The sequence below is a fragment of the Perspicuibacillus lycopersici genome, assembly GCF_025660475.1.
In the GTDB taxonomy this organism is placed as follows: domain Bacteria; phylum Bacillota; class Bacilli; order Bacillales; family Caldibacillaceae; genus Perspicuibacillus; species Perspicuibacillus lycopersici.
In genome coordinates this window covers 57,672-115,342 of sequence record NZ_JAOUSF010000006.1, presented here as the reverse complement: position 1 = coordinate 115,342, position 57,671 = coordinate 57,672, and the positions used below count along the sequence as shown (strand labels likewise).

Sequence of the window (57,671 nt, the reverse complement as noted above, 5' to 3'; positions counted from 1 at the left end):
ATTATAGTATTTTTGATGTAGAGGATATTTATGAGAGTTACCATGCTAAAAAAGAGGATTTAAAAATGGCGGTAGTTACTGAAAACGGAAAACGTACGGAAATGCCATTAGGTATCGTTACGGCATGGGATTTAATTGAAATTGATTACACAGCAGATTAAGTGATACATAAAAGAAAAGAGAATGCTCTGAAGCATTTTACAACCTCGGGGCATTCTCTATTTTTATAATTAGTAAACACAGCATCTATTAAGCGAAACTTACTTCCTCGTATTTACTTGTATCTACCTTTTGTAAAAATGGACTTTTTTCTCCTATATAAAACAATGTTAAGCTATGCATAGCTCTCGTACATGCAGTATAAAATAGCTTACGCTCATCCTCTTCATGATACACATCACTAGACCCGTTATATATAATAACGGCATCAAATTCAATCCCTTTCGCCAAATAGCTTGGGATGATTAATAACCCTTTTTCATAGGAATGAGTTTCCTTTTGAATCAAATGCATTGGTAATTGCTTCGATAACTCCTGATATGCAGCCAATGTTTCTTTTGCTGTTTTACAAATAATAGCAATTGTTTCCTTGCCCTCACTCTGAAGCTTACGAACCTGTTCGACTATCTTCTCATTAAGATGGGGAACATTGTTTACTTTAGCTACCATAGGTTTGCTTCCGTTGCGATTAAATGGCTCAATCGACGGTCTATCCGTTAAAATCATCTCTGAAAACTCGACAATTTGTTTAGTAGAGCGATAGCTTTTCGTTAATACTATCTTTTTTTGTTCTTCTAACGGAAACAGACTATCTGATTTCGCTAATCCACTTTCATTATTAGTTGAATGAGAATAGATCGATTGATTGATATCACCTAGTATTGTCATTTTACTATTTGGGAAAATTTCTTTAATATAAGCAAATTGAAATGGCGAATAATCCTGTGCCTCATCAATAAACAAATGCCTAATTCCTGAATAAATATGCTTACCCTCTAGTTTATCCTTAATATATAGAAACGGCGTTGCATCCTCATAATTTAATTGTCTATTTTTCAGCTCATTACCAGTTTCCTCTCCAATTTCTTGCCAACAATCTGGAAGATTCGGGAAGTCTGATTGCAGTGCCCAGGCAAAGATATTTCGATAAATCGTAGGGAGATCAATGAATGCTAAGCTTTCAATTTTTCTTCGTAATGGCTTAATTCTCTTTCGAACAATCCATTCTGCTAGTAATTTTTCTTCACGATCAAAGTCATTAAAGGTATCGTCCGTGAACCGCTGCTCCTTTTGTAATTTTTTATATACCTTTAAATAATCCTCACGTTCCAACAGCTCTCTTTCTTCTTCTACCCATTCCTTCGGACGTTCTTCTTGCTCTTTTTCTTTTAGCTTTAAAAGCAACCAATCTTTAACGATAATGATGCGATTCGGGATTGAAATGCTTCGATCTAATGAATAAAAATATTGTTCAATTTCCTCTTTATTAATAAATTTCTCTTTACGAAACGTAATATTTTTAAACTGCATACCTTCGTCATTTAAGTATAATACGTATTGATCAATCATCTGCTTGAAGGCAATGCTTGCTTTATATAGGATACCTGCCTTTCGCACAGAAAATATTGCATCACGATTGGTACTCAGCATATATTCAATTTGCGTGTTCGGATCCTCCACTATAAAATCGTCATCCAGTCGATGCAATAAATATTGGAAGAATGTACTTTGTTGCATATTTTCCTCGCCAAGCTCTGGTAGAACATTCGCCACATAGCTATTGAACATCGGATTGGGGGAAAATAATAAAATATTATCCGCACGTAACTTTTTTCGATAACGATATAGGAGATAGGCAACCCGCTGAAGAGCGGCCGAGGTTTTACCGCTACCTGCAGAACCTTGAACAATTAAGTACTTTTTCTCATCATTGCGGATGATTTCATTTTGCTCCCTTTGAATGGTTGCGACAATACTTTTCATTTGGGTATCCGCTTGATCACTTAATACTTCCTGAAGCATTTCGTCACCAATCGTTACACCTGTATCAAATAAAACTTTTATTTTCCCATCACGAATAATATATTGCCGTTTCAACTCCATTTCACCGTGAATAAAGCCATCCATTGTTTCATATTTCGCAGGACCTGGTGCATAGTCATAGTACATGCTTGAGATTGGAGCACGCCAATCGTATACAAGAAATTCCTCATCCTGTTCATCCATTAAAGAGAATAAACCAATATATATTTTTTCTGTGCGTTCCTCGCCGTCCTCTTTAAAATCAATTCTTCCGAAAAACGGTGAGGATTTTAAGCGCGTTAAATTATTCCATTGTTTATATAACTGCCTGTGACTACGCTCTCGTTCTGAAAGGAGCTCCGATTGCTGGCGGATACTAGTATGTGTTTCAATTACATCATCTGGTTCATCAAGATTTACCGTTACATCTTCCCAAAAGGTTTTTCTTAAACTAACGATATCCTGTTTTAATGTCCCAGTTTTTTCCTCCATACGTGTTAATTTTTTTTCAATGACATGGATTACATTATCCACATGGCTTTGTTCGATTTCCTTTGTAAGATCCTTGTTTTCCGCCATATAACCACTCCTCAAAAAAATGATTGACAAAAAGAGAAATTCGTGAGATAATTAATGTGAGATATTATGCTCGATACACCGCGGTGTATCGAATAATTTTATTTTACCACAAAATTTTCTATACGTGTACCTATGTTTTGTTTTTCTGTACTTTTATATTATTCCACAATTACGCATCGTTACCCACAAACGGTAGAAGATGCTAATAAAAATAATAAATATAGCCGCATCCCTCGGATGCGGCTTTTCTTTTTCCTATGAGATTTCTTAATTCATAATTAATGCTGGCCAAGCACACCTTTTTCCATTGCGACCCGCTCACAGCGGAAAAAGACGAAAATTCCTAATGCAAAATATAGAATAGCATTCAAAATAAGCGAGCTATAATCTACCACTGTAAAATCTGTCCAGGAATAATCAAATATCATGATTTGTCTTACCATATCTACACCTTTTACAATTGGCGCAAATTCAAGGAATGGTGCAGTGGATAACGGAACAAAGGTTAACCCAGCAAAGATAAATTGCGATATTTGTAAAAATGACCCAATCTGTTTAAAAATGACCGCAGCTCCCGCAATCATAAAGCTAACTCCAAGCATACTAACTATCATTAAAATAAGGATTGGTAGAATTGCAATAATATCAATATTTAACCACGTTCCAGCTGTCAGCATAGAAACAAATAGCATAATCGTCATCGTAATCATTTCGACAACGGTCGATGAAATAATTCGTGCCAGGAAGATTCTCCATGCACCTAATGGTGACATATAAATTTGCTCCAATGTTCCTAACGTTACTTCATTTTGCACGGTCCACCCGATCCCTGCCATAACCGCCATCGATAAATACCAAAAAATATAGTTTACGATTACGTACTGTGTATTCATTTCTGCACTTCCCGGATCCCCTACTACCTGAATTCCAAAAAACATACCGAGAAAAATAATATAGAAGGTTAGTATCATACTAATGGTATTTGGTAAGTATCTTTTTAATAAAATTACCTCCCGCTTTATATTCACTTTAAACAGATTTAGCCATTTCATGGGAATATCCTCCTTTTACGATTTTCATAAATACTTCTTCAAAATCGACTGTCGTCCGATCAATTTTTTCGATTGGTATTTGCTCTTTTGCAAGCAAGTCGATAATTCGATAAAAATCTTCACTTTGTTGAATATTGACTTCTAATAATGTTTGCCCGACATCGTTTTGGCTAATCGATGTGACAAAATGTGTTTCAAGAAAACTAATTTGTTGTTTCGTTAATGTAGCGTTCAATGTAAATAAGTATGCTTTACTTTCAAATAGCTGCAGAAGATTTTCTACCCGGTCATCCGCTACAATATTACCGTGATTCACAATCACTACGCGCTCACAAACCTCTTGGACAACTGGCATATCGTGGGTACTAATAATAATCGTCTTTTGTTCTTCTTCGACGATTTCCTTTAATAAAGTTCTTATTTCATAGCTTGTCTCGAGGTCTAATCCTAATGTTGGCTCATCAAGAAAAATAACATCGGTATTTGCAATTAGCGCAACAGCTACCGCAACCTTTTGCTGCATTCCCCGCGACAAAGCATTTACCATTTCATTTTCCTTTTCCCGTAAATTAAACCTGTCAATTAAATGCTCCATTTTTTCCTGAATTTGTTTTTTCGAGTGGCCACGATTTCCCGCAAAGTACTCTAAGTTTTCTTTTACCGTTAACCGCCAATATAGATTTCGGTTCCCCTCCAGTACGACACTTATATGTTCCATTGCCTGAAGACGCTTCTGACGAATATTAATTCCATTGATTAGAATGGTACCTTCATTCGGGATTAGTAATCCACACATCATTTTAATGAGTGTCGTTTTTCCCGCCCCATTCGGTCCAAGCAAGCCAACAATTTCCCCTTTTTTTACGGTAAGACTTACCCCTTTGACTGCTTCCACTTTTTCTTTCGCACCTTTTTTACGATAGGATTTTTTTACGTTTTGAATCTCAATAACATTTTCCAATTCCTTCACTCCCTGACTAGATTGATATTACCGAATTTTTAGATTTGCTTATTTTTTCTTTATACGTTCATTATAATGATAGGTTCCAATGAATGTATCCTACTCTAGACGGAGATAGCTTCACATTAACGGCTGAAATTTCCATTATTCCGAATGAAAAAAGGACAATTACCCGATGGCAATTGTCCTTTTTCAAAACCAAATTTATCTTTAATATTCTTTTTTTGCCCTTCTTTTTCGAACGAATAAGAATCCAATAATGAATAGGAAAAGTACGATTACGTATCCTGGGAAGAAATCGATTGATGACTCTTTTTCCGTATGTGGATTACTTACCGCGACCGTACTCGTTTCAGATTCTTCTATCTCGGGAGTAAGTGGAAACGTTGTGATAATTTCATTTGCATCATTTACAATATTGAGCTGTCCATCCGGATCTATATTTTCTTTATATTGTTCCCCATTTTTTACCGAGAAATATAAATCTTCTGGAGCTATATAGTTTTTCCCGTTGGATTGCAATGTAGAAAATTTAGGAATCATTTCAGTATGGAAATTATCAAACCCAAAATTCAATAGCTGAATCGTATCTGTATATGGGACATCTTTGTAATTTGTTTTTAACGTGACAGCAATCAAATCAAGATCCCCACGAGTTGCAGTTGTCACTAATGTTTGGCCAGACTCATCGACAAATCCGTTTTTCCCACCAGTAATTCCTTCAAAAGGAAATTCTCCTTTTAGTAAGCGATGATGGGTAATTAATGTCGTATCCCATGATAGACCATCCCATTGATATTCCTGCATTTGAAAAATATTTCGGAATTGCTCATTTTTCATCGCATATTGGGTAATTTTCGCCATATCACTTGCGGTAGTATAATGATTTTCATCATATAGACCATTTGGATTTACGAAAGAAGTAGAAGTGACGCCAATATTATTTTTCAAAAACATATTCATCTTTTCCGAAAATTTCTCTACTGATCCATCAATATGCTCAGCGATTGCAATCGCTGCATCATTGCCCGAATTAATCAACATTCCAATAAGTAGTTTCTCAACCGTAACCTGTTCTCCTACTTCTAAGTACACGCTTGTCCCTTCGACATTTGCTGCATTTTCACTAACTGTAACTACATCATCCAATTCACAATTTTCAAGTGCATATATTGCCGTTGCGATTTTTGTTATACTTGCCGGATACATTTTTTCGTTTTCATTTTTACCATAAAGTATTTGGCCAGACTTCCCATCGATTACTACCGCTGCCTCGCTCTGTATGGAAAGACTTGGCTCCTCAGCATTCGCAAACTGGACCGTCACAAAGAAGGAAAATAATAGCAATGCCACTAATGTAGTACATCTCAAAGCTTTCATCGAATATCCTTTCTATTTTTGATATCTATTTCTATTCTACTATATTTATACAAAAGAAAAAATTTCAATTTCGTATCAATTTCATATCAGCCAGTACAATCAATAAAAATAGCCCAAGACCAATACTGATTGGATCTTAGGCATTAATATAGAATTATACATACAACAAAACACAAAAATACATTAAGGCATTTCCAGCAATGACAAATAAATGCCAAATTCCATGACTAAACGGTAACTTATTAAACGAATAAAAAATGGTACCTATTGTATACATTAACCCGCCAGTAAATAACAACCCAAAACCTGCAGGTGTTAAATTTTCATACAGTGGTTTAATTGCAATGATAATTAGCCACCCCATCACTAAATAAAACATTGTCGATAAATGTTTAAAGCGACCGATAAAAAAGCATTTAAAAATTATCCCAACAATCGCCAATGTCCATATTGTTGCAAACAATGCCCAGCCAATCGTACCTTTTAAAGTAATTAATCCAAACGGTGTATATGTACCCGCAATTAATAAATAGATTGCAGAGTGGTCAAGTATTTGAAATATTTTTTTTGCCTTTTTCGTATGGAACAAGCTGTGAAGCATCGTCGAACAGAAATATAAAAACACCATCGAGCCACCAAAAATCACATAACTAAGCAGATGGATTCGGCTTTGATTCGCAGCAAGGTCAATTAAATACAGCATTGCTGGAATACTTAACAGAAAACCAATACCATGCGTAATGGCATTTACTAGTTCATCCTTCCAATTATCATCCTGTTTTTGTTTTGTATTTTCCATAGTGGCACCTCCTGCGCTTTATGAAATTCCATTCTTTTAACCATTTTCTACTGGATATGAATGTTGGGCTTATTCTGTGACTTTTTTTAAAAAAATATTTACATAATTAATACCACCTATTGGTAACAATAAGTGAGCATTGATATTTCTTGATTTCACTCGCAATACTTGGTTGCACGTTTTTTGTGAAAATGAACAATTGGAAAACATTTATGGAAACTAAATGACTAAATCTCACAATCGAGATATAATAGCATATGTGTGTTTAATCTTATCTTTATGGAGGCAATAAATATGGCATTTGGGAAAAAGAAAGATAAATTTTCAGTATTATTATGTGATATCTCAGAAAATATTAAGGAAGCAGCAACCTTCTTTTATGACTTCCAAATAAAAACAGCAAGTGATATAAAAATATTCTCTGATAAAGTAAAGGAACATGAGGCTAAAGGGGATACATTAGTACATACAGTAATTAAAGAATTAAACCATGCTTTTATCACACCAATTGAAAGAGAAGATATTTTGCTTCTTACTTTGACTTTGGATGATGTTATTGATGGTTTAGAGGAAACAACTGCACTTTTCGATATGTATTCCATCATCCATCCTACGGAGCATATGAAATCCTTTGTTTCCCATATTAAAAACTGTGCATTTGAGATTCATACATGTATCGAATTGTTATCTGAAAGAAAATTAGCAGATATACATCTTCATGCTATAAAAATTAAGGAATATGAATCCAACTGCGATCATTTATTAAGAATTGCGATTAAAGAATTATTTGCTACAGAAAAAGATCCTATTAAAATTATTCAATTTAAAGAAGTTTATGAAAGCCTTGAGGAAATTGCAGATTACTGTCAATCGGTAGCTACCGCACTAGAAACAGTAGTTATGAAAAATGCTTAATAATCAATAAATTCTTAGAAAAATATTAATAAAGAAGGAAAAATGTCTATGGATTCTGGTCTCTTAATAACTATATTAATTGTTATCTTTGCACTGGGTTTTGATTTTATTAACGGGTTTCATGATACAGCAAATGCGATTGCTACCAGTGTTTCTACAAAAGCATTAAAACCAAGACAAGCTATACTTTTAGCTGCTGTAATGAATTTTGTCGGTGCCATGACCTTTACTGGTGTTGCTAAAGCAATTACAAAGGATATCGTGGATCCGTTTGTGTTACCAAATGGGTTAACCGTGATTCTTTCGGCGCTAATTGCAGCCATAGTTTGGAACTTACTTACATGGTATTTCGGAATTCCAAGTAGCTCCTCACATGCGTTAATTGGATCTATTGCTGGGGCAGCAATAGTAAGTGTCGATTTTACAGTATTAAATTATAAAGGCTTCATTAAAATTATCGAAGCATTGGTTTTATCCCCTATTTTAGCTTTTGTTTTAGGGTATATTGTTTATAGTTTGTTTAAAGTATTTTTAAAAAATCTAAACCTACCGAAAACAAATAAACGATTCCGCTACATTCAAATTGTAACTGCTGCATTACAATCGTACACACACGGTACAAATGATGCGCAAAAAACAATGGGGATAATTACAATGGCATTAATTGCAGGAAATTATCTTAAGTCTGGCGAAGTTCCTTTTTGGGTACAATTTTCATGTGCGCTTGCCATGGGTCTAGGAACATCTGTCGGTGGCTGGCGGATTATAAAAACGGTCGGTGGTAAGATTATGAAAATCCGCCCAGTTAATGGAGTTGCTGCGGACTTAACAGGTGCTTCAATCATTTTTGGAGCGACACTTATTCATTTGCCTGTTAGTACGACACATGTTATCTCTTCTTCGATACTAGGCGTTGGTTCTGCGCATCGAATTCGCGGAGTTAAGTGGGATACTGCGAAGCGGATGGTCATTACTTGGTTTATTACATTGCCAATTTCCGCAATATTAGCTGGTGTGATTTATACCATTTTAAATTTATTTTTACACTAAGGTTGAATTTAACCGTTACATTTTAACGATTATGCTTTCGTATAGAATGCTGCTATTTGTAGATAGTCCGCAGACTAAAATACCCCATATAAAAAGGGCTCCCCTGTTTCTAGGTAGCCCTTTTTACTTATAATTAGTAGTTATTTCGAACCAAATAAATTCCCGAAGAAGTTTCCAATTTCGCGAAGAATATTTCCAATAAAATCTAATATTCCTTGGAAGAAGCCTTTATCGATTCCAGCCTCTTCTAGCTTATCCTGAATATCACTTGCAAGGTTTTCTAATTGATTTTTCATTTCTCCAAAATCGATGTCTAAGTTTCGAATTTTATCAAACAAATCGATAAGCATTTGTTTGTACTTATCGGGTATCGTTATATTTAATTCCTTTAATTGATCCTCCACAATTTTTTCCACTTCTTCTCTAGTGGCAGGGTTTTGCTCTGCTATTGCTTGTTTAATTTCTGTTAACAGCTCACTAACTTGCTCCTGGCTGATTCCTGCATCCTCTGCTAAAGATGTAGCAACATCAAGCTCTTCGTTTGCTACTTCTAGTCTCGCAGTATCCAATTCTTCTCCACTCACCTCATATGCTTTAAAGATTCCAGTTAAGGCAGAATGCCCGGTTACTTTTACAGGTGATGCTACTTCAATTTGTGCATCCTCTATACCAGCTGTAATCAATGCATTAGCATACATTTCATTCGTAACCTCTGTAATATTCTCTGGTGTAATTTGTACGACACGAATACCTTGTCCTTTATCCAAGCGTGTAATTTTAGCAGATGAGAACATTCGAGAATTCGGATCACCATTAATGTATTTTTCAGCATCTTCTCCAGTTACGGTTATTTCTGTAATATCGTCTCCATCATTTACCTTTAGGAGCTTTTTCGTTTCATCCTTTTGTGCATCTGTTAAGGAACCGCCTAAAACAACAATCGGTGCACCGTACTTTTCATCAATCGCTTTTTCAGAATCGCCTTCACTCGCCAACACAATCGATGGTGTTCCAAGACAAATTAATAACGCGATAATCACTATTACTTGTCCAATTTTCTTCCACATTTTGTTTGCTCCTTTTAAGCTTTTTCAAAAATCACTACCACTATTATATATACCAATCAATAGAGTTGGAATAGAACTAACAATTAAATTGTTTACGATTTTATTCTATCCATGTATACTAGAAAAGATTTGTGATTTGATTTTACCATACCATTTTCATAACAGATGCTTTCTCAAAATTATATTACAATTATTTTACAAAAATATTGAAAAAATTAAATTAATTAGTACTTGTATTTTTCAAGGAATGCCTTATGATTAAAATATATATTTCTTGATATTTTGAAACTTTCTTAGCTTCTAATACGTCATTAATAATACAAATTCCTAATCGAACTCAATAGATAAAATTTTTAACGTATTTTTGGGGATACTGCGTAGGGAGAATGAGATTATGGAAAACAAAAATAAAGTCATTTACATCCTTTTAACGGATACTGGGACTTTACTTAACCGGGTTATTAAATGGTTTACAAACGCACCATATAATCATGTGTCACTTGTGTTTGACGAGAAATTATCCGAGATGTATAGTTTCGGCCGTAAACAACCAAGAAATCCTTTAATTGCTGGTTTTGTAAAAGAGGATATTTATTACGGTACCTATCGATATTTTCAAAACACAAGATGTCTGCTTTTAAAAATTAATGTATCAGAGGAAGAATATAAAAAAATAGCCAACACAGTTCAGTTTTTCGAATCAAATAAAGAGCTGTTTACCTATAATTTTATTGGTTTATTTGGGGTGCTCCTGAATTATCCAATAAAAAAGAAAAATTCTTTTTTCTGTTCCCAATTTGTTGCAGAGGTTTTTAAACGGAGTGGAATGCCACTATGGGATCTACCATCTGCACTTGTAACACCACATGATTTTTATGAGCACCATTCATTTGAAATTATTTATGAAGGTAGACTTTATAATTACCCTTTACTTGAACAAGAACTAATTTTAGAAAATGAGCTTGCTGAGTTCAGCCCGGTAGCTGCTTTAAAAAAATTACTGCCATTATAAACATTATATTCATACGTGAAAAGGCTATTGCTTCTATTGAAAGCAATAGCCTTTTCTTCTTTACTTTTTATGCATTTTAAACTGTAAGTACAGTTCATTATAATAGCCTAGCATTTCTTTTCCTAGATTTTCATATACTTCGAGCTTCGCTGTTAATTCTGGTGATGGATAAAAACGTTCATCCGTAACCGTTTCTTCCGGCAACAACTCCATCGCTGCTTTATTCGGAGTAGAATAGCCTACCCAATCTGTATTTTGGGCAGCAATCTCAGCATTAAGCATAAAATTAATGAATTGATGTGCCCCATCGATATTTTTCGCCGTTTTCGGAATCACCATACTGTCAAACCATAAATTCGAACCTTCTTCTGGTACGACATATTCTAGCGCTTCATTTTCCCACATAATATCAGCTGCGACCCCTGACCATACAACACCAATCGCTGCTTCGCCATTTGCTAAAAGCATGCTAATTTCGTCACCGACTATTCCTTTAATATTCGGCTGCAAATCTTCTAATTTTTCCTTTGCTTCTTGTAAATGATCTTTATTTGTATCATTTAACGAATAGTTTAAACTGTTTAAACCAAATCCCATTACTTCTCTAGCTCCATCCACTAGGAGAATTTGATTTCTCAAATCGTCTGCCCATAAATCATTCCAGCTGTTAAATTCACGATCTCCTAAAAGGGTTGGATTGTAGGCAATTCCTACCGTTCCCCAAAAATACGGAATGGAATATTGATTTCCCGGATCGAAGGAAAGATCTAAAAACCGCTCATCAATATTTTTTAAATTTGGGATTTTCGAGTGATCGATTTTATACAATAAATCGTCCTCCACCATTTGTTCAATCGCATATTCAGAAGGAACTGCTACATCATAGGATGTTCCCCCCTGCTGAATTTTTGTCATAGCAGCCTCATTCGAATCAAAGGTTTCATAAATTACGGTTAGGCCAGTTTCCTCTTCAAATTGATCAATCAATGTTGGATCAATATAACCCCCCCAGTTATATACAGTTATCGTGTTTCCACCAGAATATCCTTGTGAGCTATTTAATTTATCAACCCAAAAAATCAAAAGAAAGGAAACGACAAATAAGGCAACTAATGCTTGAATTAATTTTTTCATTTTCTTGCCCCCAATCCAATCGGGCGAGCATTTCGCTTCGTAATGAAGTAGTAGCCGACAACAAGCAATAATGTAAAGACAAATAATAATGTGGATAATGCGTTAATATTTAACGATATTCCTCTACGAGCTAATGAATAAATTTCTACTGATAATGTTGTAAACCCATTCCCCGTTACGAAGAACGTTACCGCAAAGTCGTCAAGTGAATACGTAAGTGCCATGAAAAATCCCGCAAAAATCCCTGGCGTAATGTACGGTAAAACAACTTTTGACAATACATCCCAGCGACTGGCGCCAAGATCACGTGCTGCATCAATTAACGATGCACCCATTTCTTGAAGCTTCGGTAACACCATTAATACAACAATCGGTACATTAAATGCAATATGTGATAATAATACCGATGTAAATCCTAATTTTATCCCAACGAATGTAAATAAAATTAAGAAGGATGCACCGATAATAACATCTGGACTCACAATTAATACATTATTTAATGATAAAAGGAAATTTTTTGCATATACTTTTCGAACATACCATATCGCAATTGCTCCGGATATTCCTAGCACAGTAGAAATCCCAGCAGACAATAACGCAATGATGATTGTATTTAAAACAATAATGAGTAAGCGAGAATCCTGAAATAATTCCTTATACCAATCCAATGTAAATCCTTCAAAATCATACATTTTCCCACCACTATTGAAGGAATAAAACATTAAATAGAAAATCGGTACGTATAAAATGATGAAGATCACCACTAGATAAAGATTCGATAGTTTAAATTTTTTCTTCATCTTATAACCCCCGTTTCCGATTTCCAGTGAAAAACATAATCACTGCCATAATAATGACTAAAAATACTGCAATAGTTGAACCCATGCCCCAATCTTGCGTTACAAGAAAATGTTGTTCCACAGCAGTTCCTAATGTAATTACACGGTTTCCTGCAATGAGGCGAGTAAGCATAAATAAGCTTAGTGCCGGAATGAAGACAACCTGACAGCCAGATTTGACCCCATCGATCGTTAATGGAACAATTACCTTCCAAAATGTTGTCCATCCAGAAGCACCTAAGTCACGTGATGCATCTACAAAGGTTGGATTCAATTTATCTAATGCATTGAAAATAGGTAAAATCATAAATGGTATAAAGATATATACCGATACAAATATAAAGCTAAAATCAGTAAATAAAATTTGTTTCGTACCAATACCAAACACTTCAAGCATCGCATTGGCAAATCCAAAGGTACCAAAGATTCCTAGAAATGCGTAAGCTTTTAACAGCAAATTAATCCACGAAGGAACAATAATTAATAACAACCATAAGTGCTTATATTTCGTCTTCGTTAGTAAAAATGCCGTTGGATAGGCAACAATTAACGTAAAGGCAGTAATCAAAAATGCATACCAAAAGGAACTAAGCGTCATTTTCAAATAAACTGGTGTAAAAAATTTTTGGTAGTTTATTAAAGAAAAATTGCCATGAATATCAATAAAAGAGTAATAAACAATGAGTAGAATTGGCGTGATAACAAATAAGGCAATCCATAAGACATAAGGGATTAAATAAAGATTTCTGCTTCTAGTTTCCATTTTCAACACCCTGATCATCATAGGCTTCTAGACGTGCATCAAATTCTTCTTCTGTTTCCCCTAGTCTCATGACATGAATAGCCTCAGGTTCAAAATACAAGCCAATTTCTTCGCCAACTACTGCTTTTTTCGTGGAATGTACAATCCATTCATTTCCATTCTCATCATATCCGCAAATTTCATAATGAACACCACGGAATAGCTGGGAATCCACTTTCACCTTTAAATGCCCTTTTTCCTTTGTCGTAATTTCTAAGTCCTCTGGACGGATAACAACCTCTACTGATTCATTCGGATTGAAGCCTTGATCGACACATTCAAACTCTTTTCCATCAAATTGTACTACAAAGTCACGAAGCATCTTTCCTTGGATAATATTCGATTCGCCGATAAAGTCTGCTACAAAGCGATTAATCGGTTCATCATAAATATCCGTAGGGACACCTCTTTGCTGGATTTTGCCTTTATTAATAACAAAGATTTCATCACTCATTGCTAATGCTTCTTCTTGATCATGTGTGACAAACACAAAGGTAATTCCTAATCTACGTTGGAGCTCGCGAAGCTCATATTGCATTTCTGTTCGCAACTTCAAATCAAGAGCAGACAACGGCTCATCTAATAGAAGCACCTCGGGCTCATTTACAATTGCACGCGCAATAGCAACCCGCTGTCTTTGCCCACCAGACATTTCACTAATTTCTCTATTTTCGTATGCCTCTAAGTTAACGAAACGAAGCGCCTCTTGAACCTTTTTCTGGATGTCAGCATTTTTCAGCTTTTTCACACGAAGTCCAAAGGCTACATTTTCAAATACATTTAGATGCGGAAATAGAGCATAGTCTTGAAACACTGTATTTACTTGGCGTTTATTTGCTGGTACATCATTTACTAATTTATCATTGATGTAAATTTTCCCATGTGACGCTTCTACTAGTCCAGAAATAAGACGTAATATTGTTGTTTTTCCACAACCGGAAGGACCAAGAAGTGTATAAAACTTCCCGCGTTCCATTTCAAAGCTGACATTGTCCAGTACTGCAGCATCATTATCATACTGCTTTGTTACATTTTCAAAACGAATAATTGTACTAGTTGACAAAATTAATCCCCCTTCGATTCCTATGTATTTTCTTTACGTGATGAGATCACATCAAGCTACTAGATTTGATTGATTATAAATACGATTCGGTTGCTACGAGTAAAAGCTCTGATACTCCATGAAAATCATTCATTATTTGATGGTCGTCAGAGGCATGAAAATAAATTGAATCTCCTGCTTTGGCAAAATAGCTTCTTTTCCCTAGCTTGATTACTACTTGTCCTTTTAATACAAAGGCAAATGTTTCAGAAAGTGATGGCTCAAATTCTTTAAACTTCCCATTCGGTTCAAGTGTAAGTAAAATCGGTTCCATATCATTTTCATTGGATTCCGGGACTAGCCACTGGATCTTATAGCCGAGCTCTTCATCAATATACTCTGTTTGATCATCTTCCCCATAAATAACTTTTTGCTCATTTTCCTTATCATCAAAAAAATCCCTTGGGGAACACCCTAATACTTCCAGTATGTCAAAGAAAGTTTCGATCGATGGTGAACTTAAATCACGCTCAATTTGCGAAATATAACCTTTGCTTAGATCCGTTCTTTCTCCTAGCTCTTCTTGTGTTAACCCTTTTTTTAATCGTAAATTTTTGATTTTCTTACCAATTCGCATAGTGGACCCCAATCATTCATTTTGTTTACTCCAAGTAAACTTTAAGTGAAAAAAGTTTATTTTTATAAAACTTTAAGTTTACTTGATTTTCTTCACAATTCCCTATTATACACTGATTCTATTGGGTTGCAATAGGTTTTTTTAATTTTATTTATTAATTCAGAAACTTGCATATAAAAAAGAGGAACTGCTATTATTTTTAGCAATTCCTCTTTTTCTATTAATTAAATAGTAAACTTTTTCATCACTTCTTTTAACTTTTCCGATTCTTGCTCAAGCTCAACAGCATTACTATGAATTTTCTCCATATATCCATTTGCTTGTTGTACGGTTGCTGTCGTTTCTTCTATTCCTGCAGTTGATTGCTCAGAAACTGCTGCAATGGTTTCAATTGATGCCCCGATCGTTTGTGAATTCTCAATGACTTCATATAATGTTTCGGTCATTGTACTGATTTGTTTACCGACTTCTTCAATTATCACTAACATATCGTCAAAGGTTGCCTCGGTAATATGCATTTGCTCAGTACCATTACGAACCAATAGATAACCTTCTTCTAAGGAAGTTAATACGGAATCCGATTCTTCTTGAATATCAATTAAAATACCACTAATATCTTTTACGGAAGCTTTAACTTGTACGGCTAATTTCCGAACCTCATTCGCAACTACTGCAAAGCCTTTTCCATGCTCCCCTGCTCTTGCTGCCTCAATGGAAGCATTTAATGCTAATAAATTCGTTTGTTCTGCAATTTCTTTTATAACCGATGTTAAACTACTAATATTTTTGATTTTCTCGTCTAGCCCTTTAAGTCCTTCAAAGGATTGATCAATTTTTTCATGAATGACCTTCATTTGACCAACCGTTGTATCCATATTTTTATTTCCTTTATTGGTGATTGTAATCATATTTTCCGATAATTGTTTCGTTTCTTCTGTTTGGTAAACAACAGCAGCAATTGTATCTAAATAATGCTTCGTTTGTTCAAATAAATTATTCGCTGATTGGGCTTGTTCTTCCGACCCACTCGATAATTCTTCCATTGTAGCAGCTATTTGCTCCCCACCAGATTGAAGCTCATCTGCAAATTCGGTTAGCTCTTTACTTTTATCAAATACGCGGTTAGACACATAGGATAGGTGTGTAATCATCGTGTTTAAATTCGATTTCATCGTATTTATCGATTGGCTTAATTGCCCAATTTCATCCTTATAGACATAGTCCAAATCAAGAACTTGTAAATTGCCATTAGCGATTTCATTCGCAACGGACACGACTTTACTTAAGTTTCGTTTTACTCCCCGATTGATGAATAATAGTAGCAATCCACCAAAGACAGTTGCCACAACGATAGAAATGATTAATACAATCATACTCTGATTTTGTTTGAGTTCCGTTTGTTCCAGTGCGTGGAGATTATCTGCTTCCGTCATTTTTAATAGCTCGTCCAACATTTCCACTGTTTCCAGTCGGATATCTCGCGCCAAGGATCGTTCTTCTAATGCGGCGGCATTATTGGTGCTTTGGATTGCCGGGTAAATTCCATTAACAAAAACATCATGATGCAATGCAAAATTATCCCTAATTTCCTTCATTAATTCTATTTGTTCTTTCTCCTGTAACAATGGCGTTATTTGGTCAGCAAGTGATTCTAGCTCTGTTGTTAATTGTTCTGCTTCACTATAGAATGCTACCCATTTGGTGATAACGAAATCGGCCACACGAATATCCTTTGTGTTGAATGTATTCGTCATTTCCGTTACAAGCTCATTAATTTGATCAAGTCTCTCAACTGTCTCGAGATTTTTTCGAATTTGATACGATTCATAGCAGACTATTCCTGCTGCAACAAGGAATAAAAGAATGGTTCCAACTAATGCAATTCGATACTTTGTGCCTATTTTCGTGTTTCTATACCACTTCCGCATACATGCACCCCATTAAATTGTTTTCTACCTCGAATTATTGTTCATGTATATCATTGTCACTTGTTTTTTCGTTCATTTTTAAGAATGTATTTGTATAGCTTGTTGCTGCTTGAAAACAGCCCAAATAAAAAGAATGTCTATGAATTATTATAAGACATTCCTTTTTGATTTACATTATTTTATTTTCATAGAATAATTATTTATCGTTTTTTCGCAAAGAATATTGCTAGTTGGAAATAGGTTAACACAGAAAACTTATTTCATTAAATTGCAACATTGTCTATAAAACAGGCTAATTTTAAGTAGAATAGATTTCTCATAATAATATCTAGCCGTTAACAATCATTTATGCAAAAAGGATACGTTAGTTAATTCTACATACTTTGCTTTCTGTATTTTAATATATTCAAATACATTAACCTTTAGGAAATTTTGCAGTAATTGGATATCTATTTCCGATCCTTTCACAAGAAGAACTACTTCTCTAGCTTCACAATACGTTTGCAATTGGTGGAGCTGATTGGGTAGTTGCGCTACTTGATTTTCTTTACAAAAAATCACCCAATTTTTCTCTTCTGCCGAAATACTTTCGTTGAGTAATAGTTTTACTGTTTTTTGACCATTATAAGCATTAATCCCTTGATAGATTCCAACGAGATCTTCTAGCAAAGCACTAGCTGTCGGTAATTTTCCAGCACCAGGACCAGTAAACGATAATTCTCCAGCAAGGGAGCAATCCAGATGAATACTATTATTCACCCCATCTACTTGATAAAAAGGATGGCTTGCATCGATTAAAACTGGCTTCACCCAATATTGTAATGGTGCTTGGTTAAAATATGCTAAATGTTTAAAGCGTAAACCAATCTTTTCTGCCAATGAAATAAATGCCTGGGATATGGAGGTAATCCCTTCTCGATGTATGTTACCTGTACTAGGCTCGTTTCCGGTGATTGTTCGAATTAAAATCACTAATTTATTCCATGCATCGATGCCTTCAATATCACTGGCCGGATCCGCCTCTGCATAACCTAATGTTTGTGCCTGTAGTAGCGCATCGTCAAATGATAAGCCTTTCGTTCTCATTTCCGTTAAAATAAAATTAGATGTACCATTTAATATCCCTTGAAAAGAATTCATCCGGTTTGTACGCAAAAGTGTTTGCAATGCACCAATAATTGGGACAGCACCAGCAACTGTAGCATCATATCGAAGCTTTACACCATATTTTTCAGCAGCAACCATTAGTTCACTTCCGTAGTGTGCAACCAGCTTTTTATTGGCAGTGATAATATGACAACCTTTTTTCATTAAAGCCTGTATATACGTAAATGCTGGTTCACAATCCACGATTGCCTCAAATACGATTTCTAACTCCGGAATCGATACTATATCTTGAAAACTAGTAGTGATGATTGTCCCCTCATTTACAGCACGTCCTTTGTCTTCATTTTTTACAAGAATGGCGACGATTTCAATTGGTTCGCCTAGGATGGACTGTAACTCATCATCGTGTGTCTGAATTGCGTCATATATTCCTTGACCGACTGTACCAAAACCGAGGATTGCAGCTTTTTTTACCATAAACGTCCACCTCCATCCCCATTAGTCTTGTAAACAATCGTAAATAATTGATCCCCATTTTCCAAACTCAACTAAAAACCCATCATGCCCAAATTTCGTTTCCACTTCAAAAAAATTGGCATTCGGTACGATCTCCTGACATACCTTCATCTTTTCCGGCTTATATAACAAATCATTTTGAAACCCAATAAGTGTTAACCTCGGAAGAAAGGATTGACATGCCTTTTGAAATCCGCCTCTGTCTCTACCAATGTCATGACTATTCATTGCATAAAGTAACGTAAGATAACTATTCGGATCAAATTTCGCTGCTAATTTATCCCCTTGATAGATTAAATAGGATTCCACTGCGTAAAATGGCTTTTTTCCAGCATCTACCCTTTGTAGGCTCCTTTGGAATCTTTCCTCCAATTGGTAATCACTTCGATAGGTAACCATACCGATCATTCGTGCAATTTTCAAACCCGGAAGAATTGCTCCATCCCAATAATTGCCATTGTTCCATAGTGGATCATTTTCAATTGCTTCAATGCCAATCCGATTGTAGGCAATAGCAATATCATCAACATAAGGGGTAACTGCTAAAGCAATGATATGCTCTGCTGAATTAGGATAAAGTAATCCCCATTCCAGTGCTTGCATCCCACCTAAGGATCCACCAATGACTGCTCGGAGCTGATTGATTCCAAGTACTTCTAATGCTTGTTTTTGAAAATGCACCATATCTCGTATTGTAATAAATGGAAACTGCGCACGGTATCGTTCCCCTGTTACCTCATTAATACTTTGTGGTCCAGTTGAACCATGACAACCACCTAACACATTAAACGTTATTACCTGGTAAAGATTCGTATCTATCGGTCGATTACGGCCAACTAATCCGCTCCACCATCCAGGATTTTCGTTCGTGCCTACCGTTTGTTCGTTACCGGTTAGCGCATGACAAACAAGTACAACCTGCCCATTCCTATTGCCAACACGCTCATACTTAGCAACAGCATTTGACAATACTGTACCATTTTCAAGGAGGAGATCTCCGATGGAAACCTCCTGATGCTCCACGATTTCAAATGAACTATTTAAAACCATTTGCTACTTCGCCCCGTTTATTTGGCAATCGCCAATTCCTCTACTGCCTTTTTAATCGCTTGATCCAGATCTTCAATAATATCATCAACATTTTCAATACCGATGGAAAGGCGAACAAGCTCCTCTGTTACACCTGTTAACGCTAATTCCTCGGCATTTAATTGCTGATGGGTAGTCGATGCAGGATGAATAATTAATGATTTTGCATCACCTACATTTGCCACATGGGAAAATAGTTTAATATTTTCAATTACCCTTCTTCCTGCTTCTCTTCCACCTTTAATACCAAATACGATCATAGATCCATTACCCTTTGAAAAATATTTTTTCGCTAGCTCATAGGATGGATGATCTCCCAATCCTGGATAGGAGACCCATGTTACCGCAGGATTTTCTTTTAAATAATTCGCTACTTTTAAGGCATTTTCATTATGTCTTTCTACCCGCAAATGTAACGTTTCTAACCCTTGAAGGAAATAAAACGCATTTTGCGGGCTTAAGCATGCACCAATATCGCGCAATAGCTGTACACGCAATTTGACTGCATATGCAACATTACCTAAATCACTATATTTCAATCCATTATAGCTATTATCTGGTTCTGTAAATCCAGGAAATTTGTCGTTATTCCAGTCAAAATTCCCTCCATCAACAACTACCCCACCGATGGAATTGCCATGGCCGCCAATCCATTTTGTTGCAGAATGTACTACGACATTTGCTCCCCATTCAATCGGTTTACAGTTATATGGAGTTGCAAAGGTATTATCGATTATTAATGGAATTGCCGCATCTTTTGCAATTTCAGCAACCTTTTCGACATCAAATACTTGTAGGCTTGGGTTTCCAATAATTTCACCATATAATGCCTTCGTTTTCTTTGTAATTGCCTTACGAAAGTTCTCTGGATCTTCTGCATCGACAAACTTTACTTGAATTCCGAAGCGAGGAAGAGTGGATGCAAATAAATTGAATGTACCGCCATATAAATTGGTTGCTGCAATAATTTCATCACCTGTTCCTGCAATATTCAATATCGCAAGTGTAATTGCTGCAGCTCCTGATGCCGTCGCAACCGCTGCCGTACCACCCTCTAAAGCTGCCACCCGCTTCTCAAACACATCGACCGTAGGGTTAGTTATCCGAGTATAAATATTTCCCGTTTCTGCAAGTGCAAATAAATTTTGCGCATGCTCTGTATTTTGAAAAACATAGGAAGTCGTTTGATAAATTGGAACTGCACGAGATCCTGTCGTTGGATCTGGTTCTTGACCACCGTGTAATAATAATGTTTCATCCTTAAAGCCTTTTGTCATTTTCAATTCCCCCTAATGTTCATCATGATTAATCCATAAAGTGAGTAGTAGTAGTTTTAGAGAGAATGAAGAGGATTTTATGTAAAAATAAAAAGCCCTCTTCATAAGAAGAGGGCGTTATATACGGTTCCTCCTCTTATCTCTCAGATCATATAGATCTGTAGGAATTGGCACCTTTTCAAACGGATGTTTGAAGGTTGCCGGGTTTCATCGGGCCTAGTCCCTCCACCACTCTGGATAAGAGTAAATACTCACTATATGAATTTTTTTAATTGAATTAATTATCAATTGATTGAATTATAAAATATTCATTTCTGGCAGTCAATATATTTTTTCAAAAAATTTTAAATAAATATGCACCTTTTAATTAGCTTACTCATCCGTACAAAGAATACATATCACTATTTTAACCTTGATAACATAGGAAAAATTAATCTAAACCAGCGGCAATTTAATAGTGAATTTCGTTCCGTGTCCTTTCGTACTTGTAACGTGAATTTCTCCTTGATGTAACAATACTAATTGCTTTACGATAGATAGCCCTAAACCGAATTCACCAAATGGGTTCGTTCTCCGAGATAGATCTGCCTTATAAAATCGACGCCAAATATTTTCGATTTCTTTTGCATCCATTCCGATACCTGTATCCTCAATCTCGATAATCGTACAATCATTTTCTTGCATTCCTTTTAAATAAATAACACCATTTTCGGTAAACTGAATACTGTTTTTTGTTATATTGAGTAGTATTTGGATCAACCGATCATAGTCCGCATAGACTAGCGGATTTCCTTGTAGCTCCATTTTTATTTCGTTATTTTTTTGCGCCGATTGAAAGTCTAATTGTTCTTTAATAATTTCCAATACCTCAGCTAGTTCAATTTTTTCTTTTGTTAATACTACTTGATTGGAACGGATTTTTTCGTAATCCAAATTTTCGTTTACGAGTCTAATTAACCGTTTCGTTTCTTTGCTTACTAGTTCCAGCCCTTTTTCTTTTTCTGATTCTGGAATCATATCATTTTTCAAACCCTCTACTACTCCACTAATGGTTGTTAGTGGTGTCCTCATTTCATGAGAAACATCTGCAATAAATTGCCTTCTACGGTTTTCTAAACTCTCAATCTCATCCATCGAATCCCGCAGTTTTCTGACCATTTGGTTAAAATCTCCTGCCAGTTCCCCAATCTCATCAAAATTAGATGATGGAACGGTGACGTCGTAATTTCCAGTAGCTATCATAGAGGTTGCCTTCTGAAGGTGATTAATTCTTCTTACATGTATTTTCGACAAAAACCAGCTCAATAAAAGGGAGACAAGAAGTGTAATGAGTATTGTATAGAATAAATATTTATTAAACTGATGAATCATTGCATTTGTCCCACTAACAGGTGCTGTTAATAATACTCCACCTAAAAAATAATCTCCATTTGTATATGGTAGCACTACAAAGGAAACCGCTTGATCAAAGCGTTTTAAATCTACATTAACGACTACCGATTTTCCATTCGTAATTTGCTCCCATTCCTCATCTGAGAATTGGAATTTATAATTCTGATTTTCTATTGGATAAAGAATTTGTCCATCTGCATCAAACACACTAAAATATATTTTCCTCCGTTCAAGGATGCTTTGATACTGATCTAATGTGCCTTGATCAAAATAATAGCCTTTGTCCATATCCGCTAATAGATTCTTTCCATAGGTTACAAGCTCTTCTTCCTTATTTTTATATACTAGATTCTCGACAAATTGAGATACAACAAGGCTTAAAACGAGAAAGGCAACAATAATGATGCCGATATGACTAAGCATTTGTTGATACATATACTTTAATTTCATTTAATCCACCGTCTCATCAAATTTATAACCAACACCCCATACCGTATGGAAAAATGAGTGCGTGCTTGTAGAGATCTTCTTGCGGAGTCGCTTAATATGTACATCTACCGTTCGTTCATCACCGTAGAATTGGTAGCCCCATACCCGATCGAGCAATTGCTCCCTGGAAAACACTTGTCGTGGATGCTGAATAAAATAATAGAGTAAATCAAATTCCTTTGGTGTTAAGCTTGTTATCGGCTCCCCATCTAAAAATACTTCCCGTGTATCTTTGTTTATTTTGAAGTGGTTCGTCTCAATAATATTCGCTGACTCTTCATTTTTACTTATATAGTGAACCCTTCTCGTTACTGCTTTTATTCTTGCCATTAAGGCAAGAGGACTGAATGGTTTAGTCACATAATCATCAGCACCCATTTCAAGTCCAAGCACCTGATCAGATTCACTATCTTTTGCCGTTAACATTATAATTGGTACCTCATATTTACTCTCGCGAATTTTTCGGCAAATGGTGACTCCGTCCATTCCTGGAAGCATCCAATCAACAATCAATAAATCCCATTGTCCATTCAGAAACCGTTCATAGCCTTCCTTCCCATCATGTATAAATTCACCTTGGATACCTTCCTTTACAAAAAACATTTCTATCATGGAACAAACACTTTCATTATCTTCAATCACTAGTACTTTCATCGTTTCAACCCCTGCCTCTTCACAATCTAACAACAAGAATTATACTTTTCTTTATTATAATATTATTTTACTCGATTTAAAGATTGGGTCATCATTTGGTCATACTTTATTCATAATTCTCCGTTAACATATAGTTACCTTATTCTTCTCCTCCCCTTCATATAGATTAGAGGATGCCCCATTAATTTAGGGGCATCCTCTTTGTTATTTTTTCGTATTTATTTCAGTTGCTGCGGTAAGTTCATTTGTTTTTATCGTTTTTCCTTCCGCTGATTTCACCTGTGCTGTGACGGTAAATTCGATTCGGTATTCTCCATCCGGTAAAACATTTCCTTCATTATCGACAAAATTCCATGTGTTTTTATAATTGATTTTATCGCCATTTTCTAGTGTTACTTCCTTAATTACTTGTAAAAACATTCTTCCCTTCGACCACTGATAAACCAATTCATTATTCCCATTGTATACTAAAAAATCATATTCTTGTCCCGAGGTAAAGCTTAATGTTATCGGATTACCAGATGTGTTTTCTGCTGTAAAATCGATAGCGATTGCATGATCAGTTTTGGACAACTGCAATGTCGGTTGGAAGGTACCTTCTTCTAGCTTTATTTCGTTTTTATTAAACTTTTTGTCTTTAAGACTTGTTTTGTTTAAAGTAAGTTTGTTTACAATATCCTTTTTCACATTCCCTTCCTCACTTTCTACTGCTTGATTCCCATTTTTTGATTCAGTCGCCAATCCTTGTGAACAAGCAGATGTAATACTAGTGACTATCAATATAATCAAGAAATTTTTCCATATTTGTTTCTTCATTATTATCACCTCGTTAATTAGACGTTGACGGAGCATAAATGTTTCCACAAATCGAATTATTAAGACATCTCTTTAAAAAAAATACCCGGACCTTTTGGAAGAACGGATCCGGGATATTGGTTTAAATAAGGAATAGATAAATGATTACCGCTAATACGATTCGGTAAATCGCAAACGGTGTTAGTTTAATTTTATCAATTAATTTTAAGAAGAAACGAATAGCAAGTAATGCAAAGACAAATGCACTAATAAAACCAGCAACAAAAAACGGCATAGCATCCATTGTTAAATACTCCCATTTTTTCAAAAGCGAAAGAAAGCTTGCTCCGGCCATAATCGGTACTGCCATGATGAACGTGAAATCAGCCGCTGCCCGGTGGCTAAGTCTTAGTAATACACCACCAGAAATAGTTGCTCCTGAACGGGAAAATCCTGGCCATAGAGAAAGGCATTGAATTAAACCGATCGAAAATGCTTGCTTATAGGTAATTTTATCGACTGTCTCTATTTGTGGAGCTTTCTTACTGAATTTATCGGCAACAATCATTAATACCGCACCGACTATAAGACCAATTAATACTGTATTTGTTGTGAATAAATATTCATCAATATAGTCTTCAAACAGTACGCCTAATACTCCTGCTGGTATTAACCCAACGATGACATGTGTCAGTTTTAAATGACCAGGTGCTTTTGTACCTAGTTTATAGCTCTTTCTTTTTAAGCCTAATAAATCGAGGAACCGGTCTTTAAATACAACGACAACCGCCAAAATGGAACCTAGCTGGATAACAACCTTGAAGGTGTTAGCCACCCCTTCATTCCCTAAAAATTCTTTTGATTTTAACCAAAGATCATCGACTATGATCATATGGCCAGTTGAGGATACTGGAGCAAATTCGGTAAGTCCCTCCACTAATCCAAGGATGATTGCTTTTAAATAGATAAGAAAATCCATAGATAAACTCCTTTTTTTAGCTTTATGTAACAATCTGTTGATTACAATATCGGTCGATTAAAAAGCCTTCCTATTATTTACGATTTCTTTCCACGCCTTACGAAATAGAAAATGACTAGTACTACTATTATCGCAATGATTGCATAGACAATGTTGGAGTAGACGTCCATATACTCGACGATATCTTCCCATGATTCTCCTACTCTTGCGCCAAGACAAACAAGAATTGTGTTCCAAATGGCTGTTCCAAGTGTTGTAAATAAAAGGAACAGCGGAAAACTCATACGTGCCATTCCGGCTGGTATGGAAATTAAACTACGAATTAACGGAACCATCCGACAAAAAAACACAGTCCAAAATCCATATTTTTGAAACCAACTGTCTGCCCGGTAAATATCTTCCCGCTTTACACGTAGTATATGCCCATATTTGTCTACTATCTTTTCCAAGCGGTGAACATCTAATAACAATCCGATTCCATACAAAATAACCGCCCCAACAACAGAACCAATGGTGGCAGCAATAATTACGCCTGCAATCGAAAGGTCTGTTTGTGTAGTCATAAATCCACCAAATGTTAAAATGACCTCAGATGGAATTGGCGGAAACACATTTTCCAAGCATATTAATAGAAAAACACCTAAATATCCAAATTGACCCATAAAATCGGTAATCCAATTTTCCATGTTTACCCCCGAATGTACATTTAATTCCTATTGACTTCATTATTACTTGTCCAATATTACTAAATGTTTATTTCAACATTTTATAAAAATGAAAACTTTTTCGCTTTTTTTCGCATTTTCCTATATATCTTACCATTTAATTATTTTATCGGAAAGCATAAAACAAGAAAAAGAGCAGGAACAACATGTGTTCTCTGCCCTTTTTCACTACTACCTTTAAAGGTACGCATTTCCTACCAATGATGAGCTTTCGCATTACTCCTTAAAATTATGTTATTTTGCGACATTTCGGTATGACCATTCACTTGCGACTTCGAGCGTTTAGGCCGTGTCCAGTTGTGACGAAATAACTGAGCGGTGCGATCAACATCATGAGGAAAACGCATCTAATCACCTCTGGTAGGATTTTGATATCCCAGCGGATATCAAGCATAGTTTACCCGGCGGAAACATATCTATTCGAAAATTTTCTTGTGCCTTTTTTCACTATTTTTTTCATTAAATTAGACAATCATTCTCCGTGCAATTTTTTAGACTTAAAGCTATTATTATTGTAAAATATCAAATGAAAAGTAATGCTGCCTTTATTTTATTGATTTAAATCTGTGACGAAAAACTATTTCATAAATATTGTCTAACCTTAACGAATTTGTAACAATTTATGTAAAAAATCTATTGCCAGATGGTTTACAATATGAGTATAGTGTTTTGTAACCTTATTTAATTATGCCAACTCATATACAGAAACCCTTTTCACTTCTTTATTTTGCTGATATTTGTGAAAGAATGAGCAAATTTTGACAAATTCATGAATAATTAGTTACTAAATTGTGAACAGAGTTTCTAACATATGAACACCTTTTTGTTTACTTTCAAATGCACAATAATACTTAGGAAAGGGAGAAAATTATGAAGAAAAAGAAAGGCCTGCTTGTTTCCGCCATGTCCATCCTGCTTTTATTGGTATTAAGCGGTTGTGAAACAAATTTAGTTGTTTTTGATCCAAAAGGACCACAGGCAAGAGCAATAATGGATTTAATCAACTGGTCCTTTATATGGATCGGGCTTGTATTAGTTGTGGTAGTTGGACTATTTGTATATATTATCTGGAAATATCGGGCACGTCCAGAAAACGCGGATTATGAACCACCTGATGAAAAAGGAAATCACAAACTAGAAGTCATCTGGACACTTATTCCAATTGTTATCGTTATCCTTTTAACTATTCCAACCGTTAAAACATTGTACGCGTTAGAAGAGGTTCCAGAAGGATATGAAGATGTTGAACCATTAGTGATTCATGTTACATCTGCAGATTGGAAATGGATTTTCAGTTATCCAGAAGAAGATATCGAAACAGTTAACTATGTAAATATTCCAGTGGATCGTCCGGTAACCTTTAAACTTACTTCTGCTGGTACGATGCAATCATTTTGGATTCCTTCTTTAGCTGGACAGGAATACACAATGAATAAAATGGAAACAGAGCTTATCGTTGTTGCAGATGAAGAAGGTTCATTCTTTGGTAGAAACACAAACTTCAATGGTGAAGGCTATGCAGGAATGGAATTCGAAGTGCAGGCACAATCACCTGCGGATTACGAGAAATGGGTAAAAGAAGCAAAGGAATTATCTCCTAAGCTTACCGAAGAGGAATATAAAGAGTTATTAAAACCAACACATTTAGGTCGTCTAACATATTCCAATACTCATTTAGATTGGGTTGATCATGCAGATCATAATGCAGAGCTTTATATAGACCCTGAGTTATATCGCGGTCATGGCTACCCTGGAAAAATCTTTACAGAAGATGAAAATGAAAACTCTGAGAATCATGAAAACATGAATATGGATGAGGAAGAACACGGAGGTGAGCATAGTGGACATTAAATGGGATCAATTATTAGTTTCTGGCGATCCATTAATTTTAGGTTCACAGATTGCAATTGTTTTAACAATGGTCGGAGTCGTAGCTGCTTTATCCTATTTCAAAAAATGGAAATGGCTATGGAACGGATGGCTAACATCAGTTGACCATAAAAGAATCGGGATTATGTATATCATTATGGGTGTTCTCATGTTCTTCCGCGGTGGCGTAGATGGACTAATGATGAAAGCTCAAACAGCAGTTCCTGAAAATACATTTTTAGACGCACAGCATTATAATGAAGTATTTACTACACATGGTGTTATCATGATTTTATTCATGGCGATGCCAATGTTAATCGGGATTATGAATATCGTGATTCCACTTCAAATTGGAGCACGTGATGTAGCATTCCCACAATTGAACTTATTAAGCTTTTGGTTAACATTTGCTGGTGCAATGTTATTTAATGTTTCTTTCGTTATCGGTGGATCACCTGATGCAGGATGGACATCTTATTTCCCGCTTGCAGGTAAGGAATTTACTCCTGGCGTAGGTAACAACTATTATATGATTGCCCTGCAAATTGCCGGTATCGGTACATTGATGACTGGTATTAACTTTATTGTTACGATTTTAAAAATGCGTACAAAAGGCATGACATTAATGAGAATGCCGATGTTTACTTGGACATCGTTAATCACTTCATTAATTATTGTAATTGCCTTCCCTATTTTTACAGTAACATTATTATTAGGTATGATGGACCGTTTATACGGAACACATTTCTTTACTGTTTCTGGCGGCGGACTTGATATGCTTTGGTCGAACCTATTCTGGCTATGGGGACATCCAGAAGTATATATTGTAATCCTACCGGCATTCGGAATTTATTCTGAAATTATCGCAACCTTTACGAAGAAGCGACTATTCGGATATGGCTCCATGGTTATTTCGATCGTATTAATTTCAGCTTTAAGTATGTTAGTTTGGGTTCACCATTTCTATACAATGGGCGTTGGACCTGCAGTAAATACGGTATTCTCCATCACTACTATGATGATTTCTATCCCAACTGGGGTTAAAATGTTTAACTGGTTGTTCACGATGCGCAAAGGTCGAATTGAATTTACTGCACCGATGATGTGGGCACTTGCTTTCATTCCAACCTTCCTAATTGGTGGGGTGACCGGAGTTATGCTTGCAATGGCAGCTGCCGACTTCCAATACCATAATACATTGTTCTTAGTCGCTCACTTCCATTACACATTAATTCCTGGTGTAGTTTATGCAGTATTCGCTGCACTATACTACTGGTGGCCAAAAGTATTCGGCTTTAAGCTTAGTGAAAAAATTGGAAAATGGCATTTCTGGTTATTCAATATTGGCTTTAACTTAACATTCTTCCCAATGTTCTTCCTTGGTTTACAAGGGGCTGTAAGACGTTCTTATACTTATTCCGAAGAATCTGGTTTCCAACCATTATTCTTACTATCGGGCGTCGGAGCATTAATTTTAGCAGCAGGCTTCGCAGCACTTTGCTACAACATTTATTGGAGCATTCGTCACGCAGAACGTACGACTGCAAACGATCCATGGGGAAATGCTAGAACATTAGAATGGGCAACTGCAACACCAGTTCCACATTATAATTTCGCTACACTTCCTGAAGTAGATTCACTTGATGCATACTGGGAAATGAAAAAGAACAACAAAGGCTTTACTCTCGATAAAAATCAAATTAAACCAATTCATATGCCGGGTAATTCTGGACTCCCAGCAATAATGGGTGGTATTTTCTTAGTCTTTGGTTTCTTCCTTGTTTTCGAATGGCATTTACTTGCCGCAATTGTTGGTATCGGAATTATTGCAGGACTTATTATGCGTTCATTTGAATCCAATGATGGGTACCACGTGCCTGTCGATGAGATTGTGAAACATGAGCGTACTTGGAGAGGTGAATCTAAATGGAAGGCAAAATAAATACTTCAGCACCTATTGAATACCAGTCTGAACAAAGTAAATTAAATATTTTAGGCTTCTGGGTTTTCCTAGCTGCAGAAATTATTTTGTTCGCCACATTATTCTCTGTATTCGGTGTGCTAAAAGATCGTACTGCTGGCGGACCAGCAGGTTCAGAGATTTTTGAGATTAAAGATGTTATTATTCAAACCTTATTATTATTAACAAGTAGTTTCACCGCTGGAATTGTCATCTTTGAAATGCGCAGAGGAAACCGACGCGGTCTAATTATTTGGCTTGTTATTACTTTACTATTTGGTCTTGGCTTTTTATCAATGGAAATAAATGAGTTTATGCATTATTACCATGAGGGAGCTACAATGCAAACTAGTGCATTCCTGTCGAGTTTATTTGTGCTACTCGGTACACACGGTGCCCACGTTACATTAGGTACTGGTTGGGCGATTCTCATTATTATTCAATTATTAACAAAGGGAATTAACCCAACGACTGCAGGAAAAATGCATATTTGGTCATTGTATTGGCATTTCCTTGATGTAATTTGGATTTTCATCTTTACATTTGTTTATTTAGCGGGGGTGTTGTAATCAATGAGTAACCAAGAAAAAGGCTTCCCCATTAGTCATATCGTTGGATTTTTATTATCTATTACCTTTACCGTTGTTGCTTTGCTAGTGGCATTGAAAACAGACTTGCCAAAAACAACGATAATGTTTGTAATCGGTGGATTAGCGGTTCTACAAGCTGGATTACAATTAATAATGTTTATGCACTTAAATGAAGGAAAAGATAATTATTCAAAAATTATCCATACGGTATATGCGATCTTTATGGCTGTCGTAATTGTCATCGGTTCTATCTGGGTAGTAACTGCAGGACATTCCATTCATTAATAGCTGTATAAAAAAGGAACGTTGCATTTTTGCAGCGTTCCTTTTTTGTATTATTTTCATATATTTTTGTCGAATATTGTTTTTCCTCTTTTTGGTAAATAAGAGACTATCAACAATTACTGCCAAGTTAAACAAACGTTTGTTTAACTGATTATTAGAAAATAAGCACCTGTTTTGTCGAAGCCTATTAGTTCTCTACTTATCCAAATAACAGGTCCCAAACTCCTAATACATCCAATAGAACGAAAATAATCGCAATTGGCGCGATATACTTAAGCGCGAAATACCACATATTAAATAATCCTTTTGCAAATCCGCCACCGTGCTGCATTTCTTCCATTAAAACAGACTTCTTCATTTTATATGGGACAAAGATTGCAATCAACAATGCCCCTAATGGTAATAGCATATTGCTTACTAAGAAATCCGCTGCATCAAAAATTGATTTTCCTAAAATAGTAATATCACTCCAAGGTCCATATGATAAAGCGGAAGGAATACCCATTAAGAAAATAATAAATCCAATAATCCAAGACCATTTCTTTCGTAATGATTTATCACCTTTAGAAATGACGGCTACAATAATCTCCAGCATCGAGAAGGAAGAAGTTAATGCAGCAAATAAGAATAATACTAAAAATGCTAAGAAGAATAGAATGCCGAATGGCATGTGACTAAATACGTTTGGCAAAACTTGGAATAACAATACCGGCCCAGCATCTGGTTGCAATCCGAAGGAAAAGACTGCCGGAAAAATAGCTAATCCTGCCAAAACAACTACAAAAATATTCATCATGACAATGGACAAAGCAGAACGTGGTAAATTTTCCGATTTTTTCACATAAGAGCTATAGGTTACCATCGTAGATGCTCCAACACTTAATGTAAAAAAAGACTGGCCGAGCGCTGCTAATACTGCTTCACTATTAAGCTTCGAAAAGTCTGGGAAAAATAAAAACGAAATTCCTTCACTTGCATGAGATAACGTAAGTGAACGAATGATTAATAAAATAAAAATAATAAAAAGTGCAGGCATCATAATATAATTTGCTTTCTCAATTCCATTTTGTACCCCTTTTGCTACGACAACTACTGTTAATAGCATGAAGAGAAAATGGACACTAATACTGATCCCAGGATTGGAAATAGTTTCAGCAAATACGATTCCATATTGCTCAGCGCTAATTCCATTTAGTTGACCAGTAATTGTTCTAAAAATATATGCGATAATCCAACCACCAATAACACTATAAAAAGACAGTAAAATAAAGCTTGTCACTAATCCTAAATATCCAACAAAATGCCACTTCGTATTTGGCGCAATTGCTTTGTAAGATTCAATTGCATCCTTTTGCGTACTTCTTCCAATCGCAAATTCTGCTAATAATAAGGGAAGACCTAAAATAAGGGTAAATAATAAAAAAATAAAGAAAAAGGCCCCGCCACCACTTATTCCTGCAACATACGGGAATTTCCAAATAGCACCCAATCCAATTGCAGATCCTGCGGATGCTAAAATAAAGCCAATTCTTGATGACCATTGTTCTGATTGATTCACAGAAAAAACTCCTTGCTTACATTTTTTTAATATACCTATATTAACATGAAGCATTTAAGAAACAACCCGTATTGGACTATTTTTTATTATCTTAAAAAAATTTATCTGCGTTAAGTAGTTAAATGTATTGTATTCTTTAATGAGGAAAAGTATTAACACTATTTACAGTGATTATCATTTTCTCGATGATTTTTCCAATTACATCTAATAATTACCACTAGTAGAAAATATTATATTGGTATGAATGAAGCAATGGTATTGTAGCAAGTTGGGTTCAGGTGTAGAATGAGTTAGTATGAAATGAACGTATTACCGGATACACCTTTTTTAAGGAGATGTATATATGAAGGTCTTAAAAATTATTACACAAGTAGCTTTTATTTACTTGATTAGTATATTAGGAGAATGGGTTCAATCCCTTTTAAAACTCCCAATCCCTGGGAGTATTGTTGGACTACTTCTACTTTTTCTTTTATTGTCCTGTAAAGTAATTCCTGAAAAATGGATTCATACAGGTGCTAATTTTTTGTTAACCTACATGGCATTATTCTTTATTCCAGCAACTGTAGGGGTGATGAACTACCTTGATTTATTCACTGGAAAAGGACTTTTACTAATTGCAGCTTTAGTGATAAGCACTTGCTTAGTTATGATTGCCTCTGGATTTGTCAGTGATAAACTCGGAAAAAAGGTTGTGGAAAAAGAAAAGGAGAAATACTCAGCATGACACACACAAATATTGTACTTTTGATGATATTACTAACTATCCTCCTATATTTACCGATTAACAAATTATATCAACGGTATCCGATTGCCATTTTTAACCCAACTATATTATGTACCGTTCTAATTATAGTCATTCTGGTGTCGTTTAACCTTCCATATGACACCTATATGGAAGGTGGAGAATGGATTAATAACTTTTTAAGCCCCACAGTCGTTGCACTTGCTTACCCTTTATATAAACAAAAGGATGTTTTAAAAAAGTATTTGCTACCTATTCTTTCTGGAATGCTAACCGGTATATTGGTAAGTGTAGGGACAGGAATTTTCTTTACGTATCTTCTTCATATTTCAAAAGAGATGGTCCCTTCTGTCGTTTCCAAAAATGTCACTACTCCAATTGCCTTAAAAATTACGGAGCAATTAGGTGGGGTTTCCGCATTAACAGCAGTATTTGTTATGATAGCCGGTTTTTCGGGTGTTTTACTTGGTCCGACATTAATTAAACTTTGCCGCTTTCAAACCTTTCTCGGCAAGGGTATGGCTTTCGGAAATGCTGCCCACGCCATCGGAACGGCAAAGGCTTTTGAATATGATCAGGCAACCGGTTCGATTAGTTCAGCTGCCATGATTTTCAGTGCAGTATTTGGATCAATCCTGATTCCTCTCATTGTTGGTTAACAAGCTTTCCCTCTTGCTAGACTAGCGGACTGATAGCTGTAATCTTCATGTTTTCATTCTAATCGATAGTAGACGATTACCAACCTTATATAGTGGATTTTCTTTGTACAAAAAAATACTCCGAAACTATCGGAGTATTTTTTATTAGCAATTACGCGTGCACAAGCTCTTCGCCAATCGCAGCTAATCGTTCTTTTATTTGCGCTTCTGTTAATCCATGTTCTTTTACATATAGATTGCGCGGATGCACACGGCATTCATGTGTACAGCCCCGTAAATATTTATGTTCATTTTCTTCAGAACAAATAATTTGTTTATTACATTCTGGGTTTGCACAGTTTACATAGCGTTCACAAGGTTGACCATCAAAGTAGTCTCTTGCTACAATGACATGTTCTACTTGGTTTACTGGAACACTAATTCTTTCGTCAAATACATAGCATTTCCCATCCCAAAGTTGACCTTTTACCTCTGGATCTTTACCATACGTAACAATCCCACCATGTAATTGATGGACATCTTCAAATCCTTCTCTCTTCAACCAGCCAGAGAATTTTTCACAACGAATACCGCCAGTACAGTAGGTTAAAATTGTTTTACCTTCAAATTTATCTTTGTTTTTGCGGAACCATTCTGGTGTATCACGGAATGTTTTCACATCCGGTCGAACAGCACCCCGGAAATGACCAAGATCATACTCATAATCATTACGTACATCAATGACAATAGTATTGTGATCTTGCATTTTTTCAAAAAACTCTTTTGGCTCTAAATAATTACCAGTTAGCTCATTTGGATTGACGTCTTCTTCTAAGCTTAAGTTTACAATTTGTTTACGATGACGTACATGCATTTTTTTGAAGGCATGACCTTCTGCTTCATCAATTTTAAATACCATATCAGAGAAAAGTGGGTGTTCTCTCATTGCCGCCATATACGCATCTGTTTGTTCAACAGTTCCGGAAACAGTTCCGTTTATTCCTTCTGCTCCAATATGAATACGGCCTTTTAAACCTAATTCTTTACAGAACTTTAAATGTTCTTTTGTTAATGTTTCGGGATCTTCAATAGGAACATATTTATAATAGAGTAATACTCTGTAGTCCATTCAAAACTCTCCTTATCAATTACTTTTTGTTTATTTTTGGTTAAAGTAGGGAGTCTTATATCCCCACATAGTTTCAGTTATTATCATTTTTTAGATTGCACGATTACCATTTTACCACAATTGTAGTGTTGTTTATAACCATTTCGTTTGGAAATCTTTTGTTAAATATTGGTGACTACTTTTTGAAACGAAAGAAAACCGACCCTTTATTAGAATCAGTTTAAGATGCTTTTCATTGTGGCGAATGCTACAGTTCATTTTTATTTTTGACAGGATATATTATAACATAAAATTACAGCAGTTCAACTATAGAGGTATAGAATGGAAATACATATAGCACTAACGTATTAGATTGGGCTAGAGATGAAATATATACTGATGTTCCACATAGGTCTAGTTATATATTCAGTCTAATCAGGGTCCTTCATTTAACTCACAAAATAACAACAAAAAAATTCACTTATCGAAGGTTTTCGTAAACTCACCGATAAGTGAATAATGTATTTTGCGCTATTGATTTATGCCCGTATCGTTTCATGTTTTTGTTCGTTTTCCTTTCTGACACTGTTCCAAACAACTCGATAAAGACTAAAGTTAATCAATGCAGCTACGAGAAGCCAGGATGATAATACATAAAAACCATTAAAAAACGATGTGAAAATACAAACCGTACATAGAATACCGGCTAGTAAATAAAAGCCACTTAAAATTTTTCCCATTGGAAACCCCTCCGCTACATTTTATTCACACAATGATACTATCGTTCAAATATTCGTCAATTTTCGTTCACTAAACGTTCACATTTATAGTATAGCTGATTTCTTGTCTAAATGAAAGGGGTTACAACAAAACGTTTTATTTTTTTTGAATATTACACTTTAGCTTCCGATTTTTTACATTTATTGCGTCTTAATATCCGGTATAAGGAATTAGTGGTTGGAGACAGTAATTCCGAGGAGGTGAGGTTCATGAAGAAGCTACTTATTCTATTGTCTGTTTTTGTGATGATATTCCCTAGTTTTGCATTTGGACAAAATACAACCTATACGGTACAGCCTGGCGATAGTATGTGGAAAATAGCTGTTCGCTTTCAAGTGGGATTAAGCGAATTAATCCAGGCAAACCCACAAATTAAAAACCCTGCGTTAATTTATCCTAATCAAAAACTCACGATTCCTGCAATAAGTGAGAAAAATTTCGAGGCACAGGTAGTCACCCTTGTTAATCAAGAAAGAGCAAAAGCAGGACTGACTGCCTTAACGCATAATTGGGAATTATCTAGGGTGGCAAGATATAAAAGTATGGATATGCGCGATCGTGGCTATTTCTCCCATACATCTCCAACGTACGGAAGTCCATTTGATATGATGAAAAACTTTGGAATTAACTACCGAACAGCTGGTGAAAATATTGCACAAGGACAAACAACCCCGGCTGCTGTTGTGCAAGCATGGATGAATAGCCCCGGGCATCGTGCAAATATATTAAGCACCCAATTTACTGAAATTGGAGTTGGCTATGCCGCAGGTGGTTCTGGTCGACATTACTGGACAGAAATGTTTATCGATAAATAACACGATAACCTCATATTCAACGGAAAGAGGGACAGCTTTGAACTATATCCCGTTGTTTTAGCATAACTAACCAATGGGTTCTGTTCATTTAACCGTCCCTCTTTACTATTTATTGTAATCCGTTTGAAAAATCCATTACCTTTTTACTTACCATATCAATATTCGCCATTTTATTATCCCAGCATGCCTGGCTTAAATCGACAGGGTAATGGCTAGGATTTAAAATTCGTTTGTACGCATCCCATAATAAATCGAGTGTTTCCTTTGTGTAATTTTGAATTTGTTTTAAATGTGGCATTTCATACACTTGTTTTCCATCTACAAAAATATCCCGATGTAATTCAACCGCATCAAAATTCGTGACATACTTACTGATATAAGTATGTACAGGATGGAACATTTTTAGTGGACTCTCTTCTTTTATATTTTCCCACTCAAGTGCAATTACGTCTCCTTCGGATTTCCCATTTTGTCTGTTAATAATCCGATAAACCTTTTTAAGACCTGGAGTCGTTACTTTTTCGGGATTGCTACTTATTTTTATCGTATCAATCATTTTTCCATTTTCTTCTATTGAAACTAATTTGTATACAGCACCTAATGCCGGCTGCTCATATGCTGTAATCAACTTCGTTCCAATTCCCCATGAGTCAATTTTTGCCCCTTGTGCTTTAACGTTCATAATCGTATGTTCATCGAGGTCATTGGATGCAATGATTTTCGCATTTGGGAAACCCGCCTCATCTAGCATTTCCCTTGCTTTTTTCGACAAGTAAGCTAAATCTCCGCTATCTAAGCGAATTCCAATAAAGTTAATTTGGTCCCCAAGCTCTTTCGCAACACGAATAGCATTTGGAATTCCTGAGCGTAATGTATCATAAGTATCTACGAGAAATACACAATCCTTATGGCGGCGCGCATATTTATGAAATGCTGTATACTCATCATGATATGCCTGAACCATTGCATGGGCATGTGTACCCGAAACCGGAATACCAAATAATTTTCCAGCACGTACATTTGAAGTTGAGCTAAATCCGCCAATATAGGCAGCTCTTGTACCCCAAATTGCCGCATCAAATTCATGCGCTCTTCTTGTTCCAAATTCCATGGCTACTTCTCCATCACCAACGACTTGCATAATTCTAGACGCCTTTGTCGCTATCAATGTTTGATAATTGATAATATTCAATATTGCCGTTTCCACTAATTGGGCTTCAGCAAGTGGTGCTTCAATTCGGAGAAGCGGTTCATTTCCAAAGACAATTTCCCCTTCCACTACGGAACGAACATTACCGGTAAAACGAACATTTTGTAAGTAATGTAAAAAATCCTCCTTGTACCCTAACTCTTCGCGTAAATATTGTATATCACTATCCGAAAACCGAAAATTATTTAAATAATCCACAATTTTTTCTAGTCCAGCAAACACAGCATATCCATGCCCAAATGGTTGGGTACGAAAATATGCTTCAAATACCGCTTTCTTATCATGAATTCCATCTTCCCAATAGGATTCCACCATATTTATTTGATATAAATCTGTATGTAAACCCCAAGAATCATCTGGATATTTACCTTTCACGAAAAATACCTCCAATATTTTATCTCTGCTTTCCAAAATTCGACAGCTATATTTTCTATTATAGCTAAGTTGGTCTGTAACGTCACTGTATCTGGTAGCAAAAAACACCTCCACATTGAGCGGAGGCGACATATCACTTACTATCTATTGTTATTAGTAGCCGCAGTAGCGTCATGTAAGTAACAGCTAAAATATTGCATCTATATTACGTCCTACGGCTTTAATACAACCTTTACGCAATTATCTTGCTTCGTATCAAATATTTCATACCCATGCTTTGCTTTGTCTAACGGGAGTACATGGGTTACAACGTCCCCGATGTCTATTTTCCCTTGGGCAATTAAGTCGTATAGCTTTGGCATATAGTGAATTACCGGGGCTTGTCCTGTTCGAATATTGACATTTCGTTGGAATATATCACCTAGTGGAAAGGCATTGTACCGCATTCCATAGACACCGGTTATTTGAATCGTACCACCTTTTCTTACGGATTGTGCAGCTGTCACAATCGCACCCATTGCCCCACCTTGTAGCTTTAGCCCCGAGGCAAGAAATTCCATTGGTGTCATTTTCCCATCCATCCCGACCGCATCGATAACAACATCTGCACCTCCGTGCGTAATTTCCTTCAAATACTCACCTACATGCTTATGTTTTTCAAAATTGATTACCTCTACATTATTCGTACGCTTCGCATGCTCCAATCGATAATCAATATAATCTACTGCAATTACACGTTTCGCTCCCTTTAGCCAAGCAAATTTTTGGCATAAAAGTCCGATTGGACCACAGCCTAATACAATAACGGTATCTCCTGGCTTCATTCCTGAATTATCTACACTCCAATAGGCAGTTGTTGCTGCATCAGCAATCAATATTAGTTTTTCATCCTCCACTTCACTGTTTTCTGGAATTTTGAAGGGAAGAAAATTCCCATAAGGAACTCGTAAATATTCTGCTTGTCCACCAGGGTATCCTCCAGTTGTTCCTGAATAACCAAAGTATGCACCCATATCCCCATTTGGATTGGAGTTATCACATTGACTTTCTAATTCATGCTGACAATACCAACATTGTCCACAGCTAATATTAAACGGTATTATTACCCGATCCCCTTTTTTCACCTTTGTTACTTCTGGTCCGACTTCCTCCACGATTCCCATTGGCTCATGCCCAATAACATAGTCCTCTGGGGTATTTGGAATCATACCGTGAATTAAATGTAGGTCAGAGCCACAAATAGCTGTCATCGTTATTTTTACGATAATATCATCAGGCTTCTGGATGGATGGTGCCTGTACATCTTTAACTATAACCTCTTTAATCCCCTGATACGTAACTGCCTTCATCCTATTATCCCTCCTTTTTAATTTTCCGGTGTCGCAAATGTTCCTAATCGATCGGTATCCTTTGGAAATAGTGGCAAGCTTGCTATTTGAACTGCTAGCTCCGCTGAGCGTAAATCAATTTCAAATTGTTTCGGTAAATCATATGGATGGAACCATTCTTTTTCCATCATTAATTGATAAATCTCTGTTTGCAATTGAATTGCTGATTTTAACTGATTACGTAAAACGGCTTTCACTTCCGGACTAGTAGCTTCCGTTAAAGCAATTGCATAATTTCGCACACCTGTTTTTGCCGTTATTAAAAAATCCATTGCAATTGCAGAATCCGCTTGGTCTGGCATTCCTTTTGAATGGATTGGATCTAAATAGTCATTTAACATTTTCTTTCCTCCTCATTGCAATCTAGCCTTTAGATAAACGTCCTGAAGCTCTTTAATCGCTTGAATCGATTGATTAACATCCTTTTCCATCAATGCTTTTAATTCCTGATCAAAGACAACACCTTGCATTAATTTCGATTTCAATAAACAGACCGTTTTAAAGTTAAGGATTTCATGGGTGTCCATCGATTCATGAAAGGCAAGGCTATCTGTTTCCATTTGCATGTAAAATCACCTCTTCTATGATTATCAAAAATAGTATGGTACCGCTTGTACTTTTTCATAAAATTAGTTATTTGTATTTCCGCTATATTTTCCCAAGTATAGAGACTAAATTGCAAAGAATAATAAACAGTAGACTTTATGCCAATGAGGTGGAAAAACGATGATAAAACAATTAGCATTACATGAAACGCTAGAGCTTCATGAATTAATGACATTTAAAACACTTTGTGTAACGAAAGCAACGACCATGTCTGGTTTAGCCCAGGATATAGAGCTTCAAACAATTTTAACGAATGATGCTACTGCAGGAAATGATGCATTAAAGCGAATGCAGCAGTTTATTACAAAGCGAGGGGACGAATCGATATGATGGGGCTTTTGAAAAATTTAATGGGAATGAAAGGGATGACCGATCAAGTAATAGCAACGGACTTTCTTATATCGACAAAGTCAGGGGTTATCAACACAGCACTTGCATTAACCGAAAGTGCTACTCCCGAATTGCGAGCAGAATTGGAGAGACAATTATTTCAAACAATTGATACTCACGATGCAATAAGCAATTATATGATTGCAAAAGGTTATTATCACCCACAAGAATTAAGGGAGCAGCTTTCCGTTGATTTACAAACCGCTAAAACAGCTATCGATCTTTCGGATAGTATCGAGCATTAATAAAGAAGCTGTTTCGTATTTCTAAAGGATTGTTGTTATTTAATCAGAGGTAAAATATTGTTGTTTAAACTTACTGAGCAGACTGAATACAAGAAGGAGTACCGCTCGCCCGAATGGATGTGCAGAGTGTATTCAGTCTGCATGCGAAAAAATATATATGAAAACCATTTTTCTTTATTTTGCGACTGGTTGAATGATTACTTTCCAATCGGCTCCTGCTTTTATTTGATAGGTTGCTGCAAACGAACCTTGATTAATAGCAATACCGATTCGATTCAACGAATTAATGTATAATAATGGGTTTCCTATATTATTTTCTGCAAATGTTTTCGCGAAAATCATTTTACTTTTGTAAATTTGCTTTTCCCCTTGCACAATACTCACCTCAAACAAGTTCCCAAAAACTGCATTTAATTGATTAAAAATATCCCGATCAATATTTGTCCACAAATTTCCGAAACGAACATCTAAAATATCAATACTTCCAAATATTTGATTTCCTACTATCATCGGTTCCTTTACTGAAAGAAAAACTAACAAATCCTTTGGAATTAGTGGTCCTACTTCATCATAGGTAATTTGCTTTGCAGCAAGTCTAGCTGCTGTATAGGCATAAACATCGCGACCATGAAATGTATACGAATCCTGTGAATATGGTAGTCGGTTTACCACTTCATTAATGATCCTTGCTTCTTTAATTCCAAAATATTTATGTATATGGGTCAGTGTTCCGTTATCCGGAGTAACAATAAAATGATCCGACTCTGTACGAACAACCACACTTTTTCGATCAGATCCAACACCGGGATCAACAACTGACACAAACACCGTATGCTTTGGCCAATATGGTAATGTTTGATACAAGCGATAGGAGGCATCCCATATATGAAACGGTGGAATATCATGGGTCAGATCGAAAATTCGTAGCTGCTTATTAACCGAAAGCGCTACTCCATACATTGCACTAACTGCACCATCACTATTTCCGAAATCCGTTTGCATTACTAAAAGGCTATTCACTAGCAAATCCCCCTTACCTATCCAAAAATCAGTATTTTTTAACACCATCAATTTGAAAAAAAGCCGCGTCAATACCAATAAGATAGGACGCGGCTTATTAAGCACAATCTTAATAGCACTACATTTACTTTTACTATTCCCCAAAAGGAATCGGTTGTAAACCTCCTCTCTCCCTTTAATTTAGCGTCACCAGCAAAAAGTAGAAAAGGAAAAAGATAATAATAAAATACTATTTAATTTAAGGTAAAATAACATACAATATAAGTGAGTAATCACTCATTTATATAAAATAAAGGATGGTGTATATGAGCCAACAGAACAATATTGTTTCTATCCGCAATGTATCAAAAGCATTCGGTAAGCATTCCGTTTTACATGAAATTACATTAGAAATAAGTGCAGGGGAAATTTTCGGCTTCCTTGGTCCTTCAGGTGCAGGGAAAACTACACTTGTTAAACAATTAGCTGGGTTGGATACTCCTACGGAAGGCGCTAATTTCCTGTTCGGAGATAAAATGCCAAACATCCATTTAATTAATAAAATTGGCTATATGGCACAGTCAGATGCACTATATAACGAGCTAACAGCAAAAGAAAATTTAGAGTTTTTCGCATCCCTATATGGATTAAAACATAAAGCAAGAAAAAAACGGATTTCCGAGGTGATGGAGCTAGTTTCCTTAACAGACGATTTAAATAAGCTCGTTTCCAATTACTCAGGTGGAATGAAGCGACGCCTCTCGCTTGCCATTGCATTGCTGCATCAACCACAACTGCTTATTTTAGATGAGCCAACTGTCGGAATCGATCCTGTTTTAAGAAAAAGTATATGGGATGCGTTTGTTTCATTGAAGGAAAATGGAACGACCATTATCGTTACAACGCACGTAATGGACGAGGCGGAGAAATGCGATCGATTAGGTATGATTCGTGATGGAAAGTTAATTGCTGTAGGAACCCCAAATATGCTAGTTCAAGAAACGAAAGCTTCATCGATTGAAGAAGCATTCCTTATCTATGGAGGTGCTTAAGATGCGACTTTTAGCTTTAGTCATTCGAATTCTTCAGCAAATCATTCGTGATAAACGAACCATTGCCTTATTAATAGTTGCACCTATTTTAATTTTAACGATGCTAAATCTCGTTTTTAATGGAAAGGATTACGTTCCGAAAATCGGTTTCGTAAATATTCCCGATACGTTAGAAACACAATTGCTAGCTTCAGATGCTGAGATTACTACCTATGAAACTGAGAAACAAGCAATAGAAGCACTTGCAGATCATGAACTGGATGCATATTTGCTTTTCGATAGTATGGAGCCAACAGTTGTTCTAGAAGGTAGCGATCCTAGTGTCAATGGTTCTGTCATACAATGGTTACAAAGCTCACTAAGCACTGTGCAGCAAGATATACAAAGTGAACCAAAAATCGAATATATTTATGGATCGAGTACTATGAGCTCGTTCGATTATTTCGGTCCAGTTTTATTAGGATTTTTTGTGTTTTTCTTTACCTTTCTTATTGCCGGTATTTCTTTTTTACGGGAACGAACGACCGGTACACTAGAGAGACTACTTGCAAGTCCTATTCGGAAATGGGAAATTGTTTTAGGATATACTATCGGGTTTGGTATTTTTGCCATCATTCAAGCTTCGATTATCGCAGCATATGCCATATATGGACTTGGTTTATTGATGGAAGGTGCTTTTATCTATGTATTATTAATAACTTTAGCATTGGCGATAACCGCATTAACATTAGGGATACTTTTATCAACATTTGCAAATAACGAGCTACAAATCATTCAATTTATCCCGCTTGCAGTAGTACCACAAATATTCTTTTCTGGACTATTTAACTTAGATACAATTTCCGAATGGTTACGCTGGATTATTCCACTTACTCCACTATACTATGCAGCAGATGCGCTGCGGAACATCATGGTGCGTGGAATGGGATGGGATATGATTTATCAAGATGTTCTATTTCTATTAGGGTTTTCCATCCTATTCATTGTACTTAATATATTTGCATTAAGACGTTATCGAAAAATCTAAACTACTTCCTTTAATCTATTTCAATTCAAGGAATCCTTTCGCTATAATAAAATGACATAATATGATGAAAAGGAGTGCGTAATGCAAGATCAACATTCAATCATCGATCAATTATTTGCGGATGAAAAACTAACAGAAAAGCAGAAGAATATCATTCAAGCAGCAATCGATTCTTTTTCAGAAAAAGGCTATGCTGCAACCTCGACAAGTGAAATAGCAAAAAAAGCAGGTGTCGCTGAAGGAACAATTTTTCGCCACTACAAAACAAAAAAAGACTTACTACTAAGTATTATTGCACCATTATTAACAAAGTCCATTGCACCGTTTGTAGTGAAGGATTTATATAAAGTGTTAGATACAAAGTATGAGACGTATGAAGAATTTTTGCGCGGGATGATTGAAAACCGGGTAGTATTTGTGAAAAAAAACTTACCCCTTTTTCGCATCTTGATTCAAGAAATTCCCTTTCATCCAGACCTTCGCGAGCAGTTCAAGGAAAATATCGCAAATAAGGTATTTACACGATTCCAATCGTTAGTGGAGCATTATCAAGCTAAAGGGCAAATCATTCAAATCCCGTCTGCCAGTGTCCTAAGAATGACAATGAGCACGATTGTTGGGTATTTCTTTACAAGATATTTTTTGCTTCCTGATGCCAAGTGGGATGAGGAGGAAGAGCTGGAAATGACGATTCAGTTCTTATTACATGGTCTTTCTCCAACAGGAAAAAGGTAAAGTATAACCGTATGGAACAAGTTGATGCAATTTGCCTAAGTAAATAAATAAAAAGAGGATCTTCCATTTGTGAGATCCTCTTTTCTATACAACCAATATGAAAAACCAAGTCTGAAAAGTAGATAATTAGCGATATATTTTTACCCGCTCTGTTTGCGCTAATTCTGAAATCGAAGCCACACCAATTCCAAACATCGCCATTTTCAATTCTAATTCTCTTGTTTCCATTACTTCTAATACAGCTTCCACTGACTCTGTTGCAGCTTTTAAAATAGAACGACCGAAGCCTACAAGATTAGCGCCTAAAGCAATTGCCTTTGCACCATCAAGGCCAGTGTACATTCCGCCACTTGCAACTAACGGTATGTTTGCCACTGTATCTTTAACGGAAAGAAGGCAGTCTACTGTCGGATTTCCCCATTCACTAAATGCCTCTGCTGCGATTTTTTTCGCTTTCTCCTGTGAGCGTAGTTTTTCCACTTGGCTCCAAGAGGTTCCACCTGCCCCAGCAACATCAACATAAGAAATTCCAGCATCATACAATTTCTTCGCAACTTCTCCGTCGATTCCCCAGCCTACTTCCTTTACACCTACCGGAGCATCTAATTGACTACATAATTGTTTAATTTTTGGAAGAAGATCTTTAAAGTTTGTATTCCCCTCCTGTTGAACAACTTCTTGAATACTATTTAAATGGAGAACTAATGAATCTGCTTCTGTTATTTCCATAATTTGGCGACATTGGTCCACACTAAAGCCATAATTTAATTGGACTGCACCTAAATTTGCGATAATTGGTACATTCGGGGCATATTTTCTTAACTGAAAAGAAGCACGATGCTCGGTACTTTCAATAAGTGCACGAGTGGATCCTAATGCAACCACCCAGCCCTTCTCCTCAGCAGCAATGGCTAGATTTCGATTAATTGATTCTGCCATTGCTGCGCCACCTGTCATCGAGCTTATTAAAAACGGTGCCTTTACTTGCCAATCTAAAAATTTTGTTGCTAAATCAATTTCATGAAAATCTATTTCTGGTAGCGCATTATGAATAAATCTCACATTCTCTAGGCCAGTTGAAATATTATTACCAGTTACCTTTTCATTTAAGACAATATTAATATGCTCTGATTTGCGTTGATTAATGGAATCTTTCATCCTAACACCTACTCTCTAAAAAGGATAGACAATCGTTAACTAGCTACCGTTGTTGCTCCTACTGAGGAAACATGAAGTGGTAACGGAACAATACCACTTTGCTCCCATTCCTTATATAGCTTGTCCAAATCGGTATTTGCTCGTAGAAATGCGATTCCACAGTCGCCACCACCTGCACCAGAGGATTTTCCACTTCCATATTTGTTTGCAATTTCAATTAATGCTACAAGCTCAGGTGTTTCAATAGATACACCCGTATACATTCCGAGCACCTTTAATGCTTCCCGATTTTCAGTAAGACTTTTTATTGCACCTTCTAAATCGTTCGTTTGAAAGCATTCAATTAAAGCGGTAACTGCCGATTGACTTTTATTCAAGAAATCCTTGTATAACGGTATATAATCATTTTTGAGCAATTGAATCTTTTCAACCATTGGTGCAGTTTTTGCACTCTCCCCCGTCCAGCCAATGCAAAGCTGTAACCCTTCTGGTGGAGTTACCCGCCGAATAAACAATTGTGGCCAATCGGCTCTTACAATCTCCGTTAATTGTTTGCTTTGCTTCATTTGATGGGAGAGCCACTCTGGTCGGAAGCTGACATATTGTAACCAACCACCATACGTCGAGGCCGCAATATCTGCACAAGAGCCATTTCCTTGCGTTCGATAATGAGCAATCGCCGATAATTTATAAATTAATTCCTTCGTTGGTTGGATTTTTTCACCCGCATAAAAATGCAGCATAGAAGTGATGACCGATACAACAATGGCTGCACTAGAGCCTAGCCCATATTTCCTTCCAGAACGATCATCTAACTCACTCGTTACTGTAAACGAAAACGGTTGTAATGGAATGCTTTGCTCTTTCAAATATTGATTGACTAAGGAAATTGCATTTTTTATAAATACTAGTTTTGGACTATCAACATTTAGCTTTAATCCTTTCTCATTTTCTTTCCAAGTAACCGTAGGAAAGTTAAGCTGCGGAAGCGAGAGAATATTTTCCGTACTTGCTTTAATTTTACCCGTTATATAACGATCCACTGCAATTACAATAGCCTGTTGTCCTTTTTCAAGAATAGCATACTCACCTGCGATGAATAATTTACCTGGTACTTTAATAACCATTTCTTTATTTTGCATAAATTTTCTCCTTTCTTCTCGAGTTAACAAATTCTCAAGAAGAAGTAGGTACATATGTCACACCTGGTCCCGGATGACATACAAAAATTTCCCGTACAGCTACCAAACTATTTAATGCAGCAATAACTTGCTGTTCATCCTTAGGCTCACATAAAACTTTAACATTTGGTCCTGCATCAATTGTAAAATACGCCTGTATACCATTTGAACGCAAGGAGGCTACTTCCTCCATTACTTCCAGTGTACCACTTTGCCAATATAAAAATGGTGGATCTGCTCCTAATGTAGTCGCATGCATTTTCAATGCGTTTTTTTCTACAACCGTTCCGAGCATTTCAAAATCCTTTACTGCAAGTGCTTGTTTTACGATTGATAGATCATTATCCACTGATTGTAACCAACCGTCATAAAATACAGATGTATCTACTGTTCGTTTCATTCCTTCACGACTTAGCACTTTTTTCGGCTTACTTTCAAGCATTACAGATAAAACCGTTAAATCCCATTCCTTTGCATCTAAAATTGGTACTGCATAGGAATCAGTGCCATCCGATTTCTCTCCTTTTTGCCATTCAACATATCCTCCATAAATGGAACGACACGCAGAACCCGATCCACGTCTTGCAATTTGCGATAACATACGCCTATCTACCGCTAAGCCAATTGCCTTTGTGGCAGCTGCAGCTAAGGCGGCTAATCCTGAAGCAGATGATGCAAACCCTGCTGCAGTTGGTACGTTATTAATGGAATGAATAATGGCATATTCCTGTTTTCCAGCTAATTTTCTAATTACATCAAGGAATTTTGTGATTTTTTTCTGTTCTTTTTCATTTACTTGTTGCCCATCTAAATAAAATTCATCGGTAGCTTGCTCTTTATTAAACTCTACCGTTGTAGTTGTATAAAATTTATCTAATGTAATGGAAAGACTGCTATTCGTTGGTAAAATTAATGCTTCGTTTCTTTTTCCCCAATATTTAATTAATGCAATATTTGTATGGGCTTTTGCCGTTGCCTTCAAGCGTTAACACTCCTAGTTTCTATCAGATCTTTTTTTTATATCTTCTCGTCTATAATAAAGTGAATACTATTGGATTTGAGATGTAATAGCTTTCTTGCTTTCTGCAACTTTAACATACCAAGTATTTCTAGCACCTTCTTTAAGAAGTATGTTTGATATTTCTTTTACTTGATTTGCATTGCTTGCCAAAGCAATAATACAGCCGCCCTTTCCACCACCAGTTAATTTTACACCAAGGGCGCCAGCCTTTTGGGCTAAATTAACTAAATTATTTATACCTTCATCACTAACCCCAAGCTTGTCTAGCTCTATTTGTGCAAGATTCAATAATTCTCCTAGTAACACAATATTTCCTTCATTTAGCGCATCTCTTGCTCGAATCGTATAATCCTCCAAAAGATTAATCGAATTCCGCGTAGCCTCCGGTTCTCTCTCGTAATTTAATTTAATACTATCGACTGCAGATTTTGTATCTCCAATCCTTCCGGTATCCGCAACAATAAGATAAAAGGGTGCACCAATAGAAACCGGTAATGTTTCCTTCCCTTTCTGAAACCAAACCGGATGTTCACTAGATGCTGCCATCATATCAATTCCGCTTGGATTTCCATGTGCATAGGTCTCGGCAATATTGACAAGTCTCATTAGCTGCTTCCTATCCAATTTTTGATCAAAATAAGTGTACAGCCCACGAACTATTGCAATTGCTAATGCTGCACTGGATCCAAGCCCTCTACCAATTGGGATACTAGAATGCAATGATATCCGGAGACCCTTCTCATCTTTGCCAAGGTTTTTCAATGTTTCCTTTATACATGCAGCAATTCCCCGCATTTTTTTCGGAATTTCGTCTATTGTTCCTAAAAATGTTTCACTATCAATCAAAAGATTAGATGAGTCGGTCGTATCGACAGTGGCTGTAACTTTTAGGGATGTAAATGGTAGTGCAATAGCCGGTTTTCCGTAGACGACTGAATGCTCCCCTAATAAAATTATTTTACTGTGTGCAGTACCTTCCGCTTTTTTCTTTGGAGGGTTAAACAACAATGTTATTCCCTACTTTCTTTAATGACTAATTTTTGATAGCTTCAATTCTAGATGTGTTTATAGCTTTTTTAGTAATGTATTATGCCAATATAGAGATAATCCAAGGAGCAGAGTATAACACCATAAATTGCACTCCAAAATTAACTCCCCAACGATGAAGGACACCTGCAACTAGCCCAATTAATAGGACACCACCTATATTCATCCAACCGGCATCCATAAAGGCTAACAATAATACTAAACCTAAAAACAAGCCTAATATTGCTTCATGTGGAATCCATTTAAAAACAAACGTACAAATTTGCTTCGAATAACGAACAATAACGAAATAAGTAAGCACCAATGAAATTCCGATACCTATTAATGTTGCCCAAAGGAAATCACCCATCGATAATATATGATGTAGATTATGCTCAAGTGTAAAAACAGGTGGCGCATTAAACAATGCATTTGCCGGTCCTAATGCAACAGAAGAAAGCGGAATTCCTAAGGCAATCAGTGGAATTAACGATCCCGAAATGTAAGTAGCATTCGCTAATGCTTCCATACAAGCAATTGCAAGTGAGGATTTTTTCACTGGATCCTTTTCTCGGTTAGAAAATAACTCCCCAATTAATGTCGTTGTTCCTACCGCACTTAAAATGAATGTAAACGATCCAATCGCAGAAGCGAGAGAGCTTAATCCAATTTCCTTCGGTGATAAAATTTTAAATGGATTTGGAAATCCTTTATCTTGTTTCGTTTCATTAAATACTATCGTGTTTTTTCGATTACGTACAAGGCTGGTTCTTTTTTCTTTATTAAGCAAATCAAATAATGTAATGATAACTGGACCAATTGTAATTCCTAAAAAGAACGAGATAAATACATTGGTTCCTTCTGGTACGATATTTAAGCTCCAATATAAACTACGTAACCCTTGAATTAACAATGCAAACGGAATAATGATAATGAGTGCAAGCCAACGATTTTTCGACAATAACGCAAGTAAAACTGCACCTGCAAATAGAAGTGGGTTCGCATAATCTTTAATAACATCAGACACAGGGATTAATGCACTTGCCAACAAAAGGCTAATTGGCACCGATACAAGTGTCCCTATTACAGATCCAGAAACCATTTTTCGAATACTCGTATCCGATTCCCCATAGCGTTTCAATACGAGGGCATGCTCAACCATCGGTGTAGCCATAACTCCACCTGGAATCCCAGCAACTGCTACTGGAACAGAATCGGTTAGTTTATGTGCAATGATTGCGGATAAATAAAATGTTAAGACGACAATCGGTTCAATTCCAGCTAAAACAAGTGCTAATGTGATTGGTGCAATTACGGCTGTCTCGTCCGTTCCTGGTACAATACCGATAATTGTATATAATGCAGTCCCGATAAGGGCTGCAGCTATCATTGAAATAAGTAATGTTAAATCCATTTATTTTCCATCCTTCGCTGATTCAAGAATTCTTTTTGGCTTGATCAAAATACTGCAGATCGCAAACCCGAGAATGGCTCCAAATAAGCCAAAAAACAACGGCTTTGGTGGTTCATTTGGCGCAATAAAATATGCTCCTAATGTTGTAATACTGCAGATAATTAATGATAGAACTAAGTCCTTTATACTTACTACATCTTCCCAGACTTCGACATATTCAACAGCTTCATCTATATCTGGATCAATTATTAGATTTTTTTCTATTTTAGACATTTTGTTCTCCCTTCACCTAGATATAAATATATTTGTTATGCATTAGTTTCAGCTTTGCAATCAATCTTATTCAAAAACATTATAATGATAGTGATTATCATTATCAATCATTTAATGAAGCGAACCATATACCATTATAACTGTTATTTCAAATTTGTGGTTGTATTTTCCAACGAACAATGATTTTTTGCGAAAACATTTCAGAAATGAATCTATGTAATCCATCATTTCGTATTATCAATATTACTAATTTAGGAGGTATTTCATTTGCTAGACGATTTCATGTTACATGGTAATTCAATGTTTACAATTATTCCAATTTTTATCGGAATTATTTTTATTCTTGTATTTGGATTTATCCTATTTTCCATTATACAAAATATCGTACAATGGAAAAAAAATGAAGCGTCTCCTCGTTTAAGTGTTCCAGCTATCGTGAAAGTAAAACGTACGAATACAAGTAATAGCACACACCACCACGGGGAAACAGGTGCACATCACCACACTTCAAGTTCAACATATTTTGTTACATTTGAATTTGAAAGTGGCGATCGATCGGAATTTCGCATTACTGGGAAGGAATTTGGATTGCTTGCAGATGGTGATATTGGAACACTTACTTTTCAAGGTACAAGATATGTTAGCTTCGAAAGGCAGAAAACTGTTATAGATATCAACCATAATTTGTGAATTTGTGCTTGGACGTCAAAAAAGGCTTCTATGATGAAAATCATAGAAGCCTTTTTAATAAATTTATAGTAATTAGCGAATCGTTTTTAATGCACGGCTCCAAGCAATTACTTGATCAAGCATGTCATTTGCATTTGCCGTATGATAATCTGCTGGTTTGAATACACTCATGTTTTCAAAATCAGACATTAGAGAGAATGTAACAGCTGTACGAACATCAGCTACTTGAAGTTCTCCGAAGATTAAACGTAAGTTTTCGTGTGCACGAACGCCACCTAAACTTCCGTAACCAACTAAACCTGCTGCTTTGTTCGCTACTTCTGGTCTTAAGAAATCAAGCGCATTTTTTAATGCTCCACCAACAGCGTGGTTGTATTCTGGAGCTACGAAAATATAACCATCAAAAGATGCCATTTTTTCAGACCATGCAGCAATTGCTGCTTGTTCTGCTTCTGTAGCTTCTGCACCTAAGAAAGGTAATTTATAATCAGCAAGATCTACTAATTCATAAGTAACTTCTGCATCGTTACGTTTTGTAGCGAAATCATAAGTCCATTTTCCAACCGCTTCTGCATTACGTCCTTGACGTACACTTCCAATAATAATACCAATTTTCACCATTGATAATTCCTCCTAGATTGTATTGTTTGGTTATTCTCGAATTCGAGATAAATTCAGTATAAAATACTAGACCAAATTTGTCTATCATTTTGTATAAAAAATATATTAAATCATATATTACTAAATCGAGATATTTAGTTAAGAAAAAAATTAGAGTCCTTGCGCATGCAAGCCTAATTTTTTCGCTAAATCAATCATTAATTCTTTTTCCTTCGCATTTAATCCACCCATTATTTCATTAAGTGCTTCTGCATGCTTTGGAAAAATTTCCTCGATTAACTGTTTTCCCTCATCGGTAATAGATGCATGGGTAACACGGCGATCATTTGGGCAGGCCTTACGAGACAAAAAGTGCTTCTCTTCTAATTTGTCCACTACATACGTAATACTACTGCTTGCTAATAATATTTTTTGACCAATTTTCTGAATCGGTTGGTCTCCTTTGTGGTATAACAATTCTAGGACACCAAATTCCGTTAAGTTCAGTCCATAGCTTTTAATATTATTCACGACTTGTTTTTCAATCGATTCCAGTGCCCTTGTTAATACTACAAATAATTTTAATGATAGCGCACTTTCTTTTTCAAATTGTTCGGTTGTGTCCATAATATCAAACCCTTTGTTTAAAATATCTCGATTTCGAATTAATTATAAAACATTTTAATAAGCAATGTCAATGTTTCGTGACGTAAATTTTCACCTGTAGGAATTGCGGTTAGCTATATTTCTTTTATGCTGTTTCATATAGAGTATAGCCATCGTGCGGAAACTGAATACAGCCTGCTTTTATTCTATAATAAAGCTGTACTCCTACACCGTTATTATAGAATCCTGCTGTTTTCTAAAGGTTTGTTGTTATTTATTAGATAAATTTATTAAACGAAACGCTATGCAGACTGAATACAAGAAGACTCCCGCGGAAAAAGCGAGAAAGGGAATACCCCGCAGGAACGTTAGCCACAAAGAGGCTAGCCGTTCGCCCGCAGGAAAGCGGTGTGTATCCAGTCTGCGATCTTTTTACAAAATGCACCAATCTATACGAAACAGCCTAGGATTAAAATGAAGCTTAAAGTTTTGAATTATACATACAGATAAAGGAAGTGCATCAAAATGGATAATCATGACGCTGCTATCCAATTTATTGACGTAAATTATTCGGTTGAGGATACTTCTATATTAAAAAACCTTACCGGAATATTTCCTAAAGCGAAAATCACCACGATTGTAGGACCTTCAGGGGCAGGGAAATCTACCCTATTTCGTTTATGTAATTGCTTGCGCTCACCGAATTCAGGGGAAATCTATATTAACGGGAAACGCATTTCTGATTATGATCCCATCACATTACGAAAAATGATTGGCCTAGCACTACAAAATGCCCCAATGATAAGCGGAACCGTATGGAATAACTTAGAATTACCGTTAAAATTACAAGGGAAACAATTGATAGAGGAGGAAGCAAAAAGGCTTTTACTATTAGTTGGCTTAGAGGAAAAATTTTTATTTCATAAAGTAGGGGATTTATCTGGTGGACAACGACAAAAGGTTTCCATTGCAAGAACGCTCGTCAATCGTCCAAAGGTGCTATTGCTTGATGAAATTACTTCCTCTCTCGATCGGGTATCCCAGCATGAAATCGAAGAATTAATTGTAAAAATTAACAAGGAATTTTCGACCACTGTTATTTGGATCACTCATAATTTACAGCAAGCAATAAATGTCAGTGATTATACGTGGGTGTTAATGAACGGAGAACTTGTGGAAGCAGGGGATGCTTCCATTCTTACATCACCAACGAATGAGCGTGTCCAACAGTTTGTAAAGGGGGAATCATTTTGAACTATATTACCTTATTATTAGCACTCATCTTTGTCATACTCCCACTTATTCTTTCGAAAACATTACATTTAGATTTAGAAAAGGATACGATAATTGCTACCGTACGTTCAATCATTCAACTACTCCTTGTTGGCTACCTATTACATTATGTGTTTGATTCAGATCACTTTTTCTATATTTTGCTAATGTTAATATTAATGATTAGTGCTGCTACCCAGAATGCACGAAAAAAAGGGGGAAGTGTTACAGGAATTACTTGGAAATTAGTCGTTACCTTTGTTTTTATTGAAATATTAACACAGGGGATACTAATTGGACTTCATATCACACCTGCAAAGGCACAATATATTATACCGATTAGTGGGATGGTTATCGGTAACTCGATGGTCCTTGCCATCCTATTTTTAAATCGCTTTACATCAGAAATAGAGGCACATCATGAGGAAACGGAATTAATCCTTTCCCTTGGTGGTACACCAAAGCAAGCCGTGCATATTCCATTAATAACAGCCATTAAATCCAGTACTATTCCAACCATTGAAAGCCAAAAAACGATTGGCCTCGTCCAATTACCCGGGATGATGAGTGGCCAAATAATTGCTGGCGCGGACCCAATCCAAGCAGTTCAGTTTCAATTATTAATTCTATTTCTACTACTATCTACAGCAGTGATAACTAGTGCATTACTTGGCTATTTATCGTATCCTAGTCTTTTTAATAAAAAAATGCAATTAATCAAAACAAATTTCTCTAGCTAAAATAAACTCATCGATACTGGAATCGTTTTGATTTCATATACAGTCGATAATTGTTAATATATTTGTAAAGTAAAGAAACTCATTTTGTCTACACTTGTTGATGGAGGCGAGTATTACAATGGCATCATTTATAAAAACACCCGAACAACAAGAATTACTTACGAAAATAAATCAGTTAAAACAAGTTTTTACGGAACGTGAACCACAATTGGATGCACTTGGTTCCTTCCCCTTTCAAGATTTTGAGGATTTAAAGAAAATCAACTATCATACTTTAACTCTCCCAAAGGAATATGGCGGTCAAGGAATGGGGCTTTATGAATACATTCTATGCCAAGAAGCTATAGCAGAAGGCAGTGGTTCCACCGGTCTCTGTATTGGTTGGCATAATGGAATTATTTTAGAGTACGCAGAAAATCGGCATTGGAATGAAGAAACTGCAAGTTGGCTGCTAACGGCAGTAAAAAATGGGGCTATTATAAATACAGCAGCATCTGAAAGAAATGCTGGTAGTCCAACACGTGGAGCACTGCCGAAAACGAGCGTTAAAAGAAACGGAAATCAATTGCTAATTAACGGGGAAAAAACCTTTACCTCGCTTGCTCCAATTCTTGACTACTTTCTTGTAACCGCAACAAATGAGCAATCAGAAGTGGAATTAGTCATTATTCCAAGAGACATTACTGGACTTTCCATAAAAGAAACTTGGGATAGTGTCGCAATGCGCGGAACAGCCAGTCATACACTTTTACTAGAGAATGTAACAGTGCCTGAGCATTTTGTACTCTCTAATACAGCTTACCAGAAATCTCTTTATAAAGGGTGGCTGCTTCATATTCCTGCTTGCTACATTGGGATAGCTGCTGCCGCACGAAATTACGCTATCGGCTTTGCGGCGAGCTATGTGCCAGCATCATTCGGGAAACCAATAGCAGAGGCACCAAATATTAAGCAGATTATCGGTGATATAGAGCTAGAGCTAGCAACTGCAAGGCATTTATTATACGGAACGATTGAACGCTATGAACAATCCAACCAGAAAGAAAGCTTGGAGGAAGCATTAGAGGTAACGAAACTAGCAGTCACTAATGCAGCTATTTCCATAGTGGATAAGGCAATGAAAATTGTTGGTGCTCGTGCATTGTCTGCCTCTAACCAAATGCACCGCTACTACCTAAATGTTCGGGCGGGACTCTACAATCCACCCATGGAAGATGTCGTTAAAGGGAAACTAGCAAACAAAGCAATTCAATCCTTTCAGCAAAAATAATAAATGTCCCTCCTATCGTGTCTATAGGAGGGCTATTTATTATCGCTAATCCCTTATTTTATTTTTATGGTCGTCTTTTGTTCAATTCTCGACGGAAAGTCGGAAATTTCCAAGTACAGCGGACTCGCATTCACCACGTTTTTCACGGAGATTTCTGTCATAAAGCCTAATTCGCTTGAACGGTAGGAGCTGGAGCCTCCTAATGAATATTCATTGCCATCATGATCAAAATAACGATTATTAAAAATTTCATAGAATTGATTAGTATCAAATGCATTTGTTTGTTTTATCGAAAAGGTTAATCTCACTATATCTTTCTCTTTCACAACCTTTGATAAAGAGAGCAATTCCTCCGGTTTTTTTATTAGCTGCTCCTTCGTTAAATCGACTACCACCTCCATTTGATCCTTATCTAACGCTCGTATACTAGAAAATTGCAAATATAATTCCTCTGGTTTTTCAAAGTAATTGCTTTCTAAATATAACATTTCCTCGTTTGCATTTATTGTTGTACCAGATACACCGTTTTTAACACTTGCCCATTCCTCACCATCCTCGTTTAGAATGACTAGATCATCGAAGCTAAATAGCTCCTTCGTGTTTGCCTCATCATATTTTACATGGATAGCAATTCTTGTTGGATAAATCGTTACCTCTTGAAAGGTAAGCTTTTGTCCTTCAACGGTAACGGTTTTATTCAATGGAAAAGTTTCCTTATTAGCACTAAACTTTTCTTTATCTACCAGAAAATGAATATTCCAGGTTTCTTTATTGTCTATTTCGTTTGCTTGAAAGCTTAAATTTAGATTTAACTCGTCGGGTATATCCACCCCATCAAGGAAGCCAACATCCATTTTCCCTTTCACTGTCTCCCCTGCAACCACATCTATATGTGCTCCATTTGCTAATGTACCAACAATATCTTCCCCATCTTGATTCGTAATTTCCACTTTTGAAGCAATAATAGAATCATAGTTTTCCTCTGTAGTTATCGAATAAAAAATGAATAGCCTTTGTTCATCTACTATAATTTCATCTACCGTAAACGTTATCCCCTGTTTTGTTTGTGACTTTCCTACTACTTGCACATAATCATTTGCAACGGCAGACTCTAAGCCTTTGTCTCCTTGAATAACAGAAACTAATCGTTCGAATCCAGGAATTTGCCTGACAATACTAGCAAAGACAGGAGAAATCCGTATGGAAATAACCGAAAAGAATAATAATGCGGCAACCGCAATGGCTGAATAAAAGGTCCGTCTCCCTTTCCTCCGATAATTCGTTGCTTTTTGAATTCCAGCATAAATATAATTATCAATGGTCTCCGGTATTGGAATCTCTGCAAATTTATTTTTAGCTTCTGTTAATTGTTCCTCTTCCTTATTACCCATGAAATTCGCCCCCTTCTTCTAACTGCTTCCGTAACATTCGCAGTGCTTTGTTTAACCAAGTCTTTACTGTCCCAGATGGTCGTTTAAGTACATATGCAATTTGTTCGATTGTCATATCTTGAAAATATTTCAGAACAATCACTTCCTGAAGCTTCGGATCCAGTGTTTGGATAGCTGCTTCGATACTAAGTCTAGCGTCATTTTCCTTTACATGGGCGAGCAGAAGCTCCGTTGGCTCCTTTCCACTCAACCGTTTCCTTCGCTTCCATTCATCATTACAATAATTCATCATAATTCTCGTTAGCCATGTTGAAAAATATTTAGGTTCTTTTACTTTTTTAATATTTTTATAGGCTCGATACGTCACTTCCTGAATTGCCTCTAATGAATCTGCTTCATTTTTTAAATAGGC

The 57,671-nt window shown here is 36.2% G+C and carries 59 protein-coding genes and 1 riboswitch (2 of these 60 cut by a window edge); of the genes, 20 read left to right on the top strand and 39 right to left on the bottom strand.

What is annotated here, in order from left to right; all coding sequences use genetic code 11:
• A protein-coding gene (locus OEV98_RS16280) for a CBS domain-containing protein (protein WP_263074411.1) crosses the window boundary here: on the top strand, positions 1 to 161 show its end. 556 nt of this gene lie to the left of the window's left edge; 161 of the gene's 717 nt are visible here — the last part of the coding sequence; its start codon lies beyond the left edge, outside the window; its stop codon occupies positions 159 to 161.
• Positions 162 to 249: 88 nt separating this feature from the next.
• Here OEV98_RS16280 and helD read toward each other — a convergent pair whose 3' ends face one another.
• The 5 genes from helD to trhA all read right to left on the bottom strand — a co-directional run bounded on the left by helD (position 250) and on the right by trhA (position 6,793).
• Positions 250 to 2,601, bottom strand: coding sequence for an RNA polymerase recycling motor HelD (gene helD / locus OEV98_RS16275; protein ID WP_263074410.1), 2,352 nt, complete (start codon positions 2,599 to 2,601; stop codon positions 250 to 252).
• Between the two features lie 278 nt (positions 2,602 to 2,879).
• Entirely contained in the window at positions 2,880 to 3,653 is a 774-nt protein-coding gene (locus OEV98_RS16270; protein ID WP_263074409.1) for an ABC transporter permease, read from the bottom strand.
• Positions 3,631 to 4,614, bottom strand: a complete 984-nt coding sequence (locus OEV98_RS16265; RefSeq protein ID WP_263074408.1) for an ABC transporter ATP-binding protein — start codon at positions 4,612 to 4,614, stop codon at positions 3,631 to 3,633. Before OEV98_RS16265 ends, OEV98_RS16270 begins: the two co-directional genes overlap by 23 nt.
• Positions 4,615 to 4,824: 210 nt before the next feature.
• Positions 4,825 to 5,994 carry a D-alanyl-D-alanine carboxypeptidase family protein gene (locus OEV98_RS16260; RefSeq protein WP_263074407.1) on the bottom strand — a complete coding sequence of 390 codons (1,170 nt, stop codon included), beginning with the start codon at positions 5,992 to 5,994 and terminating at the stop codon, positions 4,825 to 4,827.
• 154 nt (positions 5,995 to 6,148) lie between these two features.
• Positions 6,149 to 6,793, bottom strand: a complete 645-nt coding sequence (gene trhA, locus OEV98_RS16255; protein ID WP_263074406.1) for a PAQR family membrane homeostasis protein TrhA — start codon at positions 6,791 to 6,793, stop codon at positions 6,149 to 6,151.
• 294 nt (positions 6,794 to 7,087) lie between these two features.
• Here trhA and OEV98_RS16250 point away from each other — a divergent pair, with 294 nt between their 5' ends.
• A complete protein-coding gene (locus tag OEV98_RS16250; protein WP_263074405.1) occupies positions 7,088 to 7,708 on the top strand; it encodes a DUF47 domain-containing protein in 621 nt (206 codons plus the stop codon).
• A gap of 48 nt (positions 7,709 to 7,756) precedes the next feature.
• Positions 7,757 to 8,758, top strand: coding sequence for an inorganic phosphate transporter (locus OEV98_RS16245; RefSeq protein ID WP_263074404.1), 1,002 nt, complete (start codon positions 7,757 to 7,759; stop codon positions 8,756 to 8,758).
• Positions 8,759 to 8,898: 140 nt separating this feature from the next.
• Here OEV98_RS16245 and OEV98_RS16240 read toward each other — a convergent pair whose 3' ends face one another.
• Complete coding sequence (locus tag OEV98_RS16240; RefSeq protein WP_263074403.1) at positions 8,899 to 9,825, bottom strand: DUF1002 domain-containing protein; 927 nt, start codon at positions 9,823 to 9,825, stop codon at positions 8,899 to 8,901.
• Between the two features lie 394 nt (positions 9,826 to 10,219).
• Here OEV98_RS16240 and OEV98_RS16235 point away from each other — a divergent pair, with 394 nt between their 5' ends.
• Positions 10,220 to 10,837 (top strand): hypothetical protein, encoded by a 618-nt coding sequence (locus OEV98_RS16235; protein ID WP_317633826.1) that lies wholly within the window; start codon positions 10,220 to 10,222, stop codon positions 10,835 to 10,837.
• Between the two features lie 60 nt (positions 10,838 to 10,897).
• Here OEV98_RS16235 and OEV98_RS16230 read toward each other — a convergent pair whose 3' ends face one another.
• From OEV98_RS16230 to OEV98_RS16160, 15 genes are all read right to left on the bottom strand, one after another.
• On the bottom strand, positions 10,898 to 11,971 hold the full coding sequence (locus tag OEV98_RS16230) for an ABC transporter substrate-binding protein (protein ID WP_263074402.1): 1,074 nt from the start codon (positions 11,969 to 11,971) through the stop codon (positions 10,898 to 10,900).
• On the bottom strand, positions 11,968 to 12,771 hold the full coding sequence (locus tag OEV98_RS16225; RefSeq protein WP_263074401.1) for an ABC transporter permease: 804 nt from the start codon (positions 12,769 to 12,771) through the stop codon (positions 11,968 to 11,970). Before OEV98_RS16225 ends, OEV98_RS16230 begins: the two co-directional genes overlap by 4 nt.
• 1 nt (position 12,772) lies before the next feature.
• On the bottom strand, positions 12,773 to 13,573 hold the full coding sequence (locus tag OEV98_RS16220; protein WP_263074400.1) for an ABC transporter permease: 801 nt from the start codon (positions 13,571 to 13,573) through the stop codon (positions 12,773 to 12,775).
• Positions 13,563 to 14,678, bottom strand: a complete 1,116-nt coding sequence (locus tag OEV98_RS16215) for an ABC transporter ATP-binding protein (RefSeq protein WP_407676526.1) — start codon at positions 14,676 to 14,678, stop codon at positions 13,563 to 13,565. The genes OEV98_RS16220 and OEV98_RS16215 overlap by 11 nt, the downstream gene beginning before the upstream one ends.
• Before the next feature lie 70 nt (positions 14,679 to 14,748).
• Entirely contained in the window at positions 14,749 to 15,291 is a 543-nt protein-coding gene (locus tag OEV98_RS16210) for a helix-turn-helix domain-containing protein (protein WP_263074398.1), read from the bottom strand.
• A 224-nt stretch (positions 15,292 to 15,515) separates the two neighbouring features.
• A complete protein-coding gene (locus OEV98_RS16205; protein WP_263074397.1) occupies positions 15,516 to 17,219 on the bottom strand; it encodes a methyl-accepting chemotaxis protein in 1,704 nt (567 codons plus the stop codon).
• Positions 17,220 to 17,561: 342 nt separating this feature from the next.
• Positions 17,562 to 18,803, bottom strand: coding sequence for a homoserine dehydrogenase (locus tag OEV98_RS16200; RefSeq protein ID WP_263074396.1), 1,242 nt, complete (start codon positions 18,801 to 18,803; stop codon positions 17,562 to 17,564).
• A gap of 21 nt (positions 18,804 to 18,824) precedes the next feature.
• Entirely contained in the window at positions 18,825 to 19,892 is a 1,068-nt protein-coding gene (gene metX / locus OEV98_RS16195) for a homoserine O-acetyltransferase MetX (protein WP_263074395.1), read from the bottom strand.
• Between the two features lie 17 nt (positions 19,893 to 19,909).
• Positions 19,910 to 21,208, bottom strand: coding sequence for an O-acetylhomoserine aminocarboxypropyltransferase/cysteine synthase family protein (locus tag OEV98_RS16190; protein ID WP_263074394.1), 1,299 nt, complete (start codon positions 21,206 to 21,208; stop codon positions 19,910 to 19,912).
• 133 nt (positions 21,209 to 21,341) lie between these two features.
• Positions 21,342 to 21,452, bottom strand: a riboswitch (SAM riboswitch).
• A gap of 191 nt (positions 21,453 to 21,643) precedes the next feature.
• Complete coding sequence (locus OEV98_RS16185; RefSeq protein ID WP_263074393.1) at positions 21,644 to 23,050, bottom strand: sensor histidine kinase; 1,407 nt, start codon at positions 23,048 to 23,050, stop codon at positions 21,644 to 21,646.
• Entirely contained in the window at positions 23,051 to 23,743 is a 693-nt protein-coding gene (locus OEV98_RS16180; RefSeq protein ID WP_263074392.1) for a response regulator transcription factor, read from the bottom strand.
• Positions 23,744 to 23,947: 204 nt separating this feature from the next.
• Positions 23,948 to 24,559, bottom strand: coding sequence for a BsuPI-related putative proteinase inhibitor (locus OEV98_RS16175; RefSeq protein WP_263074391.1), 612 nt, complete (start codon positions 24,557 to 24,559; stop codon positions 23,948 to 23,950).
• Between the two features lie 121 nt (positions 24,560 to 24,680).
• On the bottom strand, positions 24,681 to 25,517 hold the full coding sequence (locus OEV98_RS16170) for an undecaprenyl-diphosphate phosphatase (RefSeq protein ID WP_263074390.1): 837 nt from the start codon (positions 25,515 to 25,517) through the stop codon (positions 24,681 to 24,683).
• Between the two features lie 77 nt (positions 25,518 to 25,594).
• Positions 25,595 to 26,203, bottom strand: a complete 609-nt coding sequence (locus tag OEV98_RS16165) for a DedA family protein (protein WP_263074389.1) — start codon at positions 26,201 to 26,203, stop codon at positions 25,595 to 25,597.
• Between the two features lie 233 nt (positions 26,204 to 26,436).
• Positions 26,437 to 26,589 carry a YpzG family protein gene (locus OEV98_RS16160; protein WP_263074388.1) on the bottom strand — a complete coding sequence of 51 codons (153 nt, stop codon included), beginning with the start codon at positions 26,587 to 26,589 and terminating at the stop codon, positions 26,437 to 26,439.
• 523 nt (positions 26,590 to 27,112) lie between these two features.
• Here OEV98_RS16160 and qoxA point away from each other — a divergent pair.
• The 4 genes from qoxA to qoxD are packed head-to-tail and all read left to right on the top strand — an operon-like array spanning position 27,113 to position 30,946.
• The gene (qoxA, locus tag OEV98_RS16155; RefSeq protein ID WP_263074387.1) at positions 27,113 to 28,093 is read left to right on the top strand and encodes a cytochrome aa3 quinol oxidase subunit II; all 981 of its coding nucleotides are present in this window, start codon (positions 27,113 to 27,115) and stop codon (positions 28,091 to 28,093) included.
• Entirely contained in the window at positions 28,083 to 30,053 is a 1,971-nt protein-coding gene (qoxB, locus tag OEV98_RS16150; protein ID WP_263074386.1) for a cytochrome aa3 quinol oxidase subunit I, read from the top strand. The genes qoxA and qoxB overlap by 11 nt, the downstream gene beginning before the upstream one ends.
• Positions 30,038 to 30,640 carry a cytochrome aa3 quinol oxidase subunit III gene (gene qoxC / locus OEV98_RS16145; RefSeq protein ID WP_263074385.1) on the top strand — a complete coding sequence of 201 codons (603 nt, stop codon included), beginning with the start codon at positions 30,038 to 30,040 and terminating at the stop codon, positions 30,638 to 30,640. The genes qoxB and qoxC overlap by 16 nt, the downstream gene beginning before the upstream one ends.
• 3 nt (positions 30,641 to 30,643) lie before the next feature.
• Positions 30,644 to 30,946, top strand: a complete 303-nt coding sequence (gene qoxD / locus OEV98_RS16140; protein ID WP_263074384.1) for a cytochrome aa3 quinol oxidase subunit IV — start codon at positions 30,644 to 30,646, stop codon at positions 30,944 to 30,946.
• Between the two features lie 199 nt (positions 30,947 to 31,145).
• On the opposite strand, the gene OEV98_RS16135 is transcribed toward qoxD, so the two are convergent.
• On the bottom strand, positions 31,146 to 32,504 hold the full coding sequence (locus OEV98_RS16135; RefSeq protein ID WP_263074383.1) for a sodium-dependent transporter: 1,359 nt from the start codon (positions 32,502 to 32,504) through the stop codon (positions 31,146 to 31,148).
• Positions 32,505 to 32,847: 343 nt separating this feature from the next.
• On the opposite strand from OEV98_RS16135, the gene OEV98_RS16130 reads away from it, so the two are divergent.
• Positions 32,848 to 33,231 (top strand): CidA/LrgA family protein, encoded by a 384-nt coding sequence (locus OEV98_RS16130; RefSeq protein ID WP_263074382.1) that lies wholly within the window; start codon positions 32,848 to 32,850, stop codon positions 33,229 to 33,231.
• Positions 33,228 to 33,908: an LrgB family protein gene (locus OEV98_RS16125; RefSeq protein WP_263074381.1), complete on the top strand. Its 681-nt coding sequence runs from the start codon at positions 33,228 to 33,230 to the stop codon at positions 33,906 to 33,908. The genes OEV98_RS16130 and OEV98_RS16125 overlap by 4 nt, the downstream gene beginning before the upstream one ends.
• A 151-nt stretch (positions 33,909 to 34,059) precedes the next feature.
• On the opposite strand, the gene trhO is transcribed toward OEV98_RS16125, so the two are convergent.
• Entirely contained in the window at positions 34,060 to 35,016 is a 957-nt protein-coding gene (gene trhO, locus OEV98_RS16120; protein WP_263074380.1) for an oxygen-dependent tRNA uridine(34) hydroxylase TrhO, read from the bottom strand.
• 518 nt (positions 35,017 to 35,534) lie between these two features.
• Complete coding sequence (locus OEV98_RS16115; protein WP_263074379.1) at positions 35,535 to 35,735, bottom strand: hypothetical protein; 201 nt, start codon at positions 35,733 to 35,735, stop codon at positions 35,535 to 35,537.
• 249 nt (positions 35,736 to 35,984) lie between these two features.
• Here OEV98_RS16115 and safA point away from each other — a divergent pair, with 249 nt between their 5' ends.
• Complete coding sequence (gene safA, locus OEV98_RS16110) at positions 35,985 to 36,590, top strand: SafA/ExsA family spore coat assembly protein (RefSeq protein WP_263074378.1); 606 nt, start codon at positions 35,985 to 35,987, stop codon at positions 36,588 to 36,590.
• A 109-nt stretch (positions 36,591 to 36,699) separates the two neighbouring features.
• On the opposite strand, the gene OEV98_RS16105 is transcribed toward safA, so the two are convergent.
• The 4 genes from OEV98_RS16105 to OEV98_RS16090 all read right to left on the bottom strand — a co-directional run bounded on the left by OEV98_RS16105 (position 36,700) and on the right by OEV98_RS16090 (position 40,123).
• Positions 36,700 to 38,175 carry a nicotinate phosphoribosyltransferase gene (locus OEV98_RS16105; protein WP_263074377.1) on the bottom strand — a complete coding sequence of 492 codons (1,476 nt, stop codon included), beginning with the start codon at positions 38,173 to 38,175 and terminating at the stop codon, positions 36,700 to 36,702.
• A gap of 212 nt (positions 38,176 to 38,387) precedes the next feature.
• A complete protein-coding gene (locus OEV98_RS16100) occupies positions 38,388 to 39,524 on the bottom strand; it encodes a zinc-dependent alcohol dehydrogenase (protein ID WP_263074376.1) in 1,137 nt (378 codons plus the stop codon).
• A gap of 17 nt (positions 39,525 to 39,541) precedes the next feature.
• On the bottom strand, positions 39,542 to 39,904 hold the full coding sequence (locus tag OEV98_RS16095; RefSeq protein ID WP_263074375.1) for a spore coat protein: 363 nt from the start codon (positions 39,902 to 39,904) through the stop codon (positions 39,542 to 39,544).
• A gap of 12 nt (positions 39,905 to 39,916) precedes the next feature.
• Entirely contained in the window at positions 39,917 to 40,123 is a 207-nt protein-coding gene (locus OEV98_RS16090; protein ID WP_263074495.1) for a spore coat protein, read from the bottom strand.
• 166 nt (positions 40,124 to 40,289) lie between these two features.
• Between OEV98_RS16090 and OEV98_RS16085 the strand changes: the two genes are divergently transcribed.
• Positions 40,290 to 40,499 carry a hypothetical protein gene (locus OEV98_RS16085; RefSeq protein ID WP_263074374.1) on the top strand — a complete coding sequence of 70 codons (210 nt, stop codon included), beginning with the start codon at positions 40,290 to 40,292 and terminating at the stop codon, positions 40,497 to 40,499.
• Positions 40,496 to 40,804 (top strand): spore coat protein, encoded by a 309-nt coding sequence (locus OEV98_RS16080; RefSeq protein ID WP_263074373.1) that lies wholly within the window; start codon positions 40,496 to 40,498, stop codon positions 40,802 to 40,804. The genes OEV98_RS16085 and OEV98_RS16080 overlap by 4 nt, the downstream gene beginning before the upstream one ends.
• A 174-nt stretch (positions 40,805 to 40,978) precedes the next feature.
• On the opposite strand, the gene OEV98_RS16075 is transcribed toward OEV98_RS16080, so the two are convergent.
• Positions 40,979 to 41,824: an SAM hydrolase/SAM-dependent halogenase family protein gene (locus OEV98_RS16075; RefSeq protein ID WP_263074372.1), complete on the bottom strand. Its 846-nt coding sequence runs from the start codon at positions 41,822 to 41,824 to the stop codon at positions 40,979 to 40,981.
• A gap of 305 nt (positions 41,825 to 42,129) precedes the next feature.
• On the opposite strand from OEV98_RS16075, the gene OEV98_RS16070 reads away from it, so the two are divergent.
• The 3 genes from OEV98_RS16070 (at position 42,130) to OEV98_RS16060 (ending at position 44,617) form a co-directional block, all read left to right on the top strand.
• Positions 42,130 to 42,855 carry an ABC transporter ATP-binding protein gene (locus tag OEV98_RS16070; protein ID WP_263074371.1) on the top strand — a complete coding sequence of 242 codons (726 nt, stop codon included), beginning with the start codon at positions 42,130 to 42,132 and terminating at the stop codon, positions 42,853 to 42,855.
• 1 nt (position 42,856) lies between these two features.
• Positions 42,857 to 43,882: an ABC transporter permease gene (locus OEV98_RS16065; RefSeq protein WP_263074370.1), complete on the top strand. Its 1,026-nt coding sequence runs from the start codon at positions 42,857 to 42,859 to the stop codon at positions 43,880 to 43,882.
• An 81-nt stretch (positions 43,883 to 43,963) separates the two neighbouring features.
• On the top strand, positions 43,964 to 44,617 hold the full coding sequence (locus OEV98_RS16060) for a TetR/AcrR family transcriptional regulator (RefSeq protein WP_263074369.1): 654 nt from the start codon (positions 43,964 to 43,966) through the stop codon (positions 44,615 to 44,617).
• 126 nt (positions 44,618 to 44,743) lie between these two features.
• Here OEV98_RS16060 and fni read toward each other — a convergent pair whose 3' ends face one another.
• From fni to OEV98_RS16030, 6 genes are all read right to left on the bottom strand, one after another.
• On the bottom strand, positions 44,744 to 45,775 hold the full coding sequence (gene fni / locus OEV98_RS16055; RefSeq protein ID WP_263074368.1) for a type 2 isopentenyl-diphosphate Delta-isomerase: 1,032 nt from the start codon (positions 45,773 to 45,775) through the stop codon (positions 44,744 to 44,746).
• A 35-nt stretch (positions 45,776 to 45,810) separates the two neighbouring features.
• The gene (locus OEV98_RS16050; protein ID WP_263074367.1) at positions 45,811 to 46,917 is read right to left on the bottom strand and encodes a phosphomevalonate kinase; all 1,107 of its coding nucleotides are present in this window, start codon (positions 46,915 to 46,917) and stop codon (positions 45,811 to 45,813) included.
• Positions 46,918 to 46,951: 34 nt separating this feature from the next.
• Positions 46,952 to 47,938, bottom strand: a complete 987-nt coding sequence (gene mvaD / locus OEV98_RS16045) for a diphosphomevalonate decarboxylase (protein WP_263074366.1) — start codon at positions 47,936 to 47,938, stop codon at positions 46,952 to 46,954.
• 66 nt (positions 47,939 to 48,004) lie between these two features.
• A complete protein-coding gene (gene mvk / locus OEV98_RS16040; protein ID WP_263074365.1) occupies positions 48,005 to 48,985 on the bottom strand; it encodes a mevalonate kinase in 981 nt (326 codons plus the stop codon).
• Between the two features lie 79 nt (positions 48,986 to 49,064).
• The gene (locus OEV98_RS16035) at positions 49,065 to 50,417 is read right to left on the bottom strand and encodes a tripartite tricarboxylate transporter permease (RefSeq protein WP_263074364.1); all 1,353 of its coding nucleotides are present in this window, start codon (positions 50,415 to 50,417) and stop codon (positions 49,065 to 49,067) included.
• Positions 50,418 to 50,690: a hypothetical protein gene (locus OEV98_RS16030; protein ID WP_263074363.1), complete on the bottom strand. Its 273-nt coding sequence runs from the start codon at positions 50,688 to 50,690 to the stop codon at positions 50,418 to 50,420.
• Positions 50,691 to 50,957: 267 nt separating this feature from the next.
• Here OEV98_RS16030 and OEV98_RS16025 point away from each other — a divergent pair, with 267 nt between their 5' ends.
• On the top strand, positions 50,958 to 51,380 hold the full coding sequence (locus OEV98_RS16025) for a DUF2500 domain-containing protein (RefSeq protein ID WP_317633825.1): 423 nt from the start codon (positions 50,958 to 50,960) through the stop codon (positions 51,378 to 51,380).
• A gap of 72 nt (positions 51,381 to 51,452) precedes the next feature.
• Here the strand turns inward: OEV98_RS16025 and OEV98_RS16020 are convergent, their stop codons facing one another.
• Both OEV98_RS16020 and OEV98_RS16015 read right to left on the bottom strand, forming a co-directional pair.
• Complete coding sequence (locus OEV98_RS16020) at positions 51,453 to 52,001, bottom strand: NADPH-dependent FMN reductase (RefSeq protein WP_263074362.1); 549 nt, start codon at positions 51,999 to 52,001, stop codon at positions 51,453 to 51,455.
• 150 nt (positions 52,002 to 52,151) lie between these two features.
• Positions 52,152 to 52,607, bottom strand: coding sequence for a MarR family winged helix-turn-helix transcriptional regulator (locus OEV98_RS16015; RefSeq protein ID WP_263074361.1), 456 nt, complete (start codon positions 52,605 to 52,607; stop codon positions 52,152 to 52,154).
• Between the two features lie 504 nt (positions 52,608 to 53,111).
• On the opposite strand from OEV98_RS16015, the gene OEV98_RS16010 reads away from it, so the two are divergent.
• The 3 genes from OEV98_RS16010 (at position 53,112) to OEV98_RS16000 (ending at position 55,868) form a co-directional block, all read left to right on the top strand.
• Positions 53,112 to 53,840 carry an ABC transporter ATP-binding protein gene (locus OEV98_RS16010; RefSeq protein ID WP_263074360.1) on the top strand — a complete coding sequence of 243 codons (729 nt, stop codon included), beginning with the start codon at positions 53,112 to 53,114 and terminating at the stop codon, positions 53,838 to 53,840.
• Positions 53,837 to 54,598: an ABC transporter permease gene (locus OEV98_RS16005; protein WP_263074359.1), complete on the top strand. Its 762-nt coding sequence runs from the start codon at positions 53,837 to 53,839 to the stop codon at positions 54,596 to 54,598. Before OEV98_RS16010 ends, OEV98_RS16005 begins: the two co-directional genes overlap by 4 nt.
• 118 nt (positions 54,599 to 54,716) lie before the next feature.
• On the top strand, positions 54,717 to 55,868 hold the full coding sequence (locus OEV98_RS16000) for an acyl-CoA dehydrogenase family protein (protein ID WP_263074358.1): 1,152 nt from the start codon (positions 54,717 to 54,719) through the stop codon (positions 55,866 to 55,868).
• A gap of 53 nt (positions 55,869 to 55,921) precedes the next feature.
• On the opposite strand, the gene OEV98_RS15995 is transcribed toward OEV98_RS16000, so the two are convergent.
• Positions 55,922 to 57,259: a DUF4179 domain-containing protein gene (locus OEV98_RS15995; RefSeq protein ID WP_263074357.1), complete on the bottom strand. Its 1,338-nt coding sequence runs from the start codon at positions 57,257 to 57,259 to the stop codon at positions 55,922 to 55,924.
• Positions 57,252 to 57,671: the 3' portion of a sigma-70 family RNA polymerase sigma factor gene (locus OEV98_RS15990; protein ID WP_263074356.1), read on the bottom strand. It continues 105 nt past the right edge of the window; 420 of the gene's 525 nt are visible here — the last part of the coding sequence; the start codon falls outside the window, past its right edge; it ends in the stop codon at positions 57,252 to 57,254. Before OEV98_RS15990 ends, OEV98_RS15995 begins: the two co-directional genes overlap by 8 nt.

Excerpts from the sequence above, each read along its gene's own strand:
- helD (WP_263074410.1), bottom strand. The coding sequence starts at position 2,601 with ATGGCGGAAAACAAGGATCTTACAAAGGAAATCGAACAAAGCCATGTG.
- OEV98_RS16270 (WP_263074409.1), bottom strand. The coding sequence starts at position 3,653 with ATGAAATGGCTAAATCTGTTTAAAGTGAATATAAAGCGGGAGGTAATT.
- OEV98_RS16260 (WP_263074407.1), bottom strand. The coding sequence starts at position 5,994 with ATGAAAGCTTTGAGATGTACTACATTAGTGGCATTGCTATTATTTTCC.
- trhA (WP_263074406.1), bottom strand. The coding sequence starts at position 6,793 with ATGGAAAATACAAAACAAAAACAGGATGATAATTGGAAGGATGAACTA.
- OEV98_RS16250 (WP_263074405.1), top strand. The coding sequence starts at position 7,088 with ATGGCATTTGGGAAAAAGAAAGATAAATTTTCAGTATTATTATGTGAT.
- OEV98_RS16245 (WP_263074404.1), top strand. The coding sequence starts at position 7,757 with ATGGATTCTGGTCTCTTAATAACTATATTAATTGTTATCTTTGCACTG.
- OEV98_RS16240 (WP_263074403.1), bottom strand. The coding sequence starts at position 9,825 with ATGTGGAAGAAAATTGGACAAGTAATAGTGATTATCGCGTTATTAATT.
- OEV98_RS16235 (WP_317633826.1), top strand. The coding sequence starts at position 10,220 with ATGGAAAACAAAAATAAAGTCATTTACATCCTTTTAACGGATACTGGG.
- OEV98_RS16230 (WP_263074402.1), bottom strand. The coding sequence starts at position 11,971 with ATGAAAAAATTAATTCAAGCATTAGTTGCCTTATTTGTCGTTTCCTTT.
- OEV98_RS16225 (WP_263074401.1), bottom strand. The coding sequence starts at position 12,771 with ATGAAGAAAAAATTTAAACTATCGAATCTTTATCTAGTGGTGATCTTC.
- OEV98_RS16220 (WP_263074400.1), bottom strand. The coding sequence starts at position 13,573 with ATGGAAACTAGAAGCAGAAATCTTTATTTAATCCCTTATGTCTTATGG.
- OEV98_RS16210 (WP_263074398.1), bottom strand. The coding sequence starts at position 15,291 with ATGCGAATTGGTAAGAAAATCAAAAATTTACGATTAAAAAAAGGGTTA.
- OEV98_RS16205 (WP_263074397.1), bottom strand. The coding sequence starts at position 17,219 with ATGCGGAAGTGGTATAGAAACACGAAAATAGGCACAAAGTATCGAATT.
- OEV98_RS16200 (WP_263074396.1), bottom strand. The coding sequence starts at position 18,803 with ATGGTAAAAAAAGCTGCAATCCTCGGTTTTGGTACAGTCGGTCAAGGA.
- metX (WP_263074395.1), bottom strand. The coding sequence starts at position 19,892 with ATGGTTTTAAATAGTTCATTTGAAATCGTGGAGCATCAGGAGGTTTCC.
- OEV98_RS16190 (WP_263074394.1), bottom strand. The coding sequence starts at position 21,208 with ATGACAAAAGGCTTTAAGGATGAAACATTATTATTACACGGTGGTCAA.
- OEV98_RS16185 (WP_263074393.1), bottom strand. The coding sequence starts at position 23,050 with ATGAAATTAAAGTATATGTATCAACAAATGCTTAGTCATATCGGCATC.
- OEV98_RS16180 (WP_263074392.1), bottom strand. The coding sequence starts at position 23,743 with ATGAAAGTACTAGTGATTGAAGATAATGAAAGTGTTTGTTCCATGATA.
- OEV98_RS16175 (WP_263074391.1), bottom strand. The coding sequence starts at position 24,559 with ATGAAGAAACAAATATGGAAAAATTTCTTGATTATATTGATAGTCACT.
- OEV98_RS16170 (WP_263074390.1), bottom strand. The coding sequence starts at position 25,517 with ATGGATTTTCTTATCTATTTAAAAGCAATCATCCTTGGATTAGTGGAG.
- OEV98_RS16165 (WP_263074389.1), bottom strand. The coding sequence starts at position 26,203 with ATGGAAAATTGGATTACCGATTTTATGGGTCAATTTGGATATTTAGGT.
- OEV98_RS16160 (WP_263074388.1), bottom strand. The coding sequence starts at position 26,589 with ATGCGTTTTCCTCATGATGTTGATCGCACCGCTCAGTTATTTCGTCAC.
- qoxA (WP_263074387.1), top strand. The coding sequence starts at position 27,113 with ATGAAGAAAAAGAAAGGCCTGCTTGTTTCCGCCATGTCCATCCTGCTT.
- qoxC (WP_263074385.1), top strand. The coding sequence starts at position 30,038 with ATGGAAGGCAAAATAAATACTTCAGCACCTATTGAATACCAGTCTGAA.
- qoxD (WP_263074384.1), top strand. The coding sequence starts at position 30,644 with ATGAGTAACCAAGAAAAAGGCTTCCCCATTAGTCATATCGTTGGATTT.
- OEV98_RS16130 (WP_263074382.1), top strand. The coding sequence starts at position 32,848 with ATGAAGGTCTTAAAAATTATTACACAAGTAGCTTTTATTTACTTGATT.
- OEV98_RS16125 (WP_263074381.1), top strand. The coding sequence starts at position 33,228 with ATGACACACACAAATATTGTACTTTTGATGATATTACTAACTATCCTC.
- trhO (WP_263074380.1), bottom strand. The coding sequence starts at position 35,016 with ATGGACTACAGAGTATTACTCTATTATAAATATGTTCCTATTGAAGAT.
- OEV98_RS16115 (WP_263074379.1), bottom strand. The coding sequence starts at position 35,735 with ATGGGAAAAATTTTAAGTGGCTTTTATTTACTAGCCGGTATTCTATGT.
- safA (WP_263074378.1), top strand. The coding sequence starts at position 35,985 with ATGAAGAAGCTACTTATTCTATTGTCTGTTTTTGTGATGATATTCCCT.
- OEV98_RS16100 (WP_263074376.1), bottom strand. The coding sequence starts at position 39,524 with ATGAAGGCAGTTACGTATCAGGGGATTAAAGAGGTTATAGTTAAAGAT.
- OEV98_RS16095 (WP_263074375.1), bottom strand. The coding sequence starts at position 39,904 with ATGTTAAATGACTATTTAGATCCAATCCATTCAAAAGGAATGCCAGAC.
- OEV98_RS16090 (WP_263074495.1), bottom strand. The coding sequence starts at position 40,123 with ATGGAAACAGATAGCCTTGCCTTTCATGAATCGATGGACACCCATGAA.
- OEV98_RS16085 (WP_263074374.1), top strand. The coding sequence starts at position 40,290 with ATGATAAAACAATTAGCATTACATGAAACGCTAGAGCTTCATGAATTA.
- OEV98_RS16080 (WP_263074373.1), top strand. The coding sequence starts at position 40,496 with ATGATGGGGCTTTTGAAAAATTTAATGGGAATGAAAGGGATGACCGAT.
- OEV98_RS16070 (WP_263074371.1), top strand. The coding sequence starts at position 42,130 with ATGAGCCAACAGAACAATATTGTTTCTATCCGCAATGTATCAAAAGCA.
- OEV98_RS16065 (WP_263074370.1), top strand. The coding sequence starts at position 42,857 with ATGCGACTTTTAGCTTTAGTCATTCGAATTCTTCAGCAAATCATTCGT.
- OEV98_RS16060 (WP_263074369.1), top strand. The coding sequence starts at position 43,964 with ATGCAAGATCAACATTCAATCATCGATCAATTATTTGCGGATGAAAAA.
- fni (WP_263074368.1), bottom strand. The coding sequence starts at position 45,775 with ATGAAAGATTCCATTAATCAACGCAAATCAGAGCATATTAATATTGTC.
- OEV98_RS16050 (WP_263074367.1), bottom strand. The coding sequence starts at position 46,917 with ATGCAAAATAAAGAAATGGTTATTAAAGTACCAGGTAAATTATTCATC.
- OEV98_RS16035 (WP_263074364.1), bottom strand. The coding sequence starts at position 50,417 with ATGGATTTAACATTACTTATTTCAATGATAGCTGCAGCCCTTATCGGG.
- OEV98_RS16030 (WP_263074363.1), bottom strand. The coding sequence starts at position 50,690 with ATGTCTAAAATAGAAAAAAATCTAATAATTGATCCAGATATAGATGAA.
- OEV98_RS16020 (WP_263074362.1), bottom strand. The coding sequence starts at position 52,001 with ATGGTGAAAATTGGTATTATTATTGGAAGTGTACGTCAAGGACGTAAT.
- OEV98_RS16015 (WP_263074361.1), bottom strand. The coding sequence starts at position 52,607 with ATGGACACAACCGAACAATTTGAAAAAGAAAGTGCGCTATCATTAAAA.
- OEV98_RS16010 (WP_263074360.1), top strand. The coding sequence starts at position 53,112 with ATGGATAATCATGACGCTGCTATCCAATTTATTGACGTAAATTATTCG.
- OEV98_RS16000 (WP_263074358.1), top strand. The coding sequence starts at position 54,717 with ATGGCATCATTTATAAAAACACCCGAACAACAAGAATTACTTACGAAA.
- OEV98_RS15995 (WP_263074357.1), bottom strand. The coding sequence starts at position 57,259 with ATGGGTAATAAGGAAGAGGAACAATTAACAGAAGCTAAAAATAAATTT.